The following is a 56842-nucleotide window of genomic DNA, read 5'->3' as shown; positions in this document are numbered from 1 at the left end:
GGGCTGACCGATCTCGAGTACGGGTGGGAACCCACCCCCGGGGCCTGGAACGTGCGAGTGCGAGGCACCGGCACCGCACCCGTCCAGGCGGGTTCCGGGGAGATGACCATCGACTTCGCCTATCCGCAGCCGGTACCTCCCCCGGTGACCACCATCGCCTGGCGGCTCGGCCACCTCATCGTGGGGGTCTTCGGCGCCCGGGTCGCGTCCCACTTCGGCGGACCACCGGTCGACTACGACTCCCACGCCTACGCCGCCACCGCAGACGAGGCACTTCGCCAGCTCGACGCGGCGTATGCCGCGTGGCTTGCGGGAGTTCATGGCTGGGTCGAGACGGACACGCTCCTGGAGCGGCTCGGTGCCGTCGAGGGCCCTTATGCCGAGCTCTCGCGCTTCGACCTCGTGCTGCACATCAACCGCGAGACCATCCACCACGGCGCCGAGGTCGCGCTGCTACGCGATCTGTGGGCGCACCGCACCGACTGAGCCCAACCCACCCCACTCCACCGCATCACCCGATCCCCTCGACCATCAGGAGCGTCACATGCCCGGCACCCCACCCCCCGTCGCCGACGAGCGCGAGGCGATCGCCGCCTTCCTGCGCCAGCAGCACGACGGGATCCGCAACGCCGCCTTCGGCCTCAGCGACGAGCAGGCGCACGCGACACCGTCCGCGAGCGCGATCAGCATCGCCGGGCTCGTCAAGCACACTGCCTACACCGAACGCGCCTGGATGTCGCGCGTCCACTCCGCACCGCACGAACCGCCTGGCGACAACCGTCCCGTCGAAGAGCGGGCCGCCGACTACGGACGCGACTGGGACGCCTCGCAGGACACCATCGTCGACCTCCTGGCGCTGCTCGACGAGGTGTCGGCCGCCACGGAGGCAGCGGCGCTCGACCCCGGGATCGACCTGTCTGCGCCGGTTCCGGTGCCGCGCGACGCGCCGTGGTTCCCCAAGGACGTCGAAGCGTGGTCGGTCCGCTGGGTGTTCATGCACCTCCTCGAGGAGCTGGCGCGGCACGCAGGTCACGCCGACATCGTCCGCGAGCACCTCGACGGAGCGACCATGTACGAGCTGCTCGCCGCCGCCGAGGGGTGGCCGGAGACGCCGTGGCTGAAGCCCTGGAAGCCGGCTGTGCAAGCGGCGGCTCCCGTTCGGTAGCCCGGCCACCCGGCATACCCTCGTGCCGTGAGCACCACCGACGTGACGGCCGACCCGTCGACGCCCGGTCCGGTCCCCGCGCCCGTGCCGCCCGAGCGGCGGGCGGGCCTGGGTCGCGAGGCGCTCGTGGTCCTCGGTCTGTCGCTCGGCGCGTCGGCCGTCTACGCCGTGCTGCGCATCATCGACCGGCTCACGGTCAACGTGCCGCTGGGCAACCAGTCGTCTTCGCTCAACAACTCAGTGACGCCCGACCGCCCGTGGCTGGACCTGGCCTACCAGCTCGCGAACATCGGGTTCGCGGTCATGCCCGTCCTGCTGGCGCTCTACCTGCTGCGTCGGGTGGAGCCGCCCTCTCTCGAGCGGCCGGCACGGTTCCTGGGTCTCGACCTGCGCCGGCCGGGTTTCGACATCGGTGGTGGCCTGGCGCTGGCAGCACTCATCGGGATCCCTGGGCTGGGGCTCTATCTCGCGGCCAAGGCGCTCGGCATCAACACCCAGGTGGCCGCGGCCAACCTCAGCGGCGCGTGGTGGACCGTGCCGATTCTGCTGCTGTCGGCGATGCAGAACGCGGTCCTCGAGGAGGTCGTCGTCGTCGGCTACCTGATGACCCGGCTGCGGCAGATGGACTGGCGCGTGCCGGTCGTCGTCGGCGCGTCGGCGTTGCTGCGCGGCTCGTACCACCTCTACCAGGGGTTCGGCGCCTTCGTCGGCAACGCCGTGATGGGAGTGGTCTTTGCGCTGGTCTACCTGCGGTGGCGCCGGGTCGGGCCGCTGGTGGTCGCGCACTTCACCCTCGACACGGTGGCGTTCATCGGCTACACGTTGCTCAAGGACCACCTGAGCTGGCTGCACTGATGAGCAGATGATGGGCGACCACTCGCATGTCCCGGAAGCGGGTCAACAGGACCACCGCAGCCGGCTGAGCCTCGTGCTCGCGATCACCAGCGTGGTCCTGGTCGCGGAGATCGGCGGCGCGGTGATCTCCGGCAGCCTCGCCCTGCTCGCCGACGCAGGCCACATGCTCACGGACGTGGCCGGGCTGAGCCTGGCCTGGGCCGCCGCGACGTTGGCCCGACGGCCCGCGACGCAGCAACGGACCTGGGGTTTCCGCCGGGCGGAGGTACTGGCGGCGGCCGCACAGGCCGCCGTCCTGCTGGCCGTCGGCGGTTTCGTGCTGGTCGAAGGGGTGCGCCGCCTGTTCGAGCCACCGGAGGTGTCGTCCGGGGTGATGGTCGTCTTCGGTCTCGTCGGGCTGCTGGGCAACGCCGCCTCGATGCTGGTCCTCGCCGGTGCCAGGTCGGCGAACCTCAACCTGCGAGCAGCCTTTCTCGAGGTCGCTAATGACGCGCTCGGGTCGATCGCCGTCCTGGTGGCAGCACTCGTCATCGCCCTGACCGGCTGGCTACGTGCCGACGCGCTGGCCTCGGTTCTCATCGGTGTCCTGATCCTGCCGAGGACGGTCAAGCTGCTGCGCGAGAGCATCGACGTGCTCCTGGAGTCCACGCCCAAGGACATCGACCTCGGCCAGGTGCGCTCGCGGATGCTCGCTGCGCCGCACGTCCACGAGGTTCACGACCTGCACGTCAGCCAGGTCGCGACCGGGCTGCCGGTGCTCACCGCTCATGTCGTCGTCGACGAGTCGTGCTTCCACGACGGCCACCTGCCGCGAATGCTCGACGACCTCCAAGGCCGCCTCGCCGACGACTTCTCGCTAGAGCACTCGACGATCCAGTTCGAGGCCGCCTCCCACGCCGACCACGAGCAGCCCGGGCACGCGTGACGACCACCCTGGCGCGACACACGGACGCTGGGACGCAGGACCCAACCCGGCTGCATACGATGCACCCCGTGGAAACCGAGGGGCAGCTGCGTCGTCGGCTGCTCGGGGGGCCCATCGACGTCACCCGCAGCCAGCGGCTGCTCGGCTGGCTCGGGCCCCTGGTCGCCATGGTCGTCGGCGGCGTCCTACGGTTCTGGAACCTCGGCGACCCTCATCAGCTGGTCTTCGACGAGACGTACTACGTCAAAGAGGGCTGGTCGATGATCCTGTTCGGGGTCGAGATGCGCAACGACCCGGTCCTGGACGCCGCCAAGCAGATCGACCAGAACTGGACCGCGGGCAACGTCCTTAAGGTCTACGACCCGACCACCGGCGACCTCGTGGTGCACCCTCCGGTCGGCAAGTGGCTCATCGGGTGGGGCGAGCAGCTGTTCGGGATCGACAACTCGTTCGGGTGGCGGTTCGCCCTTTGCGTCATGGGAACTCTGTCGATCTTCATGATCGGTCGCGCCGCCCGCCGGCTGTTCGGCTCGTCCCTGCTCGGCACGGTCGCCGCTATCCTGCTCGCCTTCGAGGGCCACCACTTCGTGCACTCCCGCACGGGTCTGCTCGACCTCATCCTGATGTTCTGGTCGTTCGCCGGTTTCTGCTTCCTGCTGATCGACCGCGACGCCTCCAGGGCTGTGCTTGCTCGCAAGGTCGCCGGCCTGACGACCGCGCAGCTGGTGGGCGCCTACGGCCGGCACGGGCCGAACCTCGGCTGGCGTCCGTGGCGGCTCGCAGCCGGGGTATGCCTCGGGCTGGCTTGCGGGACTAAGTGGTCGGGGGCCTACTTCCTCGTCGTCTTCGGCCTGCTGACCGTGCTCTGGGACCTCGGCGCCCGCCGGGCGGCGGGCGTACCGGCCTGGAAGACCGCCTGGCTGGTCAAGGACACGCCGCTGGCCTTCGTCTGGGTGGCGGTCACGTCGGTCGTCGTCTACTGCCTCAGCTGGTGGGGCTGGTTCGCGACGAGCATCGGCTACAACCGTCATTGGGCCGACACGAACCCGGCCGAGCCCGGGTTCGGCTGGGTCCCGGGCCCGGTGCGCTCCTGGTGGAACTACCACGCGCAGATCCTTCAGTTTCACGAGCACCTGACGTCGGACCACCCGTACAAGACGAACCCGTGGTCGTGGCTCATCCAGGGCCGTCCGACGTCCTTCTTCTACGAGGGACCCAAGAAGGGCGAACAGGGGTGCACGGTCGACCTCTGCTCCAAGGCGATCACCTCGATCGGCACGCCCACCATCTGGTGGGGCGCGACCCTCGCCGTTCTCGTCCTGCTGTTCATGTGGGCGCTGCGCCGCGATTGGCGCGCGGGCGCGATCCTGGCCGGGTTGATGGGCGGGTACGTGCCGTGGTTTGCCCTCGGCGAGCGGACGATCTACTCGTTCTACGCGGTCGCGTTCGTCCCCTACGTGGTGCTCGCGGTCGTCTACGTGCTGGGAATGGCCATCGGCGGTCCGTCGGCGAGACCGGTACGCCGGCGGTTGGGCCTCGGGCTCACGGGAGCCCTCTGCGTGTCGACGGTCGGGTTGTTCGCCTTCTTCTACCCGATCTACACGGCGCAAGTCGTGCCGTATGCGTTCTGGAGCGCCCACATGTGGTTCCCCAGCTGGATCTGAGGCTGGCTCAGATGCGCGCGTTGCGCAGCCGCAGGGCGTTGCCGATGACGCTGACCGAGGACAGCGACATGGCGGCGGCAGCGATGACGGGAGACAGCAGTATGCCGAAGAACGGGTAGAGAACGCCGGCAGCGATCGGGATGCCGACGACGTTGTAGACGAACGCGAACACGAGGTTCTGGCGGATATTGGACATGGTCCGCTGGGACAGCGAGCGGGCTCGCACTATTCCGCCCAGATCGGCGCCGAGCAGGGTGATCCCCGCGCTCTCCATGGCCACGTCGGTGCCTGAACCCATCGCGAGGCCTACGTCCGCGGCCGCGAGCGCCGGGGCGTCGTTCACACCGTCGCCGGCCATGGCGACCACGTGTCCCTGGTCGCGCAGCCGGGACACGACCTTGCTCTTGCCATCGGGCAGCACCCCGGCCTCGACCCGGTCGATGCCCAGACGCCTGGCGACGGCCTCGGCGGTGACCCGGTTGTCGCCCGTCACCATGACGATGTCGATACCCGCCCCGCGCAGGGCCGAGAGGGCTCGTGGCGTCGATGCCCGCACCGGGTCGGCGATGGCCAGCAGACCGGCGAGCTGTCCGTCGACTCCGACGAGGACCACGGTCGCACCGTCGCTGCGCAGCCGGTCGGCCTCGGCGGTCAGACTCGAGGCGTCCAGCTGCTGCTCTGAGAGCAGGTCCGCGCTCCCGAGGACGACCCGGCGACCCTCCACGGTTCCGAGGACCCCTCGACCCACGGGCGCGTCGAAGTCCACGACCTCGGGGACGGCGAGGCCGGCCTCGGCGGCGGCAGCAAGGACCGCGTGGGCGAGCGGATGCTCGGAGGCGCGTTCGACGCCGGAAGCGAGGCGCAGGACCTCGTGAGACGAGAACCCTTCTGCCGCAAGAGTCGTCGTCACCGACGGCCGGCCCTCAGTCAGTGTCCCCGTCTTGTCCACGACGAGCGTGTCGACCTTCTCGAGTCGCTCGAGCGCCTCGGCGTTCTTGACCAGGACGCCGAGCTCGGCCCCGCGCCCGACCCCCACCATGATCGACACTGGTGTGGCCAGGCCGAGGGCACAGGGACACGCGATGATGAGAACGGTCACGGCGGCGATGAGGGCATGGGCGAGGCGTGGGTCGGGACCCACGATCGCCCACACCACGAACGCCAGGACGGCGACGGCGACGACCGCCGGCACGAACACGGCGGCCACTCGGTCGGCCACGCGTTGGATCGGGGCTCGGGAGCGCTGCGCCTCGGCGACCATCGCCACGATGCGCGCCAACATGGTGTCGCGGCCGACGCCGTCGGCGCGCATCACCAGACTGCCGCTCTGGTTGATCGTCCCTCCGACGACGGTGTCACCGGGCCCTTTGGACACCGGCATCGACTCGCCGGTCACGAGCGACTCGTCGAGCGACGAGCGACCGTCCTCGACGGTGCCGTCGACGGGGACCCGTTCACCGGGACGGACCCGAAGCCGGTCGCCGACCTGAACGTCGGCGAGGTCGACCTCCTCGTCGGAGCCCGTGTCACCGGCGTCACGGATCCGGCGCGCGGTTTTCGGGGTGAGGTCGAGCAGCGCTCGGATGGCGCCCGAGGTCTCGTCTCGGGCGCGCAGCTCGAGGACCTGGCCGAGCAGTACGAGGACGGTGATGACCGCAGCCGCCTCGAAGTAGACGTCGACCGTGCCACCCATCCCGCGGAACGCATCGGGGAAGATCCCCGGCACCAGCGTGGCGACCACGCTATAGACGTAGGCGACCCCGGTGCCCATCGCGACGAGAGTGAACATGTTGAGGTTCCAGGTCCGGACCGAGGCCCACCCCCGCACGAAGAACGGCCAGCCCGCCCACAGCACCACCGGTGTCGTGAGCACGAGCTGGACCCACGTCGAGGCGGTCGGCGAGACGACGTCGGATACCTGGCCGAACAGGTGGGTGCCCATCTCCAGCAGGACCACGGGCAGGGCCAGGGCGAAGCCCACCCAGAACCGCCGTGTCATGTCGGTGAGCTCGGCGCTGGGGCCGTCGTCGGCCGTGACCTCGACAGGTTCGAGGGCCATCCCGCAGATCGGGCACGCCCCGGGTCCGCTCTGGCGGACCTGCGAGTGCATCGGACAGGTGTATGCCGCGTCAGTGCCGCGCACGAGGTCTGGCACCGTGGCTGCGGTGGGCTCCGGCGTGGCGTGGTGGTGGCTCATAGTCGAAGAATACCCCTAGGGGGTATGCCTGCGTCTATCGGCACGCGTTCGCCGTCAAGATCGCGTCAGGAGGAGCCTCAACCGGGCCGCATGGTGTTTCGCTGAGGGCATGGCCGACTTCCTGCTCCTGCGGAACCGCCCGTGGCTCCTGGTCGCGACTGCCCTCGTTCCACTCGGGGTCGCTGCCCTGCTCGCCCTGGTTCGCGACGACATCAGCACGGCGACCGCCGTGCTCGTCCTCGTGCTTGTCGTCGTGGCCGCGTCATCAACCGGTGACCGAGCGGCTGGCTTTCTCGCCGCGGTCTCGAGCGGCCTGTTCTTCGACTTCTTCCTGACCCAACCCTACGAGACCCTCGCGGTGACCGACCCCGCAAACGTGGAGACCTTGGTCCTGCTCGTGCTCGTCGGCATCGGCGTCACCGAGCTCGCCCTGTGGGGGCGGCATCAGCAGGCCGGGGCCAGTCGAAGCCTTGGCTACCTCGACGGCGTTCTCGGTGCGGCCGAGACCGTGGCATCTCGTGACCCGGACGCCGACGACATGGTGGCGCTGGTCGCGACCGAGCTACAGGCGCTGCTGCGCCTCGACCGATGCCGGTTTGCGCCCGTCGCACCCGATCTGCGCACCGTCGTCCAGCCTGACGGCACGGTCCGGCAAGGAAGTCGCGAGATCGAGGCGGGACGTCACGGGCTGCCGACGGACGAGGAGATCCTGCTCCCGGTGCGCAGTGGCGGCCGCGTCGTCGGAGCGTTCGTGCTGACCGCCGCGACGGCGGTCCGCCGACCCGGTCGCGAGCAGCTGCGGGTGGCCGTGCTGCTCGCTGACCAGGTCGGTTCGGTGGTCGCCCGAACGGGGACCTGACGGGTCCGGTCAGGCCGGCGCAGCGCTGTCGAGGTCCGGCAAAGCCTCCCGGTCGCGCGAAGCCGCGTGACCGCCGGACCCGGACTCCGGGCGACGGTGCGCCAGTCGGGTCCCCTCGATGTCCACGTGCGGGATCACCTTGTCGAGCCACGCCGGTAGCCACCAGGCCGCGTCGCCAATCACGTTCATCAGGGCGGGGATCAGGGTCATGCGCACCACGAAGGCGTCGAAGAACACGGCGATCGCGAGCGCGAAGCCCATTGACTGGATCAACGCGTTGGCCTGGAAGATGAAGGCCGCGAACACCGAGATCATGATGATGGCCGCGGCCGTGACGACCCGGGCACCGTGCCGGAAGCCGTCCACCACCGCGCCGCGGGCGTCTCGTCGGTGAACGTAGGACTCGCGCATTCGCGTCACGAGGAAGACCTGGTAGTCCATCGCCAGCCCGAACACGATCCCGATCAGCAGCACAGGCATGAAGCTGACCAGCGGCGCGGGTTCGACCAGTCCGAACAGGTGCTTCTGGAAGACCAGGACCGTGAGCCCGAGGGTGGCCAGCAGGGAGAGCAGGAAACCCAGCGTCGCCGTCAACGGCACGAGGAGCGAGCGGAACACGAGCACGAGCAGGACGAAGGCCAGCCCGATCACGACTGCCAGATAGGGCGGCAGCGCCTCGGACAGCCGCTGCGACACGTCGCTCTGGATCGCGGTCACCCCGGTCACGCCGAGGACCGTTCCGGTCTGCTCCTCGATAGAGCGCTGCCCGTCGCGCAACCCGTTGAGCAGGTCGAGGGTGGCCTGGTCATCCGGCCCGCTGCGCGGCGTGATGAGCACCTGCGCGCCGGTGCCTGCCTGGTTGGTCCCGATCACCTGGGCGTTCGCCACGTCGCCGCGGTTGGCTGCCCACTGCGTGACTGCTCCGTATGCCTGTCCGCGCCCCGCCGCGTCGGGGAGGGCGCGGGCGTCGACAACAAGGAGTAGTGGGCCACCGCGGCCTGCTCCGAACGCGGCCGTCTGCAGGTCCGCAGCGCGTCGCTGGGTAGTGCCGGAGGATGCTGTCGAGTCGCTGGGGAGGGCTAGGTGCAGGTCCTTTGCCGGGATGGCCAGAGCACCAAGGCCGAGCACCGCCAGCAGGACGACGACAATAGGAGCCCGCGCGACGAGCCGTGCCCAGCGCACGCCGTTGTTGGTGCGCGGGCGCGCCGCGAACCCGTGGTCCTGCGGCAGGTCGGCGCTGGTCGCGACCGAGCTCTCCGGCGGGGCTTCGTGCCGGCCGCGACTGCGGTCCCGGACCCGCCCGGCGAAGGCCTTGGACTTCAACATCCCGAGCAGCGCGGGAAGCAGGGTGAGCGCGATGAGGACCGCGGCGAAGACGGTGCCCGCAGCAGCCAGACCCATTGCGGTCAGGAACGGGATCCGGACGACGGCAAGGGCAGCCAGGGCGATGAGGACCGTCAGACCGGCGAAGACGACGGCGCTGCCCGCGGTGCCGACCGCACGGCCCATTGCCTCCTGCCGGTCGTCGGTCGAGTCCAGCTCGGTGCGGTAGCGGGACAGGATGAACAGCGCGTAGTCGATCCCCACCGCCAACCCCAGCATCACCGCAATGATCGGGGTGGTCGAGCCGATGTCGGTGAAGGCGGTCGCAGCGGTCACGCCGAGGAACCCGATCCCCACTCCGACGACGGCCGTGATCAACGGAAGACCGGCCGCCACGAGCGACCCGAAGGTGAGGATCAGCACGACCCCAGCGACGAGGAGCCCGAGCGCCTCGCTCTTGCCGTCGACCGCCACGGCGCCTTGCAGACCGCTGCCGGACGCCTCGACGACCAGGCCGGACGCCCGTCCGGAGTCCATAACCGCGGTGACCGCGTCCCGCGTCGATGCTTTGACGTCACCCGGCGACTTCGCATCGAACGTGAACGAGACCGTCCCGACCCGGCCGTCGGCACTCAGCGGGAGGAGTGCCTTGGCGTTCGACTCGGCGACCGCCTGGGGCTGACCGGCATGCACGGCACCTGCGACCGCCTTCTCGAACTGAGCCGCCGCGACCTGCACCGGGTTGCCGAGCCGGTCCGGCGAGACGATCTGCGGGACTTGCCTCAGTCTGACGAGCATCGTGTCGACGGCTGACGAGTATGCGGACTCGCTCAGCCGGCGTCCCTCGGGGGCGGCGATGACGAGGGTGCCGCTCGCTGCGTCCACCGAGGCTCCACCCCCCAGTCCCAGGTCGGTCTGCAGCGTCTGGGCCTGCTCCGAGGGAATGCCCGGGATGCTGAAGGCGTCGTTCATCGGCTTCGAGATGGCGACCGCGGTGATGCCGACCGCCACGAGGACGACGATCCAGACGGCCACGAAGGCCGGCCACCGGCGGTAGGCGGTGCGGCCGAGACGGTAGAGAAGAGTGGCCATGCGGGGGGCTCCTGGACGAAGGGGACGGAGTGCACGCCATCGTGCGGAGTTCCTATGGGTTTCAAGCGGGTTGGCGCAGGGTTTGAGAAGGGGGTGGGAGTGTCTCAGCCGACGAGAGAACGGGCGCCCTGCAGCGTGGCGGCAAAGGCGGTCGCCAGGTCGCCCTCCGAGCGACCGCTCACGAGCTCCTCGAGGGCGACCTCATACAGCGCGACGACGATGGCGACGGCGAGCCTGGGGCGCACGTCGCTCGCGGCATACCCCTCACGGCTCGAGATCTCCTGCCGGAACTGCGCGACGTATGCCTCGAAACGCTCCTGGTCGCGGCTGAGCAGCCGCGGGTTCTTGGTGAACACGTCGCGGCCGATGCGCATCTGGGCCGGTGTGGGGGCCACCGACCCGATGATCTCGGTGGCAAGGCCGGCCAGGTCGAGCAACAGGTGACCGGTCGGGCCGCCAGCCCGGAAGGTGGCGAGGCTCGTTTCCTCGACGACCGGCATCTCGCCCAGGACCGCCTCCTCCTTGCCGGAGAAGTAGTTGAACAGGGTCCGGCGCGACAGGCCCACCGCGTGCGCGAGCTGGTCCATCGTGAAACCGTCGAGCCCATGCGTCGCGGCCAGCGACTGGGCGGCGACCGTGATGGCGCGCGAGGTGGCCCGATGGCGGCGTCGGCGACCGTCGGCGGCACGGATCTCGGGAAGAGCAGGTATGCCCCGGCCGCCGTCGCGGACCCCGGATGCGGCCACCGTCCGAGCTGCACTTTCAGTCACAGAGTGCAGTTTGCATTATGGACAACCAGAGTGTAAATCGAAGTGTGACACCGCGACGGCTTGATATGACACCACAATGGTGTCACCATGGTGGTGTGGAACTCGGACCATACCTGATCGACCTTCAGCGCCAGCTGGTAGCAACTGCGGCCAACGGCACTGAGGACTCCCGTGCCGTCGCCGAACGGCTCGCTGCCGGACTGGATGCCGCGGCGCGTCTGGTGCTCCTCGACGCCCTGTCGGCTGCGGCCGGCGAGATCACCCGTGACCTCGCGCCTGGCTCGGTCGACATGCGACTGCGGGGTCGTGACATCGACTTCGTCGTCACTTCGCCCAACACCGAGCCGGATGCAGACGAGCGGACCGCTGGCACCGTCGACGTCGATGACGCGAGCACCTCGCGCACGACGCTCCGGCTGCCGGACGCCCTCAAAGCGCGGGTGGACGAGGCCGCAGCGGCCGACGGACTGTCGGTCAACACCTGGCTGGTCCGCGCAGTTGCGGCCGGCCTCCAACCCAAGCAACGCCGATCCGCACAGCGCACGCTGCGCACGGGCGACAGCTTCGCGGGCTGGGCCCGCTAACCCGCCCAGCCCACCACCTCCACCCACCACGCGCCAGCGCGAGGTCGGACAAACGCGCCTACGGAAGGAAAGGCATCAGCATGCCCACGTACACCACCCCCAACCCGGTCGACCTCGCGATCAACCTGCAGGTCGGCCGAATCGAGGTCGTCTCTGGCGAGCGCGCTGACACGGTTGTGACCGTGGTCCCCAGCAACCCGGCGAAGGCAGTCGACCGGCGAGGCGCGGACGAGACCAAGGTCGACTTCGACGGTCAGCGTGTCACCATCGTCGGCCCGCGGCCCCGCATCAGCTGGTTCGGTCCGACCGAGTCGGTGGACGTGAGGGTCGAGGTGCCGACGGGGTCGCGGTTGACCGTCGAGATCGCGGTCGGCGGCGTGCGCACCCTCGGACGCCTCGGCGCCACCCGCATCAAGGGTTCTCTCGGCGCCGTGGAGGTCGACACCACCGCGGACCTGTGGCTGCGCGCCGGGCATGGCAACGCGACCGTGGGCACCGCCGAGGGCGCCGTCGAGATCACAGCGGACCATGGCCAGATCCGCGTCGGCCGGGTCACTGGTGACGCGATCCTCAAGGCGTCGCACGGCACCATCGTGGTCGAGGAGTCCGGCGGTGACCTCGACGCGAAGCTCTCCTACGGCGACCTCGAGATCACGAGGGCGCTTGCCTCCGTTGTCGCGAAGACCGCCTACGGAAGCATCCAGCTACGAGAAGTCTCGAGCGGTTCAATCCAGGTCGAGAGTGGCTTCGGCGAGGTCACCATCGGGGTGCGGTCCGGCGTTCCCGCCTGGCTCGACCTGTCCTCGAAGGACGGGCAGGTCCGCAATGAGCTCGTCAGCGACCGCGGTCCCGAGGCGTCCGAACATGCCGTCGCTGTACGTGCGCGCACTCAGTACGGCGACATCGACATCCGACGCGCGCGATGAGCTCGATCGACCAACAGAGAGGCACTGATATGACCACCGCGGCGATCGACGTCCACGGGCTACGGAAGTCCTACGGCGAAAACCTCGTGCTCGACGACGTCGACCTCACCGTGAGCGCAGGCACCGTCCTCGCGCTGCTCGGCCCGAACGGCGCCGGGAAAACCACTACGGTGCACATCCTGTCCACGCTCGTGCGGCCGGACGCCGGCGTCGCGACGGTCGCCGGATGTGACGTCATGCACGACCCCGACGGCGTACGAGCCGCGATCGGACTCACCGGCCAGTTCTCCGCGGTCGACAGCCTGCTCACGGGCGAGGAAAACCTGTTGCTGATGGCCCGGCTGCGGCACCTCGGTGCGAAGCGCTCGAAGACGCGGGCGGCCGAGCTGCTCGAACAGTTCGACCTCGTCGAGGCCGCTCGCAAGCCGCTCGCCACCTATTCGGGCGGGATGCGCCGCCGCCTCGATCTCGCGATGACGCTCGTAGCGACACCGACGGTGATCTTCCTCGATGAGCCCACCACCGGCCTCGACCCCCGCAGCCGCCACACCATGTGGGACATCGTGCGCGGACTTGTCGCGGAGGGCACGACCGTCATGCTCACCACCCAGAACCTCGACGAGGCGGATGAGCTCGCGGACCAGATTGCGGTCCTCGATGATGGGCGCATCGTCGCCGACGGGACGCCCGACGAGCTCAAGCGCCTCGTACCGGGTGGGCACATCCGGCTCCGGTTCGCGGATGCCGCGGGGCTTGACGCCGCCTCGCACCTGCTCGCCAACTCCGCTCGCGACGACGCCGCGCTCGCACTGACCGTTCAGAGCGACGGAGGAGTCGGCGCGCTGCGCACCCTGCTCGACCGCCTTGACGCGGTCGGCCTCGAGGTCGACGACCTCAGTATCCACACCCCCGACCTCGACGACGTGTTCTTCGCCCTCACCGGCAAGAAGGACCAGTCCGGCCGGGTAGAAACGAAGGGAACCGCATCATGACCGCCATCCCCACCCAGCGCCCGGGCGCCACCGGCACCCGTTCCCAGTCTCATCTGGTCGCGGACTCCATCACGATGCTCCGACGCAACCTGCTGCACATCGTCCGCTACCCGGCCCTGTCGATCTTCGTCATCGGCGGCCCGGTGGTGATCCTGCTCCTGGTCGTGTTCGTCTTCGGCGGAACCCTCGGCGCCGGCCTGCCCGGCGCGAACCCCGGCGGTGGGCGGGAGGCGTACCTTGCCTACGTCGTGCCGGGCATCCTGCTGATCACCATCGCGGGCACTGCCGGCGGCACCGCAACGACGGTCGCGATGGACATGACCGAGGGCATCACCGCGCGGTTCCGCACGATGGCGATCTCGCGGGCCGCAGTGCTCGCCGGACACGTGCTCGGTAACACGATCCAGGCGGTCATCGCCGTCGCCCTGGTCCTCTGCGTCGGGCTGTTGATCGGGTTCCGCCCCACCGCGGGGCCCTTCGGGTGGTTCGCTGCTGTCGGCCTTGTCGTGCTCATCTCCTACGCGATCAGCTGGCTCGCGGTCGGCATGGGGATGCAGTCGAAGTCCGTCGAGACGGCGAGCAACCTGCCCCTCATCCTGACCCTCCTGCCGTTGCTCGGCAGCGGCTTCGTGCCGACGGCCTCGATGCCGTCAGGCCTGCAGTGGTTCGCGCAGTACCAGCCGTTCACCCCGTTCATCGAGACCATCCGCGGACTGCTGCTCGGCACCCCGCTCGGCTGGAACCCGGTGCTCGCGATCGGATGGTGTGTCCTGATCGCGACCGCCGGGTACGCCTGGTCGATGGCGATCTACGAACGCAGGTCGGTGCGCTGAGTGGACGTTGCACAGTCGTCGACGAGATTGCGCGAAGATTGACCTGATGCAACCTCTGGGACGATCCGCTCATGGATGTAGGCGCAGGGTTTGGCCTGGCCTCAGCTGTCCGCACGTGTCGACGTCGTGGTCGTCGACGTAGGCGATGACGGGGTAGCCGCCGGTGGGTGGGTGGTCGGCGAGGAAGAGCACGGGTTTGCCTGATGGGGGGATCTGCAGGGCGCCCCGCACCATACCTTCGCTGGGTAGTTCGTCGGTGCGGGCCCGCTCCAGCGGGGTGCCGTCCAGGCGCAGTCCGACGCGGTTACTGTCGCTCGAGACGATGTAGGCCTGGCCTACCAGCGTGGCCCAGGCCTGGTTGGTGAACCAGTCCCGACGCGGGCCGAGACTGACCCGGACGGTGACGCTGCCGCCTTCTGGATCGGCAACCGGCGCCACGTCGACGCCAGGTGGCGGGAGGTACGGGTCCCCGATGGGAAGCACGTCGCCGCTCCTCAGCGGTGTCGCTCCAAGCCCCGACAGGACGTCGGTGGAGCGGGACCCGAGCACGAGGTCTGTCATGAGCCCGCCGCGAACTGCCAGGTAGGTGCGCAGCCCCGAGACCGGCGTCCCAAGCTGCAGTTCATACCCGGCTGGTATGGAGGTAGGTGCGTTATGCACGAAGCCCCCCACACAGCGTGCCCCCGTGGTCGCCACGACGAGGTCCTGGTTGGCGCGCAGCCGTAAGCCGCCGAAGGTCACCTCCAGGGCGGCGGCGTTCTCGGGGTTGCCGACCAAACGGTTGGCCAGCTGGTAGGAGCTGCGGTCGCACGCTCCAGAGCGACCGATGCCGAGGGCGGCCTGGCCCGGGCGGCCGAGGTCTTGCACGGTGGTGAGTGCGCCGGTAGCCAACACGGTGACCGAGCCGTTCATCGTCGGTCCTCGGCGCTGAACTGGACTCGGGTCCCGGGACGGAGCAGCGCCGCGGGTTCGCGAGACGGGTCGAACATCGCCAGCTCGGTCCGGCCGATCAGCTGCCAGCCGCCGGGTGACTCGCGCGGGTAGACACCTGTGAAGCCGCCGCCCAGGCCGACGGACCCGGCGGGCACCTTCTTGCGTGGCGATGCCCTGCGGGGCACCTCCTCCTGCCAGGCCTCTGACGTCATGTACCCGAAGCCGGGGGCGAACCCGGTGAACGCCACGGTCCATACCTGGCTGGTGTGCCGGCGTACCAGCTCGTCGCTGTCGCAGCCGAGAAGCTGAGCAGCTTCTTCCAGGTCCTGCCCGTCGTAGGTGACGGGGATGTCGACACGCTCCCCACCTTCGAGCCCGCCATCGCGCGGCGTCGTGTGTCGGACGGCGTTCTCGACGGACGACAGGCTGGTGACCGCGGGGTCGATGACGACCAGCAGGGTGCTCGCTGCCGGCACGACGTCGAGGACCCCCTGGGGCAGGTTCTCGACGAGTGCGGCGTAGAGCCCGAGTACGTGGTCCAGGTCGTCCAGCTCGATGAGCAGAGCCGTGGTGCCGCTCGGGAGGACACGCATCAGGCGACGAAGGAGGCGACGGTGACTCCGGCCGCGGCCAGCGCTGCCTTGACCGATCGGGCGATCTCGACGGCACCGGCGGTGTCGCCGTGCACGCAGATCGACCCGGCCATGACGGTCAGCGACCCGCCCTCGACGTCGTTGATCGGTTCACCGGTCGCGATGGCGACACACCGCTGGGCGATCTCCTCGGCGTCCTCGAGCACCGCCCCGGGTAGCCGCCGTGAGACCAGCGTCCCCTTCGGTGTGTAGGCCCGGTCGGCGAATGCTTCGGGCACGGTGGACAGCCCGGCCTCTTTGGCTCGACGGAGCCAGGCCGAGCCGGGGAGGCCAAGAACGGGGAGGCTCGCGTCGTAGTCCAGGATCGCGGCAACGACGGCAGCGGCCTGTTCTTCGTGGTGGACGATCGCGTTGTAGAGGGCCCCGTGCGGTTTGACGTAGGCGACGCGCGAGCCGGCCACGGCGGCGAACGCCTGCAGCGCTCCGATCTGGTAGATGACGTCCTGGGTCAAGGCGTCGGGTTCGATGTCGATGAACCGTCTGCCGAAACCGGGCAGGTCGCGGTAGCCCACCTGCGCGCCGATGACCACCCCTCGTTCGGCCGCCTGGCCGCAGACCCGGCGCATGATCGAGGCGTCGCTGGCGTGGAAGCCGCAGGCGACGTTGGCGCTCGTGACGACGTCCAGCAGCGCGTCGTCCTCACCAAGAGTCCAGTGGCCGAATCCTTCTCCGAGGTCACTGTTCAGGTCGATGGTGATCATGAGAAGAGCTTCTGTATACCGGTCAGTGAGTCGAAACCGAGATAGACGGTCAATATCCAGGCAATGACACCGACGGAAAGCAGCCAGCGGGGGTACTGGTATCCGCCCAGGAGGTCACCCCGTCGGGCAGCGATCCAGAGCAGGATGCCCAGTCCGAACGGCAGGATCAGCCCGTTGAAGGCGCCGGCGAAGATCAGCAGCTTGACCGGCGTGGTCTGAGCCACCAGCAAGACCACCGTGGAGACGAGGATGAAGCCGCATACGACCCAACGCTCCCAACGGGTCACCCACGAGCCCAACACCTTCAGGAACGACGTGGAGGTATAGGAGGCGCCGATCACCGACGTCACTGCGGCGGACCACATGATCACCCCGAACAGGATCTCTCCGCCCCTGCCCAGCGCGTGCTGGAAGGCGGAGCCGGGAGGGTTGGCCGGGTCGAGCTTCGCACCGCCGGCCACCACACCCAGGACCGCCAGGAACAGCAGCACTCGCATCACGGCGGTGATCAGCACACCAGAGATCGAGCTGCGGGCAATCTGGCCCGCGAACTCCGCTCCTTTGATCCCGTTGTCCACCAGCCGGTGGGCTCCGGCATACACGATGTACCCCCCGACGGTGCCGCCGATCAGGGTGGTGATCACCAGGAAGCTGATGGTGTCCGGGGCAACCGTCTGCCGGAGGGCCTCGCCGACCGGCGGCTGAGTCTTTACTGCGACGAAGACGGTCAGGGCAATCATCACCACGCCGAGAATGACCACCACCCGGTCCATGGCTACTCCGGCGCGGCGGATCAGGAAGATAGCGATAGCAACACACGCAGAGATGGACGCGCCCACCCGCACGTCAAGCCCGAAGATGGCGTTCAGACCGAGCGAGGTCCCGGCAAGGTTGCCGATGTTGAACACCAACCCGCCCATCACGTCAAGCGCGGCCAGCACGTAGCCGGCGCCGGGGAGCACGCTGTTGGCCAGGTCCTGGGCCCGACGTCCCGCCACCCCGATGACGCGCCAGACGTTCAGCTGGATCGCGATGTCGAACAGGATCGACACCAGGATCGCGAACGCGAAGGCGGCACCGAGCTGCGCGGTGAACGTCGTGGTCTGGGTGATGAAGCCTGGCCCGATCGCCGAAGTCGCCATGAGGAACATGGCTCCGAGGAACTTCGAGCGGCCGCTCAGCTGGGCGTCGGGAGCGGCGCCCTCGGGGAGGGCAGCTCCCGCGGCCCCGCTCGCTGACCCTCCCGGCGGCCCCCCTGGTGCCGAGGGCTGCGGTTCGGCTGGGGTGGGGGTCATCTGGGCTCCAGGAGTCGTCGGGTGCACGACCAGGGTGGGGCAGGCCGCGCTGAGCTACCGGTCGCCGATCCTACAAATCGTTGAACAATCCGACAAGAGTTATGGTGAACGTCTTACGGGCTGATCAGGTCAGGAGACGATGATGGAGGCATGGTGACACGTGTGGGGGCAGCCGAATGTGCCGACGAGCGCCCAGCTTGGCTGGGCGCACTCGCCCAGGACATGCAACGGCTCGACCACCGCAGCACCGCAGAGCGGGTGGCCGGACTCTTACGCCGATCGATTACCGAGGGGGAAATGCCGCCGCGTACGCATTTGTCTGAAGAGCAGCTCATCGCGGTGTTCCAGGTGTCTCGTAACACCCTGCGGGAGGCCTTCCGCCTTCTGACCCATGAGGGCCTGCTGACCCGGTGGCTGCATCGGGGGGTCTACGTTCGTGAGCTCACCGAAGCGGACCTGGTGGACCTCTACCGGCTGCGCCGCATCATCGAGTGCTCCATCGTGCGCGATCTGGACGACCCGGGAGACGATCTGCTGCGTCCCCTGCTCGACGATGTCAAGGCGAGTCAGGAATCGATCGAACGCGGCGACTGGGTGTCGGTCGGGACCGCCAACATGAGCTTCCACGCCCACCTCGTGGCGCTGGCCGGCAGTCCCCGAACCAACGAGGTGATCGAGACCCTGTTGGCCCAGCTGCGCTTAGCCTTCCACACCGCCGCCAGTCCGCAGCGCCTCCACGAACCCTACGTTGCCCGCAACCGCGCACTGCTCGACCTGATCACCGAGGGTGAGTACGAACAAGCCGCCGGCCAGCTGGAGGTCTACCTGCAGGACTCCCGCGCCGAGTTGGTCAACGCCATCCGAGGGCAGCGGATCCACGCCAACGGCTCACCCGGAGCCGCGCAGATGAGGACGCTGCACTCTCGCTGATTCCCCGGCTGCCAACTCCTTGACCACCCGGGATAGAAGCAGGCGACCACCGCGCAAGGGCTGTCCTGAATTTATGGGCAATCATGAAGACTCGGTCTGCCGCACGGTGGACAACTCAGAAGGCCGGACCCATGTCCAGGAATCGGATTGTTGATCCGGGTGCACTGGCGTTGGCTGCTGCCATAGCGCAGCGCACCAGCCGGGTCAGTCCGGTACCCATCGAAGGGATCGCCATGACCGCTGCCACCGGCCACTTCACCCAGCCGCCCGCTCCATTCAGCACGCTTGAGGCTGCACAGTCGACCCCGGCCGAGGCGCGCCAGCGCTACCGGAGCGGGCTTACGGCTCCCACTACCGGGTGGGCCGCCGGCTTCACGCAGGCCAACCTGGTGATCCTGCCACAGGACTGGGCCTTCGACATGCTGTTGTTTGCTCAGCGCAACCCGCAGCCGGTACCGCTGCTGGACGTCACCGAACCCGGCGCTATCAGCACGGGGCTGGCCCCGAGCGCTGACCTACGCACCGATCTGCCCCGGTACCGGGTATGGCGCAACGGTCAGCTTGTCGACGAGCCCAAGAACGTGACGAGCTTGTGGCGGGACGATCTGGTGACCTTTCTGATCGGCTGCAGCTTTAGTTTCGAGACCGCGTTGCAGCAAGCCGGTGTCCGGGTTCGCAACATCGAGCAGGGCCGCAACGTCTCGATGTTCCGAACCAATGTCGCGTGCCGTCCGGCCGGGCGGCTGTCTGGACCGCTGGTGGTGTCGATGCGTCCAATCCCTGCTACGCAAGTCGTGACGGCGGTGCAAGTGACTGCACGGATGCCTCAGGTGCACGGCGCGCCGGTGCATGTAGGAGCCCCCCAGGGCCTGGGGATCACCAATCTGTTGGCCCCGGACTATGGCGACCCGGTGGACGCGGACGAGGACGACGTTCCAGTGTTTTGGGCCTGCGGTGTCACTCCGCAGGCCGCGTTGCTGGCATCCCGCCCACCATTCGCCATCACGCACGCCCCGGGATACATGTTCATCACTGATGTCCCGGACTCGGCGTATCGCGAGCCTTGAACTCTGGACCGTGTGAACCCAGGAAGGGCGAATGACAGTGACGAAACCCCGCCCCAACACAGGTGTTTGTGCTGGTGGGGCGGGGTTTTGTTGGGGTGGAGCTGCGGGGATTCGAACCCCGGACCTTCTCATTGCGAACGAGACGCGCTACCACCTGCGCCACAGCCCCTTGGTGCCATTAGTGCGACCGAAACCATAACATCCGCGACACCTCGCTGGTGCGCAACCAGTCCTGCCCCGAGACCGGGGCAGCGCATACGCTCGCCAGTATGCCGCCCTCCGACCACCCCACCCAGACCGCGTCGAGCGTGCCCCCGCTGATGCGGGCCGCCAGCGAATGGGCCTGGCGGCTGCTGGTCGTCGCTGCTGCGCTGATCGGGTTCCTGTTCCTCCTCGGCTTCCTCTCCGAGGTCGTCATCCCGCTTGTCGTCGGAGTCTTGCTCGCCGCGCTGCTCTCGTCAGTGCACCGTCGGCTGAGCAGGCACATGCCGAGAGGCGCGGCCGCCGGGCTGACCGTCGTGGGGACGTTGATCGTCATCGCCGCCCTACTCACCCTGGTGGGCTCACAGATCAGCGGCGGGTTCGGCCAGATGTCGGCTCAGGTGAGCGACGGAATCGTCCAGATCCGCGACTGGATCCGCACCACCTTCAACATCACGGACACCCAGTTCGACCAGTACACCGACGACATCAAGCGCTTCCTGTCGAACGCCAACCTCGGGTCGTCGTTGGCCAAGGCGGGCGTGACTGCTGGGCACTTCGTGGCCGGGACCTTCATCGCGCTGTTCTCGCTCTTCTTCTTCCTCTACGACGGGCCGCGCATCTGGGCCTGGGTGGTGCAGCTGTTTCCCCGGGCGGCGCGCGACCGGGTGGACTCCTCGGGAGTCGTCGCGTGGGGCCAGCTGAGCGCATATACGCGCGCAACGGTGTTGGTGGCCGCGGTCGACGCCGTCGGCATCACAGTCGGCGCCCTCGTGCTGCGGGTGCCGTTCGCGCTCGCCATCGGCGTGCTCGTCTTCCTCCTGTCGTTCATCCCCATCGTGGGCGCCCTGCTCAGTGGGGCGGTGGCGGTGCTCATCGCTCTCGTCGCCCACGGCCCGGTCACCGCACTGGTCATGCTTGCCGTCGTCATCGGCGTCCAGCAGCTGGAGTCACACGTCCTGCAGCCGTTCATCCTCGGCCGCTCCGTTCGGGTCCACCCGGTCGGGGTCATCCTCGCGATCGCGACTGGCGCGATCCTCGCGGGGATCGTCGGCACCCTGGTCGCCGTGCCGACCCTCGCGGTGGTCAAGGCGGTCGCCCAGCACCTGTTCGCCGGCACGGCCGAGCCTGCGGAGCCGCCCGACGCACCCGACGGGCCCGAGGTCATCCCGGGGACTCAGGACACCGAGGACACCGAGGACGCCTGGAGCTGAGCCTCAGCTGCTGCTGGCGACGTTGATCAGCCACTCGACGCCGAACTTGTCGGTCAGCGAGCCGTACTCGTCACCCCACATCTGCTTCTCCAGGGGCGTCGTGACCGTGGCGCCGTCGGAGAGCTTCTCCCAGTAGCCCTTGAGCGCCTCGGCCTCGTCCCCGCTCAGGCTGACGACGAAACCGCCTTGGGGCTTGCGCTCCATGAACGACGGGGTGTCGGCGCCCATCAGGGTGAACCCGGCGTCGGTCTCGAGCTGCGCGTGCATCACCAGGGCGCCGTCGGGGCCCTCGGTGCCGAACTCGCCGAAGGTGTTGCTCATCATCACGCCGCCGAAGACGGACTGGTAGAACGTCATCGCCTCGGCGGTGTTGGTGCCGAAGCTGAGATAGGGGCACAAAGTCTGGGACATGGGAGCTCCTTTGTCGCGATCCGATGGGTCACGACAGTAGACCGCCCGACACCGACAAACTCATCGCCGAGCGTCCAGTCGACGCTCAGATGGCGGTCAGCTCCCGCTGGCGCGACGCCGCCCGTGGGCAGCCACCATGAGCTCGATCTCGTCATCCTCGACCTCGATCGGGACGGGCCGCCCGGGGTCGGTGGCGGGCCGAGCCGGACGAGGGCCTGGAGCCGGATCCTTGAGCGTGTAGGTCGGGCGGGGCACCGGGATGGGCTGCCAGCCCCCCTCGACGGCAGCTTCGCCCACACCGTCTCCGGCGATGGTCGGCGGCTGTACCGTGCGGACCGGCTCCACGTCTAGCTTCTGCAGTCGAGCGGACACCCGGTCTGCGCTGCCAGCTCGTCCAGCGCTCTCAGCGCGTTCGCGCAGTCGGCGCTCCATTGCCTGCCGTTCGCGGCGCAGGGCCTGGTCCCGGCGCGCGGAGACGCGCAGCCAGACCATCGAGGCGGTCAGCGCGGCGAGGGCGATGCCCACGCTGAGCCACTTGAGAACGTGCAGAGCGGACAGGGCGAGGGTGACCGGAACGGCGACCAGAGCGACCAGGAAGAACACCCCACGCGTGCGGCGCAGGACGATGCTGGCGCGCGACGACTGCCACAGAGGGCCGCCCGCGCCGAAAGTGGGAGCGTGAGTTGAGGCGAGGGGTTCGGTATGCGCCCAGCGGGTCGCAGGATCGGTGGCGCGGGCTCGCAGCGGCGAGCTGACCGAGGCCCGCTTGACGACGACCTCCGGGCGGGTCGCCGTAGGGGAGCCGTGAGACAGCGACGGGTCGGGCCGGGACGTCGCGAGCTGCGACATGGGAAGAGGGCTGCGCCGCTCGAGGACCCGCATCGCTTCGCTGAACTTGTCGACCGAGCGAGCGGTCGCGAGGTGCTCCCGCCGGCGGACCCAGTGCTGGATCATGTAGGCGGCCCAGATTGCGACGATGACGAGGAAGATGAGGCTGCTGGGCTGCACGGATCCGACGGTATGCCGTGGGTCCCGTGAGGCCGCGGAGCCGGTTCGGTGTGTCGCTCATGTGACCTGTGGTGTTGGTGGGAAAGCCGACGAACGCCCGCCGCGAAGGGGCCACGGCGCTTGCCAGGCCGGGTGGGCTCAGGAGGGCGCGCGGGTCCTGGTCCAGCGTTCGATGACGCGCGGTCCACGGACCTCGTCGGCCGTCAGGGCAAAGGTGCGGTGGTCGCGCCAGGCGCCGTTGCTGTGCAGGTAACGCTGGCGCAGCCCTTCGTCCCGGAACCTCAGATGGTCGACGACCTTGAGCGAGGCTGCGTTCTCCGGGCGGATGTTGACCTCGACCCGATGCAGACCCGCCGTGCCGAACGCATACTCGCAAAGCATCGCCAGCGACCGCGTCGCGACGCCGAGGCCGGCATGCTGCTGCGACACCCAGTACCCCGCCGCCCCCGAGAGGAGCGAGCCGCGCACGATACCGAACAGGTGCATCTGACCGGCGAGCTCGCCTTGGACCTCGATGACGAACGGGAGGATCCGTCCCTCGCGGGCCTCGCGGTCGAGGCCACGGACGTACTGCCGATAAGTCACCCGTGGCCCGACCCCGTCGGGTGCAGTGGGCTCCCACTGGCCGACGTGCTCGACGTTCTCCCTGCGCACGCGGTCCCAGTCGCTGCGGTCGAAGGGCCGCAGCGGACGCAGCACGACGGCTGGTTCCCCTGCGTCCCGCGACGTAAGGGTGACCGGCCACTCGTAGTCGGAGCGCCCGATCACCGGTGGTCCCCGCCCTCCATCTGGTCCACCGCATGCGACACGACGTCGCGCAGCACGTCCAAGGCGTCCTTGACCCCGCCGCGCGAGCCGGGCAGGTTCACGACGAGGGTCCGGCCGGCGACCCCGGCGAGGCCTCGGGAGAGCATCGCCGTGGGCACCCCCTTGGCAACCCCGGCGTGACGGATGGCTTCGGCGATGCCGGGCACCTCACGGTCGAGATGACGCGCGGTCATCTCCGGTGTGGCGTCCGTCGGCGAGATGCCGGTGCCGCCCGTGGTGAGCACGACCTGGGGCCGCCGAACAAGCGCCTCCCCCAGCGCCTCGGAGACGGGTTCGCCGTCGGGCACGACAATAGCGTCGTCGACCTCGAAACCCCACTCGCGCAATGCTTCCACGATCAGCGGACCTGTCGTGTCCGCATACACGCCGCTGGCCGCGCGGGTGGAGGCGCAGATCACCACCGCACGCCGCACCGCGTCGGCGGGCGGGTTCATGTCTCGCTCCAGTCGCCCGACCGGCCGCCGGACTTGGCCGTGACACGCACATCGGTGATGCGGGCGTGCCGGTCGACGGCCTTGACCATGTCGACGAGCGCCAGCGCGCTGACGGCGACGGCGGTCAGCGCCTCCATCTCGATGCCGGTCCGGTCGGCCGTGCGTACGGTCGCGACGATGTCCACCCCGGCGTCGACCACGACGAGGTCCACGACCACCGCGTGAACCGCCACCGGATGGGCCAACGGGATCAGCTCGGGGGTCCGCTTGACCGCCTGGATCCCGGCGATCCGGGCCACGGCCAGCGCGTCCCCCTTGGGTACGTCTCCTGAACGCAGCGCTCGAACGACGTTCGCAGACAACAGCACTCGACCCGCAGCTGAGGCCTCGCGAACGGTGACCTCCTTGCCGCTGACGTCGACCATGTGCGCGGACCCGTCGGCGCGCACATGCGTCAGGTGCACCGGGTCGTTCACGGGGTCACCTTGCCGGGGCCGTCGTCGAGCAGCCACATCTCGAGGTCGTCACCGGCCTCGATCCGAGTGGTCTCGGCCGGCACGATGACGAGGCAGTTCGCCCGTGCGAGGTCCGCGACGAAGTGCGAGGCCTGACCCCAGACCGGGTCGGCGAGCCAGCCGCCCTCACCGCGGGTAGCCACGGCGCGGGCTACCTGTGTGCGTCCGGGTGGGGACGAGAGCGGTCCGAGCAGACGGGCCCGGTGCACCGGGCGAAACTCCGGTTCGAGTCCCATCATGCGGCGTAGCGCCGGCCGGACGAACACCTCGAAGGACACGTAGGACGACACGGGATTGCCGGGCAGCGCGAAGACGGGTATGCGTCGGGGCCCGACCCGTCCGAAACCCTGCGGTTTGCCCGGCTGCATGGCGACCTGCACGAAGTCGACACCGTGGTCACGCAGCGACTCCTTCACCACGTCGTAAGCGCCCATGCTCACCCCGCCGCTGGTGACGATCGCGTCGACCTCGTCGGCGAGCCTGGTGACGAGAGCGAGGACCGCGTCGCCGTCGTCGTCGATGCTGAGCCGGTGCGTCGGGTTCGCGCCGCACTCCCGGACCAGCGCTTCGAGCATGTGCGAGTTCGAGTCGTGGATCTGACCTGGTAGCAACGGTTGTCCGGCCGGTACGAGCTCGGCGCCTGTGGAGACGACGGCGACCCTGGGTCGAGGACGGACGAGTGCCTCGCCGTGGCCGGTCGCCGCCAGTAGCGCGATCCGTCGGGCGTCGACGACAGCACCGGAGGCAAGCACGACCTCGTGGGCTCGCACGTCCTGTCCGGCCGGTCGGACCGAGGTTCCTGACGGCACCCCCGCTCTGACCAGGACCTTCTCGGTCCCGCCGTCGGTGTCCTCGACCTTGACGATGGCGTCGGCCCCCGGCGGCATCATCGCGCCGGTCATGATCCGGATCGCCTCGCCCGCGCCCAGCTCGCGGGCCGCAACACCCCCCGCCGCGACCTCGTCGACGACGGGCAGGGTCACCCAGGTGCTCTCGTTTGAGTCGGTCGCGGCGAGCACGTCAGCCGCGCGCACGGCATACCCGTCCATCGCTGAGTTGTCGAACGGAGGGAGGTCGACGTGCGAGCTGACGTCCTCACAGAGGACGAGGCCGAGGCAGTCGACAAGCGGCAGCCGCACCGGGTCGCCCGGCGAGACGGCCTCCAGGACGGCAGCCCGATGCTCCTCGAAGCTGCGCACGTCAGACGCGTTCCCGTGCGTCACCGATGAGCGCGCCGTCCGCGACCCGTCCGCCGTTGCTGGCGTCGACGATGACGTCGCCCGTGCAGACCACGTCGGCGCCGAACGTCACGTCGCCACGGACCCGCAGCGAGCTGGCCTCACGCATCGACGGGACACCGACCGGGAACCGCTTCTCGAAATCGGGAACCAGCTTGTAAAAGACCCCGTCGAGGTCGACGAGCGGCTCCGGGTGGTCGATGACAGAGACCACGTGCGAGTCCTCGTCGAGGTCGAAGATGTCCGACCTGACGAGCAGCAGCTCGTTCGTCGTCTTGACGGGACGGAACCGGTCACGCAGCACGTGCAGGGCGCGGGCGCCTTCGATCCGCTCGATCGCGGCACCCATCGCTGTCTCGATCTGGATCACTGCTGTAGAGGACGGGTCCGCCGGGTCGACCGTCTTGCGGTTGACGATGACCGGCAGTCCGATGCTCCCCTCGCCTCGCGCCTGAGCCTGGTCGAGCAGCCCCTGGACGGCGTGCAGGTCGACCCACAGGTTGTTGGCGTGGAACGTCGTGTGCCGGGTGTTGTCCTGGAAGAACTCGTCCTCGCCCTCGGCGACCATGGCGCTGTCCCGCAGCACCAGGCGCCCGTCGCTCTTGCGCACGGCGAGATGGCCGCCCTTGCGGTCGTTGACGGTGCGGTCGCAGACCTCGGCGAGGTAGGGCACGTCGTGCTCGGTCAGCCAGGCGGCGATACGCGGGTCGCATGTCGCACCCAGGTTGTCGGCGTTCGAGAGGAACACGTAGCGAAATCCCTTGTCGAGCAACGTTTCCAGCAGGCCCGAGCTCGCCAGGGCAGGGTAGACGTCGCCGTGTCCGGGTGGGCACCACTCGAGCTCCGGGTCCTTCGACCAGTCCACTGGCGAGAGGTCGTCGCTGCGCAGCTTCGGCTCCGCACTCTGCAGGAAGTCGAGCGGCAGCCCGTCCACCGGGAGGTCGGAATAACGCCCGAGGATCGCCAGGGACTCGTCGCGCGTGCGGAACGAGTTCATCAGCAGCAACGGCAGGTCGACCCCGTGACGACGGCGCAGGGCGAGCGTCTGCCGGGCGATGATGTCGAGGAAGGTCAGCCCCTCCTTGACGACCAGGGCCGTCTTGGGGCCGCTGATCCCCATCGAGGTCCCCAGGCCTCCGTTGAGCTTGACGGTCGCCACGCGACGTAGCGCGTTCGCCATCGCCTCCGGCGCCGGGGCGTATGCCTCGATCGACGGCACGTCGGTGAGCGGGTCGATGCTCGCCTCGGGGATCGTTCCCCCGGCCCCGGTCGCGAGAATCTGCTGCAGGGACCGGTAGTGGTCCTCGAACGCCGCGATCGACCGCCCGTGCTCGCCGTGGTCGTGCATCCGCCTCGTCGCCTCGGCCAGACCCTCAGCACTCATGCTGCCACCCTACGATGACGGACGTGGACGACGGCGCGGCGAGCACCGGGAGCGACGGGGGCACGGTGAACGCGGCGAAGTCGGCCCTACGCCGCCGGGTTCTGGCTGCCCGACGAGCGCGGGCGAAGCGTGGGGACGCGGCGGTCCGTCAGCGCGACGCAGCCGCCTTGACCTCTGCTGTGCTGGCGCTGCTTGCCGACCAGGCGGGCGGCCAGCCGTGCCGGGTCGCGGCATACCGGTCGATGGCGAGCGAGCCGCCGACCGAGCGGCTGGTCGAGGCCCTGTTGGCCGCAGGCCACGAGGTGGTCTTCCCCGTCACCCTGCCGGACCTCGACCTGGACTGGACGCTTGCGCACCGGGCGGCGGGCGTGGTCGCCGGACTGGACGTCGAGACCCTCGGCGTGGACGCGATCTCGGGGGCGGCACTCGTGGTGACCCCGGGGTTCGCGGTCGACCGGCTCGGCCACCGGTTGGGCCGCGGCGGCGGGTCCTACGACCGGGCGCTGGTCCGTCGAAGCTCCTCGGCGCTCGTGGTCACCCTGCTCTACGACGAGGAGCTGCTCGGCGCCGACGAGCGGGTGCCGATGGAAGGGCACGACGTGCTGGTCGATGCGGTCGTCACCCCCGGGCTGGGAACGGTCCGCGTCGGAGATGACCACGTCGTCGACGCCCCGGCCGAGGTTGCCGCGAACGAGCTCAGGGACGTCCAGCCGGAGCAAGGGTGAGCACGTCCACCTGCGCGGCCTCGACGGCGGCGCGGCTGAACGGCCAGGAGTAGGTCCGCCCTTCGGCCCAGGCGTCGAGCTGGTCGACATAGTGCGCCGAGTACGGGTGTCCGCTGGTTCCGGTGAGGGTCACCCAGGTCGACCTGTCGAGGTCGGACAGGTCGACGACCATCCGCATCGACGGCGCCTGGCTCACGTCGAAGGTGCCCGTCGACGCGTCCCAGCCGTTGGCGTTCACGATCGACGGCCCCCCTGGCAGGCCGACCGGGCCGCGGTTGAAGATCATCCGCACGACCGCCGGGACGTTGTCCCCGCCGAGGACCTGGTTCTTCAGGGTCAGGGTGTGCAGGTCCCCCCAGTTCCAGGTGACGGGGTCCTTGCCAAGGTGCTTGGCCAGGTCGAGCCGCGCCTGGACCAAGGCCTTGCGCAGGATCTCGTCGCGCGTCTCGACCACCCCGGGTGTGCGCTTGTCGTCCCACCACGCGTTCGTCGGGTCCTTCAGCAGGACGAGCATCGCCGCCATGTAACGGGCACCGCCGCTGGCTCGTAGGTCCGCGGGCAGCTCGTCGTTGAACGTGTACTCCACGACGCGCGCCCAGACCGCGTTGAAGTAGGCCGCGCGAACCGACGACTTGCCCTTGTCAGCCGGCTGCGTGAAGTCCCAGTCGCCGAGCAGCTGCGAGGCCTGCTGGGTGAACTCGTCCCCCGAGAGGTCGACTGCGAGCAGGCTCTGGACGAGGGTGGGGGCGAAGCCGTTGTAGGTGTCGAGCTGGATCTGGCTCATCTTCGCGGGCGAGATCTTCGGCGTCGCTGTGATGAGCTGTTCGATCCGGGAGCTGCGCCACCCGTAGTCCCAGTCGGTGGTGAGGAACGGCACGTCCGGACCGGTCGCGGCGGTCACCTCGTTGTTGGCTGTCACGATGTAGCCCTGTGGCGGGTCGTAGGTCCACGGCAGCTGGGCGAACGGGACGAAGCCCTTCCAGTCGTACTGGCTGTCCCAACCGGGAGCCGGCCAGTAGCCGGGCGGCGTGTTGGGCACCGAGGTCGATCGAACCGGGATCATTCCCGGCGCCTGGTAGCCGATGTGTCCAGCCGTGTCGGCGTAGACGAGGTTCTGGGCGGGGACGGCGAACTTCGAGGCGGCGGTGCGGAACTGGGAGAAGTTCTTCGCCGTGTTCAGCTCGAAGATCGCGTCGGCGGTGGTGCTCGGGGTCAACCCCGTCCAGGCGAGCGAGACGGCGTAGGTGTCCTGTTGGGGGACCAACCTGACCAGCGCGTTGCGCCCGACCATGCCGATCGACTCCACGACGTCAGACATGATCGGTCCGTGCACGGTGGTTCGCACCTGGAGCCGGACGTCGTTGCCGCCCGCGACCTTGATCGTCTCGGTATGCGTCTGGAGCGGCACCTGCTGCCCGTCGCGCAGGTAGGTGGAGTCGGAGACCTTCTCGAGGTAGAAGTCCGAGACGTCGGGTCCGAGGTTGGTGAACCCCCACGCGATGTCGGTGTTGTGGCCGATGACGACACCGGGGAGCCCAGCAAAGGTGAAGCCCGAGACGTTGAACGGACACGACGAGCTGACCGTGCGGCAGTGCAGCCCTGTCTGGTACCAGATCCCGGGGATGGAGGTGCCGAGGTGGGGGTCGTTGGCCAGCAACGGTTTTCCGGTCGTGGTGCGTGACCCGGCGACGACCCAGGAGTTCGAGCCGATGCCGTCGCCGCGGCCCAGCACGGCGGGGACCTGGTCGAGCGCGGACTTGAGCCCGGCATACAGGCTGGCGGTGGACACGCCGGACACGGCTGGTGGGTTGGCGGTTGGCACCGTCGACGCAGGCGGAGTCATCATCGTGGTCGGCGAGTTCGTGAGAGCGGGAGGGACCGCAGAGGCCGCCGGCAACGCCCCCGGCGACCACTCGTTGGGCGCCAGGATCGGCGGGTGCCCGGCGACGGAGTAGTCGGGGAACAGCACGGCGAGCCGGTCGGCCGACAAGGTCGTGCCGAGCCGGGCACGGGTCAGCTCGTCGTCGTAGTTGCTGCGTAGGTCCCAGGCCATTGCCTTGAGCCAGGCCAGGGAGTCGACCGCCGACCAGCGCTCGACCGTGTAGCCGGGCGCCTGCTGGGCGAGGACCGCATACTCGAGGCCCATGGCGCTCGGGCTGCTCGCCCGGGAGATGTAGTCGTTGACGCCGTCGGCGTATGCGTCGAGGTACTGCCGCGTCGACGGCGACAGCATCGGCAGCTCCTGCTCGGCGACCGAGCGCCACCCCATCGTGCGGACCACCTTGTCGGTCTCCAGGCCGCCGGACCCGACCATCTCGGAGAGGCGCCCGGCTGTCACGTGCCGGCGGAAGTCCATCTCGAAGAACCGGTCCTGCGCGGCAACGAAACCCTGGGCGCGGAACAGGTCGTCACTGGTGTCGGCATAGATCTGAGGTATGCCTTGGGCGTCCCGGACGACCTCGACGTTGGCACCGAACCCGTTCAGCTGGATCTGGCCGTTCGTCTGAGGCCAGGACTGGCGCACGACTCCGGTGAGGACGATGGCGACCGCGACCACCAGAAAGGCCACCAGGATGAGCAGACCGAGGCCGACCCGCCCCGCCACTTTCGCCTTCGTCACCCTGCGAGACTAGGTCACCCCGGGTCCACCGCCCGGGACCGACCGGCGGGACGGCATGGACGGAGGGTCGGGGTGATGCCTACGCTTCCCGGAGTCCTCACCCAGTTCACCCTCGACGACCTGACCGCTTCACTGCTCATCGGGTCCCTGGTTCTGCTCGTCTCGGTGACGGCCGTACGCCTCTCCGTCCGGTCCGGCCTGCCCTCGCTGTTGCTGTTCCTCGGGATCGGTCTGCTGCTCGGCGAGGCCGGTCTGGGGATCACGTTCGACAACGCCTCGCTGACGCAGGTCCTCGGCTACTCCGCCCTCGTCCTCATCCTCGCCGAGGGCGGGCTCGGGACGAGCTGGGGCACCATCCGCCACTCGGTCGCGCCAGCCGCCGTGCTGTCCACGCTGGGTGTCGTCGTGTCCGTCGCCGCCGTGGCCGTGGCGGCCGACCTCGTTCTCGACATCCCGTGGACCGTCGCGCTCCTCGTCGGCGCCATCCTCAGCTCCACCGACGCTGCAGCGGTGTTCTCGGTGCTGCGCACGGTGCCGCTCCCTAGGCGGCTGGCCGGGATCCTCGAGGCGGAGTCGGGGTTCAACGACGCGCCGGTCGTCATCCTCGTCGTGGCTCTGGCCGGGTCCTCCGTGGCGGGCGGGGAGACCCATCCCTGGTGGTACCTCACCCTCGAGGCAGCGGCCGAGCTCGTCGGTGGCGCGCTGGTCGGGCTTGCGCTCGGCTGGCTGGGTGGCTGGACCCTGCGACGGGTGGCCGGCACCTCGTCGGCGCTGTTCTCCATCGGGGTCGTCGCCCTCGTCGTGCTGGCGTACGCCGTGGCAGCCAGCATCCATACGTCGGGGTTCATCGCGGCTTATCTGTCGGCGCTGGTGCTCGGCAACATGGGGCTGCCACACCGGGCGGCCGTGCATGGCTTCTCCTCGGCGCTCGGCTCGATCGCCCAGATCGGCCTGTTCGTGCTGCTCGGCCTGTTGGCGTCACCCAAGGATCTTCCCGGGCAGGTCGTTCCCGCGCTCGTCATCGGGTTCGTCCTGCTGCTCGTGGCCCGACCTCTGTCGGTTGTCGCGTCGCTGGCGCCGTTCCGGTTCCAGTGGCGCGACCAGGCGTTTTTGTCGTGGGCGGGACTACGCGGTGCCGTGCCAGTCGTCCTCGCGACCATCCCTGTGACGCTGGGCACCGCCGGCGCGGAGCGGATCTTCGACGTGGTGTTCGTCCTCGTCGTCATCTTCACCCTGATCCAGGCGCCGACCCTTCCGTGGGTGGCGCGGCGGCTCAGCCTGGTCGAGTCGGTCCAGCAGGTGGAGCTCGCCGTGGAGACCACGCCGCTGGAGGCCATGGGCGCCGACGTGATCCAGGTGACGATCGGCGACGACTCGAAGCTGCACGGCGTCGAGATCTTCGAGCTGCGCCTGCCGCCGGGGGCCAACGTCACGCTGGTGGTCCGGGACGGCAAGGGTGCCGTGCCCCAGGGGCGCACCGTGCTGCGGCACGGCGACCAGCTGCTCGTCGTCACAACGGCGGACGTACGGCAACGGGCGGAAGAGCGAATCCGGGCCGTGGACCGCGACGGCCGACTCGCGGGATGGGCCTGAACTGTTGGAAGTGGTGCCATTTACACTTGACCAGCGCAGTGATCCATTCGCGACCCATTCGCCGACCCATTCGCCGACCCATTCGCCCTAGAGCGGGCCGGCGCACCACCCATGCTCACGACCCAAGGAGAACCCGTGCCGACGTACGCGTACGCCTGCACCGAGTGCGGCCACGCCTTCGACGTGGCGCAGAAGTTCACGGACGATGCGCTCACCTCCTGCCCCGAGTGCCGCGGGCGGCTGCGCAAGGTCTACGGCTCGATCGGGGTCTCGTTCAAGGGGTCGGGCTTCTACCGCAACGACTCCCGGGCTTCCACCTCTGATGGCAACGGTTCAGACTCGAAGGCTTCCGAATCCAAGGGTTCCGACTCGCAGGGCTCCGAATCCAAGGGTTCCGACTCGAAGGGCTCCGACTCCAAGGGCTCCGACTCGAAGGGCTCCGACTCGAAGGGCTCCGAATCCAAAGGTTCCGGTACGAAGGGGTCCGGTACGAAGGGGTCCGGCACTGCGGCGTCGACCCCGTCGACGTCCGGCTCCTCGGCGTCGTCGGCCTCCACCGCGTCGTAGTCCACACCCCCCGACCGCCTCGTCCCACGATCCACAGGCGGCTGGCGAGGCATACCGGTGCACGGACGGCGCGCATAGTGTCGGCGCCATGACCACCTCCCCCACCACCGTCACCGAGTCGGGTCCGCGCGCCGAGATCGGTGTCATCGGCGGATCCGGCTTCTACGAGTTCCTGCAGGACGCGACCCGGGTGCAGGTGACGACGCCGTTCGGGGACCCGAGCGACGACGTCGTCATCGGTGACCTCGACGGGCGCAGCGTGGCGTTCATCGCCCGGCACGGACAGGGTCACCGGTTCCCGCCCCACCTGGTGCCCTACCGCGCGAACCTCTGGGCACTGCGTTCGGTCGGTGTCCGCCAGGTGCTCGCCCCCTGCGCGGTCGGTTCGCTGAGGCGCGAGCTGGGGCCAGGCGCCGTCGTCGTCCCGGACCAGGTGGTGGACCGCACCTGGGGCCGGGCTCACTCGGTCTACGACGCCCTCGGCCCGGTCGTCCACGTGGGTTTCGCCGACCCTTACTGCCCCCGTGGCCGCGAGGCAGCGCTGGGTGCGGCTCGATCGACAGGGGTCGACGCGCACGGCTCCGGCACGCTGGTAGTCATCAACGGGCCTCGCTTCTCCACCCGCGCGGAGAGCATCTGGCACCAGGAGGCGGGATGGAGCGTCGTCGGCATGACCGGTATGCCGGAGGCCTCCCTCGCGCGTGAGCTCGCGATGTGCTTCACCACCATCGCGCTCGTGACCGACCACGACGCAGGGGTCGAGGGTGAGACGGGAGTGAGTCACGAGGAGGTGCTGCAGGTCTTCGCCCAGAACATCGAACGACTCAAGGGCGTGCTGGTCGACGCGATTGCCGCCCTCCCGGCCGCCGAGTCCGACGACGAGGCCACCTGCGCATGCCGGCGCAGCCTGGACGGGCTGACGTTGCCCCTCGTGCTACCCACCTGACGCGGTGCGCTCCCTGCTCCCGCGACGCGGCCCGCGGGCACCGGTCTCCCGACACCGGCTCTGGCGCCGCGCCCTGCTGATGCGCCTGGTCAGCGCGACGCTGGCCGGGCTCGCTGTCTGGTTCGTGGTCGCGCCACTCCTCCCACGGTCCGCCGAGGTGGGGGTCGAGATCGTGGTCACCACTCGCGACCTGCCCATCGGTGCCACCCTGGCACCGGGTGACGTGACGGTCGAGCTGCGGCCGCCTGGTCACGTACCCACCGGTGCCGTCCACCGTTCCTCGGACGCCGTCGGCCACGTGACGTCCGGTCCCGTCCTCGGCGGTGAGCTCCTCACGACCGCACGGTTCCGCGGCCCCGCCCAGCTGGGCGCCCTACCCGCGGGACTCCTGGCCGTCAGCGTGCCCGTCGTCGATACCGGACTGATGCGCGACCTCCGGCCTTCCGACGTGGTGACCCTGTTCGCCCCGGGTTCCGGAGAGACGGTGGCGGAGCTGGCCACGGTGCTGTCTGTCACCGGGGACGGCACCGGCACGGACGGGACGGACGGTGCTGGACTACTCGGCGGCTCGAGCACTAACGCGCCACGTCTTGTCGTCGCGCTCAGCGCGCAAGAGGCACGGTCGGTCGCTATCGCGCTGGGAGCCGCGGGGGCAGGAGCCGGGACGACGTCGGGCTTTGTCCTCGGCCTGCGGCCCTGAACCGAGGGAGGCAGCAGTTGCGCACCTGACGGACCATTGGGTGAACCTAGCGGATCGGTTCGCTAGCCTCGACTCACCAGGCACCGGCCAGCTGGCACCTCGACCCGACAAAGGACAGCAATGCTTAAAGGCTTCAAGGACTTCATCATGAGGGGCAACGTGATCGACCTCGCGGTCGCCGTTGTCATCGGCGCAGCCTTCACCGGCATCATCAATGCGATCGTAGAGAACATCATCTCTCCACTGATCGCGGCGATCGCCGGCTCACCCAATATCAGCGGAGTCGGCCACTTCACGATCAACAACGCCGAGTTCTCGATCGGCGCCGTCCTCCAGGCAATCCTCGACTTCGTCCTGATTGCCGCGGCCGTCTACTTTGTCATCATCGTCCCGATGAACCGTCTCCTGGCGATGCGCAAGCAGGGTGAGGAAGAAGCACCCGAGTCACCGAGCGAGGAGGTCTTGCTGTTGACCCAGATCCGCGACCTGCTGGGCGGTGCGGACACCACTGTCGTCGGCCCTCCCGGAGACGGCGCACCGGTAGCCCCGCAGAGGCCTCGCGCCTGAGCCGGTGTTCGACCACCTCGGAATCCAGGCCGCCGACGTAGACGCGGCGGTGGCCTTCTACCTCGACGTGTTCGCGCCGCTGGGCTTCGTCGAGGCCCAGCGCCACCCGGTCGGCGAGTCCTCGGTCGTCGGCATCGCCGACGCCGGAGGGTTCCCGGCGTTCTGGGTTGGGCCGAGCAACGGGCCGGAGACGCGAGAGATCCACGTCGCGTTCACGGCTCCCGACCGAGCGGCCGTCGACGCCGTCCACCAGGCGGCGCTCGACCGGGGCGTCGAGGTGCTGCACGCTCCGAGGATCTTCCCGGAGTACCACCCGGGCTACTACGCCGTGTTCCTGCGCGATCTGGACGGCCACAACGTCGAGGCCGTGCACCATACCTTCGCGTCCCGGCGTCCTGATCGGCGCTCCCGAGACTGACCGCAGAGGCCGGTGGCGTCGGGGCCCGGCCAGCCGCCAGCTACTCCCAGTGGGGCGGCCGCTGGTCGTTAAGCCAGCGTTCGTGAGCGTTTTCGTCGACGCGTTCGCCCCACCCGGAGTCGGTATCGTCCGAGGTCTGCGCCACCGGTTCGGCTGATCCGGGCCGTATGACACGCCGCGACGTGGTCGTGGGCCGTTCGTCGATGTCACTCTCCACACCCCCGGCAGGCGTACCGGCCGTTGTGCTCTCGTCAGGCAGACCGGCTGCTGCTGGACTACCCAGGGTTCTCGTGGCCGCGACCACGCGGGCTACCTCCCGTGCAGGGTCGCGGTAGAGGTCGGTGCTCCAGACCCGCACGTGACGCCATCCCCGGCGCCGTAGCTCCTGCGCCCACAGCCGGTCGCGCTCGCGCGTCCCCAGCCCCGCGGCATACCCGGGCCGGTCGCCTTCGACGGCAACCAGCCAACGACACTCGTCGTGGGGGTCGGCGACGGCGAGGTCGATCGTGCGGGGGCCGATCCCGAGGCCCTCGGCGACCACCAGTCCTTCGCGGCGCAACCGGTCGGCCAGGTCGGCCAGCAACGGGTCGCCAGAGGAAAGCTCATTGTCGCCCGTCTCTGCGCCGGCAGCGCCCTCGTCGTCCCTGGCGGCAAACCGCAGAGCCTCTCGAAGCACGGTGGCAGCATCACTCAGTCGCTCCGGATCAAGGTCGTCGGCAGTGAAGGACGAGACCACGGTCACGTGGGCGCGAGCAGCAGCCAGAGCGGCAGTCAGACTGGCGCGCGCACCGGCTGTCGACAGCTCCGGGAACCGGTAGAGAACCCGACCGTGTCGGGTCCGTCCGTAGCCCACGGACAGGATGACCCGGTCCCGCGAGCGCCCGGCGAGGTCAGCCATCGCGATGACGAGCACCGGTTCGGGACGGGCGGGGTCGAGGAAACCCCGCAGGTCCTCGTCCCCATGCTCACGCTGGGTTCGCAGTGCGACTGCGAGGCGCTCGGCGTGGCGTCGAGTGACCGTGACCACCGCGAGCGTCTGCTCCGGATGGGCACGCGCGTGATCGAGCACGAGGGCGACGACTCGTTCCACCTCGGCATCCGTCGAGTCGATCGTCGTGTCCTCACCGGGCTCGAGGTCTGCTCGCCCGTCGACGGTGTCGAGGGTGACCGGCGACGCCGGGTCCGGCGACGGCACACCGATGAGGGCACCGATGAGGGCACCGACGAGGGCTCCGGCCGGCGCGGCACGGTTCGTCAGAGCGAGCAGTCGCTCGTCAGCGAGCCCATGCGCCCAGGTCAGCCGGCGGACGGGCAACACCGAGGAGGCGTCCGCGAGGAACGACGACGCAGGCAAAGGGGTTGTCGCCGCCTCGTCGGACCAGGTCACCGGCCCGGTGGCGAAGCTGGTGGGCCCGGCGCCCTCGGGGTCCCCGACGACAACGACCTGACGTCCGCGAGACAGGGCGCTCACCACCATGGCTGTCGACACCCGGTCGGCTCCCAGGACCACCACGACGTCGAAGCGCTCACCCGGCGGCAGCACCTCCGCGACGACGAGTGGGCTCATCGCCCAGCACGGCGCACAGGCGACCAGCAGCTCACCGGCCGAGTCCACGATCGAGCGGACCTGTGCCGGACGGTCCCGTCGGGAGGCCTCAGCACGGACCAGAGCGGCCTGGGCACGGTGCGCATCCAGAGCCTCTCCGCGCCATGACCCGACCTCCTGCCTCACCCGGAATGCGTTGGCGCGCAGATGCTCTCGGTCAGCTCGCACGAAGTCAGCCAGGCTGCGACGCAGCCCCGCACCGTCGTGTTGTCCGTAGCGGGGGTCGGAGTCGGCCACCTGCCGCTCGATCGAGACCCACCAGATGTGCTCCAGCTCCGGGCCCACCTCGTCGGCATCCACGCCACGCGCCGCGAAGTCGTCCAGAACCTCACCCATGCCTGCGGCCCGCAGCTCGTCGAGGACGGGGACTACCTGGGGGAGGACGGCCAACCGCTCGGGCCGGTCGGCCAGCGATCGGAGTCGCGCTCGAAGCTCTCGCACCGGTATGCCGTGCAGGTCACCTCCTGCGGCCGTCGGGGCGAGGCGCTCGCCGAGCCAGGTCAGATCGGCGTCGAGTGCGTCGTAGGTCGACTGGGCCTCGTCGAGCTGGGGTGAGATCTCAGGTCGCCCACCTGCGCCGACGAGGTCGTGCCACGCCTTGCGTTGGCCCCGGGCACGCAGCAGCTCCGCGTGCAGATCTTCGGGGGGTCGACCCGGACGGAGCAGCCTGGCCGCCAACCGGCGGACGCGGATCCGGTTGGCCGCCCCGAGGTCGCTGGGGTGGTTCTTGCGGTACTCCCGCGACCCGGTCGCGGCGACGTGCTCGTCGAGCGGCACGTCGAAGATCTCCGGCCGGAACACCTCGAGGGTGTCGCGGACGCCAGTCATCGTGGCCAAGGTGGAGTCCCAGCCGGAGACCGTCGTGGCCGGCGGGAGCGACGACTCGCTCAGGATCCGGTCCAGGGTCTCCGCGGCCGCGTCGAACCCACCACTCCCCAGTCGGCTGACGATCTCGCCGGCGCGTTCGGCCTCTGCTTCGGTGCCGATCCGCGCGCCGTACCAGGGGTCGCCACCCTCGGTGTCGGACCACGCCCCTACGGCGACCGCGTCGCTCAGCTGGGACGAGAGCTGGTCAAGCCGCTCTCGCGACAGTCGTTCGAGTGCGGCCCCGCGGATGCGGACGCGCGAGGAGGGTGCGGGCGACCTCGAGCCCAGCACGGTGATCGCGCTCTGCGCCTCGTGGACGGTGACCCCCCACGGCGGGCGGGTCCGGTGCAACGCCTCCAGCCGGTCGCGCAGGACGTCACGGTGCCTCCGCAGGCGCACCGTGACCGGGCCGCTCGCGTCGACCCCCCGGCCCTTTTGCTCATCGCGGTCGTGGTCGCTGTTGTCGTCGTCACCGTCGTCACCGGCGTCACCATCGTGATCGTCGTGATCGTCGTGATCGCCGTGCTCAGCCTCGATGTCGCCAGGCTCGAGCAGGCCGGCCAACCGCTCGGCCGTCCCACGGTGGTCGAACGACATGTCGTCGAGGCCGAGCACCAGCCCACCGAGACCCACGGACGACAACGCACGCTGCACCGCTTCGATCTCGCTCCGCTCCTGGGCCACCAGCAGGACGGACCTGCGGCTGCCGGCGCATGTCGCGACGATGTTGGCAACGGTCTGGCTGGCGCCGGTGCCGGGTGGCGCTTCGACGACCAGGTCGCGTCTGCGCAGGACGAGGTCCAGCGCCTCGCTCTGCGCCGCGTCTGAGTCGAGGACCATCCGCTCCGAACCGGGGTCGGGGTCGGGGTCGACATCACCTCGCACCTGCGCGCTGTCTGGCTCGATGTCCGACCCGCGGTCCAGCCCTCTGTCCGACTCCACCGCGCGTTCGGCGAGCGCCGCGACCACCTCGTGGCTGCCGAGTCGCTCCTCTTGCCCGGCCAGGTCGGAGACCATGTGCAGCTTGGAGTAGGGGAACGTGCTCACGACCAGGCGCGGTGTCACGGTGAACCCCGGCACCGCCGCGCAGAGCCGGGCCAGCGCCGCATATACGGGGTATGGGTCGAAACCATTGGTGAGCAAGGCCATTTCGGCGAGAGCTCGCGCCTCGAGGTCGATCCCGTGGGCAGCCCGGAGATATTCTTCGAGCACGGGGTTGAGCTCCACCTCGACGCCGAGGTCGACGTCGAAGTCGCTGCTTGCCGCATCGGTCGGCCGCAGGTGACAGGACCTCAGCAGCACCGGCGCCTGCGGAACGAGGCCCGCCCCCCGGTGGTCCCAGGTCGCCATCCCGACGGCGAGGAACCCGACGGAGAGACCCCGCAGGGCCGACACCTCCAGCGAGCGGTCGCGGATCTCGGTGGCCCGCCGGCGGGCGTCCGCGAAGGCTGCGCGCTCGCGCACGAGGTCGGACAGGCGTACCGGCCGTCCGGCGAGAACCATCGAGACTCCGCTCGGGTGCGCGGTGGTCAGGTCGAGCGAGCCGGTGCGCTGGTCGGCATACCAGAGCAGCGTGTTGGGTCCGCCCACCGATGACAGCTCGCGCCGCCAGGTCGCGACGGCCGAGAGGACCGCCTCCACACGTCCGGTGGGCTGCGGGGTCTCGCTCTCGAAGGGGGCGGGGCTCACCCTGGCAGGCTAACCAACCCGGGTATGAGTCTCAGGCCTGACGGTCCGGGAGCGCGAGCCGGAAGACCTTCCCCCACGTCGAGCCCACCTGCTTCCACAGGGGCCCCGTCGTGTAGGGCAGGCCATAGCGCTGGCAGATCTCACGGACCTGGACAGCGACCTCGGCGTACCGGTTCGACGGCAGGTCGGGGAACAGGTGGTGCTCGATCTGATGCGAGAGGTTGCCGGTCATCAGGTGCATGGCCTTGCTGCCCGAGATGTTGGCCGAGCCCATCATCTGGCGCACGTACCAGTCGCCGCGGGTCTCACCCTCGATCATCTCCTCGGTGAACGTGTCCGTCCCGTCCGGAAAATGACCGCAGAAGATGACGGCGTGCGCCCACACGTTGCGAATCGCGTTGGCGGTCAACGTGCCGAGCAGCGCGGGGACGAACGAGCCCGTCAGCGCCGCCACGGCCGGGGTTGCCACGTAGTCCTTCGCGAACTGCGTCACGACCTTGCGACCCATGGCCTTGAGGTCACGGCGCAGGTCGGTCTTGCTCTTCTTGCCTTCGAGCACGTCCTGCAGCTCGAGGTCGTAAACCGCGATGCCCCACTCGAAGACGGGCGCGAGCATCGCGTTGTAGAGCGGGTTCCCGAGGTTCCAGGGCTGCCATTCCTGCTTGGGGTCCATCCGCAGGATGTTGTAACCCACGTCGCGGTCCTTGCCGATGACGTTGGTCCACGTGTGGTGCAGGTCGTTGTGGGTGTGCTGCCACGAGGCGGCCGGTGTGACGAAGTCCCACTCCCACGTCGTCGAGTGGATGTCGGGGTCACGCATCCAGTCCCACTGACCGTGCAGGACGTTGTGGCCGATCTCCATGTTCTCCAGGATCTTGGCGACGGACAGCATGGCGACTCCGGCCACCCACGCCGGTGGCAGCGAGGCGAAGACGAGGCACGCGCGGCCACCGAGCTCGAGGCTGCGCTGGGCGCGGATGACGCGGCGGATGTATGCGGCGTCGCTGGCTCCGCGGTCGGCGATGATGGCGTCGCGGATCGCGTCCAGCTCGCGGCCGAGCTGGGCCACGTCGGCATCGGTGAGATGCGCAGCTGCCGGAGGCCGTTGGGCGGGGTGACCCACCTCGGCGAGGATCGGTCGACGGCGTGGGGCCTGCTTCTCGGTCGTCCTCGTGCTGGGCCTGCTGGTGGGAGTGGGGGCGAGCTTGGCGAGTGGCATGGTCATGGTGGTCCTCAGATCTCGAGGTGGACAGGTCCCGCCGCAGCGGAGACGCAGGTCTGGATGAGCTGGCCTTCGTCCCCGTGGACCTCGCCGGTGCGCAGGTCGCGGACCTGTCCGGCGAGCAACGGGGTGACGCAGCTATGGCAGATACCCATGCGGCAACCGCTGGGCATGATGACTCCGGCTTCCTCGCCGGCTTCGAGCAGCGAGGTCGAACCGTCGACCTCGATCTCCTTGTCGGAGGTCTCGAACGTCACGAGGCCTCCCTCGCCGCCGGCGCCCTCGAGCAGGACGGGGGCGAAGCGTTCGACGACCAGCTGGCCGGGCACCTGTTGGTCCCGCCACAGGTCGGTGGCCGCGTCGAGCATGGCGGCCGGACCGCAGACGTAGGCCGCCCGGCCGCGCCAGTCGGGGACGGTCGCCTCGAGGTCGGCGGTCGAGGTGAGGTCGAGCCGGCCCCGTTCGCTGGTGACCCAGTGGACGACCGTGAGACCCGGGTGCTCGGCGGAGAGTGCGCTGAGCTCCTCGCGGAACAGGGCGTCCTCGAGCGAGCGGGACGAGTGGACGAGCACGAGGTCGGCGTCGCTGCGGCGGCGGACGAGGGTACGGACCATCGACATCACGGGGGTGAGCCCGCTGCCGGCGGTCAGCATCAGAAGCGGCCGAGGATGCTCGGGGAGCACGAAGTCGCCCTGCGGCGGCGCGAGGAACAGGACGTCGCCGACCCGAGTGTGTCGCACGAGCGCTTCGGAGACGGCGCCGTTCGCGGTCACGGTGATTGCGGGGTCCTCCCCGCCTGCAGTGGTCAGCGAGTAGGAGCGCCACTGTCGCACCCCGTCGATCTCGACGCCGATCCGCGCATACTGACCGGCCTCGTGGGCCCGCCAGCCGCGGCCAGGACGGAAGTGGATGGTCGCAGAGTCCGGAGTCTCCGGAACGACGGCCGTCACGACTCCGCGCAGCTGCCGCGACGAGCTGAGCGGGTTGACCAGCGAGAGGAAGTCCTCCGGTGCCAGGGGCGTGGTGAAGACCGACGCCACCCGGCTCAACGGACTGATCCTGCTCATACTCCAGTTTCGCAGCCGATGGGTCCTTCGGGCTGCTGGTGGGACATACGATGTCGACCAGAAAACTATCTCGGTACGACAGGAAAAGAGGCTAGCTCTTGGCTGGCACCGCGTCAGATCCGCCTTGGGTGGCGGTCCCCGCACAGATCAGCGACGTGCTCCGCCCCCATCTGTCCGAGCTGGTGAAGGAGGTCATCGACGCAGTCGCCGTCGCGGTCCCAGCCTATGCGCGGCCCTTGGAGGGTCGGTTCGGGGAGGGCGTCCGGCAAGGGGTCGAGGTCGCCCTCGGCCGGTTCCTCGAGCTGCCCGGGACCACCTCGCCGGCGCTCTCGCCCGAGAGCCGACGCGTGTATGCGGCGCTCGGCCGCGGTGAGGTCAGGCAGGGTCGCACCTTGCAGGGTCTGCTGGCCGCCTACCGGGCGGGTGCGCGGGTCACGCTGAGACGGATGTCCGAAGGCGCGATCCAGTCGGGGATGGACACCGAGTCGATCGTCGCCCTCGGCGAGTCGGTGCTGGCATACATCGAGGAGCTCTCGGCAGCGAGCGCGGACGGTTTCGCGTTCGAACAGTCCGAGCGTGCCGGCGAGATGGACCGGCGACGCGCCGAGCTCGTCGAGCTACTCCTGCACGGGCAGGCGGACGAGGCGGCCGTCCAAGGCGCTGCCGCGGCCGCGGGCTGGGTCCTGCCGGCCCGGCTCGTCGCGGTCACGATGCCCCTGGAGGAAGCGTCGGGGGTCCGGTTCCGGCTCGGGTCGCGGGCTCTGACGATCGCGCGGCCGACCGATGCGGTCGCCCTGGTCGCTGCGCCCAGGTCCGCGCGGCAACGGGCAGACCTCGCCAGGTCGCTGCGTGGGCGCGGTGCGTTCGTCGGGCCGGCGCGCGACTGGCTCCGGCTGCCGGAGTCGTTGCGGCTGGCCACCTTGGCGGCAACCGCACTCGGGGGGTCCACGTCGGAGGGCGAGCCGTTCTGGGTCGACGAGCACCTCGCCGAGCTCATCCTGGGCGCCGAGTCGCTGGCTCTGCACGACCTTGCCGAGACCCGGCTGGCTCCCCTGGCCGCGCTGCGTCCCGGCGCCAGGGAGAAGCTGACGGCGACCCTGTTGTCCTGGTTGCGACATTGGGGCCAGCGGGGACTGGTCGCGCAGGAGCTCAACATCCATCCGCAGACGGTCGGGTATCGGCTCAACCAGCTGCGAGAGCTGTTCGGTGGGACCTTGGACGACCCTCAGGCCCGGTTCGAGCTGGAGCTGGTGCTTCGCGCCGGCCACGGCTGAGGGCCGGGATACCCGACCGTACTTCGACCACGGCCGGCTTGCCCCCGCGAGACCGAGTCGCTGCCCCGAACTGCGGCGGAGACGATGTCAGGGTCGCTCGGGTGGGTGGATGACGACGCAGCAGCGACCCTCGTGCGGAGTCAGCTCGGCGCGTTCGGTGGGCTCTCCCACGCCTTCGAGCAGGCCGTCGATGAGGTCGAGGTTGAGGTTGCATACCAGGTCGGTATGGGTCTGGGAGAGCTGGTGGAAGGGGCAGTTGCGTAGCTCGATGTCGCCGTCAGGAGTGTGGGCCGGTTCGTAGCCGAGCTCGTGGAGAGCAGTGTCTAGGTCTGCTCCGGCGGCGGCACGGCCGGTTTCGCGCGCGTGGCGGGTTGCGGCAGCACGCACCGCTCCCGTCTGGTCCGCCTCGACTGCCTCAGCAAGCAGGTCGGCCATTAGCAGATAGCTGCGGGCCGGCAACGTGACCGCCAGCTCCCGGCTCGCGCGGGAGTAGTGCTTAGCCGGACGTCCGGCTCCTGGACCGCCCCGGCGCCCCGGCGGTCGCGCGTACCCGGCCTCGATCAGTCCGGCGTCTGTCAGCTTGTCCAGGTGGTAGGCGGCAAGGGTGCGCGTGATGTGCGTTGCCTCGGCGGCATCCTCTCGCGTGACGGGGGCCTGCCGCGCGGCGACGTAGTCGTAAAGCCGACGTCGCACGGGGTCCACGAGGTTGCTCAGCTGGGGCAGGGCAGCCAGGCCGTCCTGACGTGTCCTTTTCACAACCGAAATCTATCACTAACTGGTGTTGACAAACTGATGACGGGGCGAGACTCTATCAAACACATACATTATCTATAGAGAGGATCGATGATGACCGCCACCCGTACCGATCTCGCGAACAAGGGACTGTCTGCGGTGCTCCATCGTGCCCGCACAGAGCCGGCCTACGCCGCGTTCGTACTACTGCACATCGGCTATGTCGTGCTGCCCCTGTGGATGGGGATCGACAAGTTCACCAAGGTGCTGAACACCGACTGGCCGGGCTACCTGGCCCCGTGGACGGTGAGTCTGCTGCCGTTCTCGGCACAGACCGCGATGTACCTCGTGGGAGCGGTGGAGATCGTGGCCGGGGTCCTGGTCGCACTCAAACCCCGTTACGCGGCCTACGTCGTGGCGGCCTGGTTGGCCGGCATCATCGTCAACCTGCTGACCTACTCGGGCTTCTACGACGTCGCCCTGCGCGACTTCGGGTTGCTCATCGGCGCGCTGGCACTGGCCCTGCTCGCCTCGACCTACGACCGACCCTGGACCCGGGCGGCCGGTGGGACACCGAACCAGGACGGAGCGGTCCGGTGACGCAGCCCGATGCCGCGTTCGTTCTCAACAGCAACCGGAGAAGCTCACTAACGACCGGAGAAGATGATGGCTGACTCGAGGATCGTGATCGTCGGCGGCGGACTCGGCGGCGCCAAGACCGCCCAGGGGCTGCGCGACGGCGGCTGCACCGGTTCGCTCGCGCTAGTCGGTGCCGAGGACCACCTGCCCTATGAGCGGCCACCGTTGTCCAAGGACTACCTGGCCGGCACGGCCAACCGTGAGTCGCTGGATGTCCATAACCGGCAGTGGTACGCCGACCACGAGGTCGCGCTGCGTCTGGGCGTGCGCGCCACCCAGCTCGACCGCGATGCGCACGAGGTCGTGATGGGCGATGGCACCCGGCTCGGCTACGACCAGCTGGTCCTCGCGACCGGGTCGAGAGCACGGCACATCCACATCCCAGGTTGCGACGCCAGCAACGTCCTCTACCTGCGCGACGTGGACGACAGCGACGCCCTCGGCGAGGCCCTAGGCCAGGCTCGGCGCGTCGTGACCATTGGTGCCGGGTGGATCGGTCTGGAGGTCGCGGCGACCGCACGCCAGCACGGGGTGGAGGTCGATATGGTCGAGGCCGCCCAGCTGCCCCTGCTTCGGGTGTTGGGCGCCGAGCTCGCGCAGATATTCGCCGACCTGCACCGAGAGCACGGGGTGGTCTTCCACCTCGAGGCGAGCGTGGCCGAGATCGACGTCGTTGGCGGGCGAGCGACCGGCGTCACCCTCGGTGACGGCACCCGGCTACCCGCGGACCTGGTGGTTGTCGGGGTCGGTGCGCAGCCGAACGTCGAGCTCGCACGCGACGCCGGTTTGGAGGTCGACAACGGGGTCCTCGTCGACGAGTACCTGCGTACCAGCGACCCGGACATCTACGCGGTGGGAGACATTGCGGCCCAGGCGCACCCGACTCTCGGTCGGCTGCGGGTGGAGCACTGGGCGAACGCCCTGAACCAGCCCGCCTCCGTGGCCGCCACCATCACCGGCATACCGACTCCCTATGACAAGCAGCCGTTCTTCTACACCGACCAGTACGACCTCGGCATGGAGTACCGCGGCTACGTGCCTCCCGGTGTCGAAGCGACCGTCGTCATCCGCGGCGAGCGGGACACCCGGGAGCTGCTCGCGTTCTGGCTGTCCCCGGCGGACCAGGTCCTGGCCGCAATGAACGTAAACACCTGGGATGCGGAAGACCAGATCACCGCCCTGCTCGGCGCCGGCGCGGTGGACCCGCGGCGGCTGGCCGACCCCGGCATCCCGCTCGATCAAGCGCTGAGGTAAACCGCCGAGCCGGGCGCGCAGCACGCGTCGCTCGGTCCAAACCCCGAAGAACGTTCGGTGGGCATGTTGCCCGCTGCCGACAAGGAGACCCCAATGAATCCCACACAGCACCTTTACCAAGCCGGGCAGAGCCTGTGGTTGGACTCGATCAACCGCACGATGCTTCGCGACGGCACCCTCAGCGGCTACATCGACCACCTCGCGCTGACCGGGCTCACGTCCAACCCCACCATCCTTGGTCGGGCCATGGCAGCCGGCACCGACTACGACGAGTCGTTGCGGGCTCACCTGGCAGGGGGAACACGCGAACCCGAGGAGCTGGTCTACTCCGTGGCGTTGGACGACATCACCGCGGCGGCGGACCTGTTCCGTCCCGTGTGGGATCGCACAGTTGGCGTCGATGGGTACGTCTCGATCGAGGTACCCCCGGGCCTGGCCTACGACACCGACCGCAGCATCGAGGTCGCCCGCCGGCTGCACCAGCAAGCGGGTAGGCCGAACGTGCTGGTGAAGATCCCGGGCACGCCATCGGGCCTGGTGGCGATGGAGCACCTGGTGGCCGAGGGCATCGGGATCAACGTGACCCTGTTGTTCTCCGCCGAGCACTACCAGCGGACCGCCGAGGCCTATATCCGAGCGTTGGAACGACGGGCGTGTGACGGTCTCTCGCTCGACGTGCCCTGCGTCGCATCGGTTTTCGTCAGCCGCTGGGACCAGGCCGTCGACCGTCTGCTACCCCAGGATCTGCACGGGCGCCTCGGGCTGGCCGTCGCTCAGAACGTCTACGCCTCGTACCGCAGCCTGCTCGCCGAGCAGCGCTGGACCACGCTTGCCGCGGCGGGCGCCCGACCACAACGGGTGCTCTGGGCCTCGACCTCGACCAAAGACCCGAAACTTCCCGACACCTACTATGTGGACGAGCTCGCAGCTCCCGACACCATCAACACCATGCCGGAGCAGACGCTGCTCGCCTACGCCGACCACGGTGGTCCGGTGCGGCTGATGAAACCCGACGACGCGACTGCCGAACGCTGTATGGCGACAGTCACCTCCCACGGCATCGACATCGATGCGCTCGGACAGGCCCTACAACGCCGCGGGGCCCGCGCTTTCGAAGCCGACTGGGCGACGTTGCTGGCGGCCATCTCGGTCAAGATCAACTCTCTGGCCCGCGGTCATCTGGACCCCGTCGGCTCAGCGGTCTCCGGCGGCAGGTCGAGCAACGTCCGCTGACCGGCCGGTAGCCAACTCGTCGGCCACGCAGCCGGTCGTCCCGGCTGCCTGTCGTGCCCGCACGTCCAAAGCGGCGATCGGTGGGGCTGTCGGGCTGTCGGGTGACTGCCGCGCCCAGGTGCGTCGAACTGCCCTTCTGCTGACCTCGCCCGTCTCTGCCGCTGGTGACCTGAGCGGGATTCTGGTGACGGTCGTGCTGCTGACACAATGTGCGGGCGTCGGCAGTTCGAATCTGCCGGGGCACCTAACAAAACCGCAGGTCAGCCGCCTGACCGAAGTGCGCGACATCGCCGGTAGATGCAGCCAGCGCCGCGTTGTGGCGCGTTTGTGGCACAAGGTCCTCCATCGCGAGGGCCACAACGTCGAGGTCGCCGTCGAAAGACCCGAACAGACATCGAGCGTCATGGCCGCCGGCGCTACCCGAGCATCCGCTGAACGACCTTCAAGTTCGCGCCGGATCGCACAGCCAGCCAGGCCGCCGTTTGCCTCAGATCGTGCGGCTTAAGACCTGCAATGTCAGCCGGCGCACAGGCCGGGCGAACACACGCTGACGCCAGTTGTTCAGGCGCAGCACCTGTCCGTTCGACGATGTGAACGGCGCTGCATCACCAGGTCGGCCGGCGCCGCGGGACAGCAACGCAGGCAAGAGAGGGAGGAACCGTAACCTCGCGAGTGCGATGCGACTTCGGGGTCGCCGACGAGGGGGTCGGGTTCTGAGCCAAGAGACGGGACATACCCCCTTGGATCTGAGCCTGATGCGCCATGACCCTGGCCGAGAAGTCCGTCCTGCGAAGAGGACCAGCCCCGCACGTGTACCTGTCGATGGCGACGACACGCGGCTGGGTGGCCGGTCGCGGTGTAGGACCGCATCGTGTTGCCTTCTCGGTGAATGAAACGGCCTGCAGCACAAAGCCACGTCTATCTCCTGGACGACGCGCATCGCATTCAGCCTGTCCTGTATCTGCAGGATCACTCGGGATCTCGACAACGAGTGGTCAGGGCACAGGACTGGACGAAGGGGTACGTGCCTCTAGTGGTCCCGAAAACCGGATGTCGATGGTGTCCATCGGGCGTGTAGGGCCCGTGACGCGGGGCCAGGTCTCATTGTCCGAGGATGCGCCGACAAACTCGACGAAAGCCGGGTCCGAGGAGACGATCCGCTCCATCTCCTCGCCCCTGTCGCGCGTCAGGAGCTCCTGCGGGATCGTGATGAGCTCGCCTGCGCAGGTTTCGATAGACCCTGACGGACTCGCGCGTGGAAAGCGGCCACGCAGAGCGTGAAGGGTCGCCTCTTTCCAGCTCTCGTGCGCGGACGGCTCCTGCCCGTCCAGGAGCGTGATAGCCGTTTGCCGCAACGGGTGGCCGGGGTCGCCGAACACCGTGTGGGCGGCATCGCCTCTGCGGATCGGTCGAACGCGATCAAACAGGTCTGTGGGCACGTCGTCCACGGAGGTGCTGGGCATGATGTTCACCCTTCACGAGGCACACGATGATCCGAGTGCTGACGATGTGACGCGCACGAGGCACGCCGGCCCGCGACGACCATCGGACCGCGACGACGGTTCCGCGGACGTACCCGCAACGAAGGACCTCGGCGTAGTCCGGGCTTCCCTCGGTGGAGATCTGAGCCATACCCACGTAGTCGAACACCTGTTCGGTTTGGCCCGGGGCATGACGGACGTGCCGCGGCGATCGGCGCGACGGCCTCGTTCCTTGACCACCGAACAGCTGGGCAGGGAGAACACCGTGTTGGCCGCCCAGCCCGCGCGGGTTAAGGCCTGGGTCCTCTGGGAAGCAGGGGTCGAGGAGCTGGTGCTATGCGCCGGTCATCGTTGAGCGGGCTGAGCTCGACGCTGCCGAACGTGTCTCTTGCACGATCGACCTGGCCGCCGCGATGCTCCTTGCGAGTTCGATGGGTGAGCTGCCTACGTGAGCAAGGACTTTGGTCACCCTCTGCTCGAACTGCCTTGGCGCAGAATCGAGTTGGCCAGCCGAGGCGATGGCGCCCTTCTCGTTGACCAACCACACCTGCTCGTGGCCGTGTAGCGCGTGGGCGCACAGAAGGAAGGAGCGACTCAGGCAGAGTGCTACGTATGCCGTGTCGTTGCGGCTCACCCCCTTGTCTGCGATGTCGACGAGAAAGTCTGCCTCCCAGAGGTTCTCGACCAGTGCGCGGGCGAGCGGTGCGGGGTAGCGGATCATGCTGCGTAGCGCTCCCAGCTCGCCCGACGGGTCGTCGAGGACGATACCGTGGGCCAGCTCACCCACATACGCGAAGTCGGGGACACCCAAGGGGTGCCCGGCCTGGGTGTTCCAGGTGTACACGCCGCGCTGCGCACGCACCCACGCGTCACGCACGCGGTCGAGATCGCGGTAGATCCAGTCGACGTGGACCCCGTCGATCGTCAACCAGCCCCCACCGTCGACCCAGGGTCCCCACTCCCCCTGCCGGGTGACCCGGGCGTCCGGACCAGCGAGCTCTTTGGCGAGGTCGCTCAGGGCGCCGGTGTCCACGTCACCCCGGTAGTAGAGGCCGAGATCGACGTCGGAGTCGGGGGTATGCGTCCCGCGTGCTCGACTACCCCCGAGGACAGTCCCCACGACTCCCGGGACTCCGGCGAGGCCGGCGGTGATGCGGCCGAGGTCCAGCTGCGGCGGAAGGGCGTTGTGCAGCGCGGTCGGGTGGTGGGAGTTCGTCGTTTCGTCCCAGCTCATCCCGACCTCCTTTTCACCTGCTGGGCGCTTTTTACTGCCACTGAGGAGGCTAGCCGACGTGACTGGAGTGGCTGATGGGATTGAGGTGGTTCACGGAGGCAAGGGCGAGTGATGTTGCGTGCCAACAATATCGGCGTTTGGAAAGAGTTGACGAGCACCCGGGGTGGGAGTAGTATCGAACATCAGTTCGATTCGGTTGGGCAAGGATGTGCGGGGTGACGATCGAGACGGCGACCCACGCGGACGCGCTCGCGACAGCCATGGCCGAGCGAACGCGAGACAGCTATCTCCCTGGCGATGTCGCCAACGCTCTGACGCTGTTGGCGGTGCCAGGATCGGTCCTTGGCCGCGGCCCTGATGCCGATCCGGACGACGCTGGGGTGGAGGAGGGACACGGCCCGGTGCGGTTTCGGGTGGTCTCGCGTGAGATGACGGATGCGCGGTGGGCTCACCGGGAGGCGTCGATGGTGGACCGCCCCACCGACGAGCTCGCGACGGTGTGTATCGCCGAGGAGGTCGCGGTGATCGAGGCCGCGGAGCGCGTGAAGGCGTGGGCGGACTTCCAGACGTTGGCCGCGCTGCGGCGGCTGCGCGATCTGGTGGGGCACGAGTGTTGGGAGATCCAGGCGCGGCTCGGCTATGCCGACAAGGCAGTCCTGTCGCCGGAGCAGCGGCTGGTCGAGGCCAACAGCGCCACGGTCGACGAGGTCGCCCTTGCCACGGGCCTGTCCGAGGGTGACGTCCACCGGCGTCTGAGATTGGCTATGGACGAGGACGCGCGTGGTGAGCTGGTGCTGTCGGCGTTGGCGGTGGGGCGGGTGAGCCTGGACCGGTCTTCGCGGATCGTCGAGGCGACCGCGGGGTTGGACCCGGAGACCGCGAACGCCATCGCGGCACGCCTGCTCGCCCCGATTCCCGACGGGAGTGTCCGGTCCCACCGCTCGTTCCTGCGTGAGTTGGGGCGACAGGTGACCCTGCATCGTGTGGACCCGGTGCAGGCGCGGGCCGACGCACTGTCGCGGCGGACGGCATACGGGCGTCTCGACGACGACTGCAGCGCCACCTTGACCATCACCGGGGAGGGCGGCCGCGTCGTTGCGGCGCTGGATCGGGTGGAGATGATCAGCCGGCAGCTGCGGGCCCAAGGCGACCCGCGCACGCTGGAGAACCTCCGTTCGGACGTCGCACTCGACCTGATCCTCACCGGGTGGGGCGACCGTGACACCGGGGCCGACACCGCCAGGGACGCGGTGGGGCTCAAGGGCGTCGTGCCAGCGGCCCGCGTCAACCTGGTGATGTCCCTGTCGACGATGCTCGGTCTCGACGACGCGCCAGCGGAGATCCCCGGTTGGGGTTTCGTCTCCGCGGCCTACGCCCGCCAGATCGCGGTCTCGCAGGGTTCCGTATGGCGCCGCCTGGTCACCGACCCGGTCACCGGCGCCGCCCTCGACCTGTCGACCCAGCGGTACCGCCCCACCGCCGCGATGGCCGATCTGGTCGCCGCGATCGACGGGATGTGCCGTGCACCGGGATGCACCGTCAGCCCGGCCTGGTCCGACCTCGACCACGAGACACCCTGGCCGCTCGGCAGGACGTCGGTCGACAACCTCAGCGTCAAACACCGGCGGCATCACAACCACAAGACTCGGCGCACTTGGCGCAGCACGGCCGACTCCGAAGGCACCATCACCTGGACCACCTTGAGCGGCCGGACCTACCTCACCCGACGACGCGACTACCAAGAACCCCTCAGCCGACCCGCCACAGCCGACGAGATCGCCACCGCCCAACAGTTCGAACCACCACCCTTCTGAGCGGACGGCTGTTGGTGGTCGTGATCTCGTGTCCTGACGGGATTTCTGGTGACGGTCGAGCTGCTGACACAATGTGCGGGCGCCGCGCCCAGTCGTGCTTATCGGACGCCAATTCTCACCGGACGCGCCCGCCCTCGTAGCTCAGGGGATAGAGCACCGCTCTCCTAAAGCGGGTGTCGGCAGTTCGAATCTGCCCGGGGGCACCACACGTTTACGCAGGTCAGAGCCCATTTTGGCTCCCCGCACCGGTCCTCTGGTCCGACTCGCTGGCGCCTTGGGTGCCCGCTGGGTGCCCGAGTGCCCGGTTTACCCTCTCGAGGGCAGCCCGGTCGGCGTCTGTGCCCATCAGGTGCCCGTACGTGTCCAGCGTCAGCTTCGCCGTCGAATGACCCAGCCACGACGACACCGTCTTGATGTCGACACCGGCCGCGATCCATAGACTCGCCGCGGTATGCCTGAGGTCGTGGGGACGCCGACCCAGGCCGGTCGACGACCAATGCACCGACCGGCGCCAGTTCTGCGCATGCAGGTAACCGCCCTTCGGCGCGGGGAACAGTAGGTCATCAGGTGCGCGACCAACCGACCACTCCGCCACTATCGGCCGGACCCGGTCGGACAGCGGAACCACCCGTGATCGACCACTCTTAGTCGTCGCACGCTCGATCACCGCACCAGTTCGACCCGACTGCGGCACCGACCGCTTTACCACCAGGCCGGGATAGGGCACCGCATCCACGTCCCGGACCCGTAGACCGCGCAACTCCCCCATCCGGACCCCGGTCAACGCCAGTACCAGAGTGATTTCGGCATACCGACCCGCGCACTCCCGCTGCGTCTCGACGACGCGCAGCAGCAGCTCGAGCGGGAACGGGTCGACCTCGACCACCTTCCCCGTCCGTGAATCCCGGCGAGGCAACGGCACGTCCTCAGCCGGCGACAGCCGCAGCCGACGCGTCCGCACCGCGAACCGGAACAGCCCCCGCAACGTCGTCCGCACTCGAGCCGCCGTCCGCACCGACCTTGACACCGCGAGATCCGTCAAGAACCGCTCGACCTGGACCGGGGACACCGACGAGATGGGCAACCGTCCGAACGCCAGGACGATGTGCACCCGCAGGGCGCTCTCATCCGACTCCCACGACCTCACCCTGCCGTGCGTCTCGATATTCGTCCGCCAACGCCCCGACCGTTATCCGGCCAGCCGCGGGAGCGACGAACTCCCCCGAAATCAACAGCCGCTTCTGCTCGGCCTCCCAAAGCTGGGCATCGCCGGTTCCCGCAGCGGATGTGCAGTAGCCCGAGCGCCTCCCCCGTCGTCAAGTACGTCGAGAGGACCTCCCCGGTGGCCTTGTCGACCGTGGTGCTCGACCCCCGAAGCCGGATCGGGTGGGCGCAGTGTCCGACCCGGGCGGCGGTCCAGGCCCGAGACAGCAACCGGGCGATCACCTCGGCCTCGGTACGTGTCGACAGGGGTCGGTAGGTCCAGCCCGGCATCCTCCCCGAACCCCGCGAACGCCTGCCGGGGTAGGGAGGGCGCTGGACTCGGCCGACCGGTCCTGGGTCAGCCCTCGCCGCCGAGAGCGACGGACAGGGACGGCACCGGTTCGTTTGGGGCGGCACCTTCGATGATGCGTAGGTGAACCGGCCGGGCAGCTGTCGCGGCAGGCGCCGTCGTGCCGATGTCGAGGTGTTACACAGGGCGTAGCGGTTGACGAGGGCGGCGATGACGTCCTCGGTGACGTGGGTGAACCGGACCCGGACGGGTTCGGGGCTGCCGTCGAGGACAACGTAACCGACTCCGGGGAGGGACTCGCGGATCTGGTCGCAGCGGGCTCCGCGGGCGCGGGCTCCTCGGCCGAGGACCATGTCGACCTCGTCTGCGGACACAGGCGGAGGGCGATGCGGGTGGGAACAGGTCCCGCCGGGCGATCACGTCCTTCCCTGGGTCCTGCACCGCCCCGACCACCAGCACCCCGACCGCGCGGCCCTGAGACAGCAGTAGGGACGGGGCGGCGGTGATCCGCTGCTTCGCCTCCCGGTCAGTGACGTACGCAGTCAATGAGGCAATCTCGTCGACCACCATCACGATCAACGGCTCGCCCACCGTCGGGGCGTGAAGCCTTGTCTTGCCGCGGAGGGCGGCTTGCCGGCGGCGCACTACGGGCTCTTCACAATGCAGGGTGTAGGCGGGGTGGGCGCGTCGGTGCGCGACCGCGTGGACACCGACAGCCACACCGGCTGAACAACAACCTCACGTGGAGAGCCCGGTGCGGTGAGAATCGCACGCCGGGTTCGGCGGGCGGTCCGGGGAAACGGAGCGGCAGTAATGCCGCCACCGCGCCCCGGGCCGACCCAACTGGCGGCACACTCGCCCTGCCGACAAAGGGCGACAAGTACGTGACCGTGATCATCGACCTCACCCCAATCCGTAGCAAGACCGGGCCGGCCCGGTTGTTGAACATGCTCGAACGCCGCTCAAAGCAGGCGTTCAAGGCGTGGCTCGCAGGGCTGGGCGCGACGGGGTGGAGGTGGTCGCGATGGACGGGTTCACCGGGTTCAAGACCGCCACCACTGAGGAGCTGCCCGGCAGCTGTCAACACGGTTGCGGTGATGGATCCGTTCCACGTCGTGCGGCTGGCCGGTGACGCGTTGGACCAGTGCCGACGCCGGGTCCAGCAGGACACCCGTGGACACCGCGGCCATACCGGCGACCCGCTGTATGCGGCCCGGCCGACCCTGCACACCGGCGCTGGCCTGCTCACCGACAAGCAGCACCAACATCTCGAGGCCCTGTTCGGGGTTGAGGAGCACGTCGAGGTGGAGGCAAATGGGGGATCTACCAGGCGATGATCACCGCCTACCGCGAACCCGACCGACCCCCGAGGCCGGGAGCTGGTGAGCACGCTGATCGACTCGGTCAGCAGAAGTCCGGGCGGTCGATAGCGCCTCCATGACCGACGGCTTACCCGCGCTCCTCGCTGCACTCGGCGAGCGGTCGTACGCGATCGTCAGCAACAACTCCACCGACTCAGTCGAGAAATTCGCGGCGCTGCACCTTGGCGGGCGGCCACCCGCCGTCATCTTCGGCAAACCTGCACTAAGGCCAGACTTGATGAAGCCGAGTCCCTACCTGCTCAACGCCGTCCTCGAAAAGCTGGACCGACTCCCCGACGAGGCCGTGTTCGTCGGTGACGCGGTCAGCGACACCAGGCCGGGAACGCCGCCAACGTAGCGACCATCGGCTACGCCAACAAGCCAGGCAAAGCCGAGGCCCAATCCGACGCCGGTGCCGGAGCCGTCATCACCTCCCTCACCGACCTCATTCCCTGACGCGGTGGGCGTGTCTGGAACGTGTGATCGTCAGCCGATCTGCAAGGAATCTCGGCCACCTGTCGCGCATACCTAAACACGACCGATCCGCGGCATGAGCGAGTGTTCTCGAGTACGTGTTGCGCTCCAACATCACCTTTCAATCCTCCCGCCCCAAAGGGATATCCGCCCGTCACGACCCCCCACGCTTACCCACCAATCGGATCTAGGCTCATTCACGGCAGGTGATAAACTTGGAGGTTCTTACCGATGTTCGCGGTGAACAAATAGCCATCGGCGAATACGGTCTGTGCGAAAGTATTGCCTCCGGTGTTGAGGGTCCGGATGATCTGTCCTGTTTTGGCGTCGACCAGGTACACAGCGTTCGGTGTTGCGGTGAAATCGTACGTGCCGACGGCGACCATCCCTGCACCGTTCACGGTGGGGCTGGAAAGAACAGAGTTGGGAAGGCCCGTCTCCCAGAGAAACGCGCCTGTGAGCGGGTCAATGCGGCGAACTGATCCCCGGTAGGCGACACCGTTAATCGTTGTCGGGTCGCCGACCATGTAGAGATAGGTGCCGTCGTATGCTGCGGCTGCCGAACATTGAGCTGGACTCGCCGATGAGGATTTCGCGCCGATCCGCACCTTCCAGGCCAAACTCATGGTGGCGCGGTCTAGAGCGTAGTACATGCCGTTCTTGCTACACGCCCCGACAAACTGGCCGAAAATGGTGGGCGATCCTCCGAAGTCTCCGTCCCCCCCGAGCTCAGCGTCGGGGACTGTGTAGGAACCGAGCTTGGTCAACGTGGCACCGTCCAACTTCACAATCGAGACAGAGTCGTAGCGGTTCAACGTGTTTTTCGGTTGAGTACCGGTGCTCGCGTATACGCTGCCGTCGCTGTCAACGGCGACGCTGGTCCAGACGCCGCCACCCAGCAAACCCGCGGGGACGGTGTAGAAGCGGGCGAACTCGGCGCCAGAGGATTGGTCGTACCCGACCACGGCGCCGCGGGTGAGGGGCTTGTCGCAGTGGGAGGCGCTACCGACATAGATCCTCCCGTTGGCCACTGTCGGTGACGACCATTGGAAATAGTCGCTGACCGTAGACGACGGGAGGTCGACCACCGACCGCCACTTCACGGTTAGGTTTGCGGCGTCGAGCGCGTAAAGATATCCGTCAGGAGCAGCGATATAGACGGTGTCCGCTCCGGTCGAAGGGTCAGCTGCAACTGTCGCAGTGGCGATGAAGCCGCGGGCAAGGCAGGTCAGCTTAGGCCGGTACCCGATGAATACCTTGTTGAGCACCGCGCCAGTCGCGAGGTCCAACCGGTAAAAGTAGCCGTTGTTCGAGCCTAAATACACCGCACCGTCTGCGACGGTCGGGCTCGAAAAGAGAGAGGGCCCCGGTTGCCCGGTCATCGTCGCCGCGTCCCCGCGCCAATGCCACTTCTGGGCCAACTGCCCCACATTCGAAGGAGTTACTGTCGTATCATTCGGATTGTAGGAAGTATGCGTGCTACCACTCAGGTAGCCGGTCCAGTCCTGCAACCCCACTGCATTCGCCGGGACGACCGTCGACAGGCAAAGAGTGCCCATAATCATGAACCAGATAACGGCGAGCCCTGGTTTCTTGCGATACGCCGTTGCTGAAACTTTGCGCATATCCACCCATTTCTATCGTTTGTGACTAGGGTTTTTGTTCTTGTTGAGTCAAAAGCCCAGTCCGGGTCGTAGGGACGCGGGATGAGTCGCAGATCCGTTGATGCGCGGTAGCCCCAGGATGTCCTGGGCAGTGCCGACGAGGGTGTAGAGGCTCTGGTCTGAGGCGTCGGTGGCGCCAGGCGGGATGAACGCCGACATCACGACCGTGGGGATGTCGCAGGAGGGGGTGCAGGGTGTACGTCGTCGGGTGCGAACAGTCCTCCCGGGCCCTACTTGGGCCCTCTCCCTCGTCCCAGGTGAGCACTATCAGGGTGTTCCCGTTCAGGTAGTTCGGCGAGGAGAGCAGTGGCGGCAGGAAGGTGCTGAGCCAGGTGTCTCCTGCGGTGATCCGGGTCGCCTCGGTGCCCGGACAGCCGCTCTGGTAGTGCATGTTGTGGCACTGGTTTGGCGTGACCCAGGACAAGGCGGGCAGACTGGCGGGGTCGAACTGGGTAAGCGGCACGTCGTTGCTGGAGCAGTAGTTGACTGGAGTGCGCAGGTCGGTGTACCAGAAGGCCGGGTTGTGACCCTTCTGGTAGGTCACCTGCGAGCCCCCGCAGTTACTCGCCATGGACTCCTCGTAGG

The 56842-nt window shown here is 68.7% G+C and carries 52 protein-coding genes, 2 tRNA genes and 1 pseudogene (1 of these 55 cut by a window edge); 29 read left to right on the top strand and 26 right to left on the bottom strand.

The annotated features are described in order from the left end of the window. The 5 genes in view from ABI385_RS02340 to ABI385_RS02320 are tightly spaced (at most 59 nt apart) and all read left to right on the top strand, a layout consistent with a single transcriptional unit that may run on beyond the window. On the top strand, positions 1–486 hold the 3' portion of the coding sequence (locus ABI385_RS02340) for a DinB family protein (RefSeq protein WP_348102119.1). 96 nt of this gene lie to the left of the window's left edge; 486 of the gene's 582 nt are visible here — the last part of the coding sequence; its start codon lies beyond the left edge, outside the window; the stop codon is at positions 484–486. 58 nt (positions 487–544) lie between these two features. After that, entirely contained in the window at positions 545–1165 is a 621-nt protein-coding gene (locus ABI385_RS02335; protein WP_348102118.1) for a DinB family protein, read from the top strand. 27 nt (positions 1166–1192) lie between these two features. Next, on the top strand, positions 1193–2020 hold the full coding sequence (locus ABI385_RS02330; protein WP_407068212.1) for a CPBP family intramembrane glutamic endopeptidase: 828 nt from the start codon (positions 1193–1195) through the stop codon (positions 2018–2020). 10 nt (positions 2021–2030) lie between these two features. Next, the gene (locus ABI385_RS02325) at positions 2031–2945 is read left to right on the top strand and encodes a cation diffusion facilitator family transporter (protein WP_348102117.1); all 915 of its coding nucleotides are present in this window, start codon (positions 2031–2033) and stop codon (positions 2943–2945) included. A 59-nt stretch (positions 2946–3004) separates the two neighbouring features. Continuing rightward, the gene (locus tag ABI385_RS02320) at positions 3005–4609 is read left to right on the top strand and encodes a phospholipid carrier-dependent glycosyltransferase (protein ID WP_348102134.1); all 1605 of its coding nucleotides are present in this window, start codon (positions 3005–3007) and stop codon (positions 4607–4609) included. 7 nt (positions 4610–4616) lie between these two features. On the opposite strand, the gene ABI385_RS02315 is transcribed toward ABI385_RS02320, so the two are convergent. Next, on the bottom strand, positions 4617–6806 hold the full coding sequence (locus ABI385_RS02315) for a copper-translocating P-type ATPase (RefSeq protein ID WP_348102116.1): 2190 nt from the start codon (positions 6804–6806) through the stop codon (positions 4617–4619). 109 nt (positions 6807–6915) lie between these two features. On the opposite strand from ABI385_RS02315, the gene ABI385_RS02310 reads away from it, so the two are divergent. After that, on the top strand, positions 6916–7665 hold the full coding sequence (locus tag ABI385_RS02310) for a DUF4118 domain-containing protein (protein ID WP_348102115.1): 750 nt from the start codon (positions 6916–6918) through the stop codon (positions 7663–7665). A gap of 9 nt (positions 7666–7674) precedes the next feature. On the opposite strand, the gene ABI385_RS02305 is transcribed toward ABI385_RS02310, so the two are convergent. Next, the gene (locus tag ABI385_RS02305; protein WP_348102114.1) at positions 7675–10080 is read right to left on the bottom strand and encodes an MMPL family transporter; all 2406 of its coding nucleotides are present in this window, start codon (positions 10078–10080) and stop codon (positions 7675–7677) included. A gap of 104 nt (positions 10081–10184) precedes the next feature. Next, entirely contained in the window at positions 10185–10850 is a 666-nt protein-coding gene (locus ABI385_RS02300) for a TetR/AcrR family transcriptional regulator (protein ID WP_348102113.1), read from the bottom strand. Between the two features lie 95 nt (positions 10851–10945). On the opposite strand from ABI385_RS02300, the gene ABI385_RS02295 reads away from it, so the two are divergent. The 4 genes from ABI385_RS02295 to ABI385_RS02280 all read left to right on the top strand — a co-directional run bounded on the left by ABI385_RS02295 (position 10946) and on the right by ABI385_RS02280 (position 14185). Further along, positions 10946–11434: a toxin-antitoxin system HicB family antitoxin gene (locus ABI385_RS02295; RefSeq protein ID WP_348102112.1), complete on the top strand. Its 489-nt coding sequence runs from the start codon at positions 10946–10948 to the stop codon at positions 11432–11434. Between the two features lie 80 nt (positions 11435–11514). Next, positions 11515–12360, top strand: a complete 846-nt coding sequence (locus ABI385_RS02290) for a DUF4097 family beta strand repeat-containing protein (RefSeq protein ID WP_348102111.1) — start codon at positions 11515–11517, stop codon at positions 12358–12360. A 29-nt stretch (positions 12361–12389) separates the two neighbouring features. Further along, the gene (locus ABI385_RS02285; RefSeq protein ID WP_348102110.1) at positions 12390–13352 is read left to right on the top strand and encodes an ATP-binding cassette domain-containing protein; all 963 of its coding nucleotides are present in this window, start codon (positions 12390–12392) and stop codon (positions 13350–13352) included. After that, on the top strand, positions 13349–14185 hold the full coding sequence (locus ABI385_RS02280) for an ABC transporter permease (RefSeq protein ID WP_348102109.1): 837 nt from the start codon (positions 13349–13351) through the stop codon (positions 14183–14185). Before ABI385_RS02285 ends, ABI385_RS02280 begins: the two co-directional genes overlap by 4 nt. A 69-nt stretch (positions 14186–14254) precedes the next feature. On the opposite strand, the gene ABI385_RS02275 is transcribed toward ABI385_RS02280, so the two are convergent. Genes ABI385_RS02275 through ABI385_RS02260 form a run of 4 tightly spaced genes read right to left on the bottom strand, consistent with a single transcriptional unit; the run spans position 14255 to position 17767 of the window. Further along, complete coding sequence (locus tag ABI385_RS02275) at positions 14255–15097, bottom strand: biotin-dependent carboxyltransferase family protein (protein WP_348102108.1); 843 nt, start codon at positions 15095–15097, stop codon at positions 14255–14257. Further along, positions 15094–15711, bottom strand: a complete 618-nt coding sequence (locus tag ABI385_RS02270) for an allophanate hydrolase subunit 1 (RefSeq protein WP_348102107.1) — start codon at positions 15709–15711, stop codon at positions 15094–15096. The genes ABI385_RS02275 and ABI385_RS02270 overlap by 4 nt, the downstream gene beginning before the upstream one ends. Beyond that, positions 15711–16472, bottom strand: a complete 762-nt coding sequence (locus tag ABI385_RS02265) for a 5-oxoprolinase subunit PxpA (protein WP_348102106.1) — start codon at positions 16470–16472, stop codon at positions 15711–15713. Before ABI385_RS02265 ends, ABI385_RS02270 begins: the two co-directional genes overlap by 1 nt. Beyond that, the gene (locus tag ABI385_RS02260) at positions 16469–17767 is read right to left on the bottom strand and encodes an NRAMP family divalent metal transporter (protein ID WP_348102105.1); all 1299 of its coding nucleotides are present in this window, start codon (positions 17765–17767) and stop codon (positions 16469–16471) included. The genes ABI385_RS02265 and ABI385_RS02260 overlap by 4 nt, the downstream gene beginning before the upstream one ends. A gap of 150 nt (positions 17768–17917) precedes the next feature. On the opposite strand from ABI385_RS02260, the gene ABI385_RS02255 reads away from it, so the two are divergent. Together ABI385_RS02255 and ABI385_RS02250 are read left to right on the top strand one after the other, a co-directional pair. Next, a complete protein-coding gene (locus ABI385_RS02255) occupies positions 17918–18697 on the top strand; it encodes a GntR family transcriptional regulator (protein ID WP_348102104.1) in 780 nt (259 codons plus the stop codon). Between the two features lie 233 nt (positions 18698–18930). Further along, entirely contained in the window at positions 18931–19764 is an 834-nt protein-coding gene (locus ABI385_RS02250; protein ID WP_348102103.1) for a putative hydro-lyase, read from the top strand. A gap of 96 nt (positions 19765–19860) precedes the next feature. On the opposite strand, the gene ABI385_RS02245 is transcribed toward ABI385_RS02250, so the two are convergent. Next, a tRNA-Ala gene (locus ABI385_RS02245) sits at positions 19861–19933 on the bottom strand. A gap of 100 nt (positions 19934–20033) precedes the next feature. Here ABI385_RS02245 and ABI385_RS02240 point away from each other — a divergent pair. Beyond that, complete coding sequence (locus ABI385_RS02240) at positions 20034–21179, top strand: AI-2E family transporter (protein WP_348102102.1); 1146 nt, start codon at positions 20034–20036, stop codon at positions 21177–21179. A gap of 3 nt (positions 21180–21182) precedes the next feature. On the opposite strand, the gene ABI385_RS02235 is transcribed toward ABI385_RS02240, so the two are convergent. The 7 genes from ABI385_RS02235 to ABI385_RS02205 all read right to left on the bottom strand — a co-directional run bounded on the left by ABI385_RS02235 (position 21183) and on the right by ABI385_RS02205 (position 26997). Further along, positions 21183–21590, bottom strand: coding sequence for a VOC family protein (locus ABI385_RS02235; RefSeq protein WP_348102101.1), 408 nt, complete (start codon positions 21588–21590; stop codon positions 21183–21185). A 96-nt stretch (positions 21591–21686) separates the two neighbouring features. After that, positions 21687–22598: a hypothetical protein gene (locus ABI385_RS02230; protein ID WP_348102100.1), complete on the bottom strand. Its 912-nt coding sequence runs from the start codon at positions 22596–22598 to the stop codon at positions 21687–21689. A gap of 138 nt (positions 22599–22736) precedes the next feature. Further along, positions 22737–23366 carry a GNAT family protein gene (locus tag ABI385_RS02225; protein ID WP_348102099.1) on the bottom strand — a complete coding sequence of 210 codons (630 nt, stop codon included), beginning with the start codon at positions 23364–23366 and terminating at the stop codon, positions 22737–22739. Next, positions 23363–23860: a MogA/MoaB family molybdenum cofactor biosynthesis protein gene (locus tag ABI385_RS02220; RefSeq protein ID WP_348102098.1), complete on the bottom strand. Its 498-nt coding sequence runs from the start codon at positions 23858–23860 to the stop codon at positions 23363–23365. Before ABI385_RS02220 ends, ABI385_RS02225 begins: the two co-directional genes overlap by 4 nt. Further along, positions 23857–24285 carry a cyclic pyranopterin monophosphate synthase MoaC gene (gene moaC, locus ABI385_RS02215; protein ID WP_407068214.1) on the bottom strand — a complete coding sequence of 143 codons (429 nt, stop codon included), beginning with the start codon at positions 24283–24285 and terminating at the stop codon, positions 23857–23859. The genes ABI385_RS02220 and moaC overlap by 4 nt, the downstream gene beginning before the upstream one ends. A 47-nt stretch (positions 24286–24332) precedes the next feature. Beyond that, entirely contained in the window at positions 24333–25574 is a 1242-nt protein-coding gene (glp, locus tag ABI385_RS02210) for a gephyrin-like molybdotransferase Glp (protein ID WP_348102096.1), read from the bottom strand. Between the two features lies 1 nt (position 25575). Beyond that, positions 25576–26997 carry a UTP--glucose-1-phosphate uridylyltransferase gene (locus tag ABI385_RS02205; RefSeq protein WP_348102095.1) on the bottom strand — a complete coding sequence of 474 codons (1422 nt, stop codon included), beginning with the start codon at positions 26995–26997 and terminating at the stop codon, positions 25576–25578. 23 nt (positions 26998–27020) lie between these two features. Between ABI385_RS02205 and ABI385_RS02200 the strand changes: the two genes are divergently transcribed. Next, positions 27021–27722 carry a 5-formyltetrahydrofolate cyclo-ligase gene (locus ABI385_RS02200; RefSeq protein WP_348102094.1) on the top strand — a complete coding sequence of 234 codons (702 nt, stop codon included), beginning with the start codon at positions 27021–27023 and terminating at the stop codon, positions 27720–27722. Here ABI385_RS02200 and ABI385_RS02195 read toward each other — a convergent pair. Then, complete coding sequence (locus tag ABI385_RS02195) at positions 27694–30342, bottom strand: penicillin acylase family protein (RefSeq protein WP_348102093.1); 2649 nt, start codon at positions 30340–30342, stop codon at positions 27694–27696. The genes ABI385_RS02200 and ABI385_RS02195 overlap by 29 nt on opposite strands. A 75-nt stretch (positions 30343–30417) precedes the next feature. Here ABI385_RS02195 and ABI385_RS02190 point away from each other — a divergent pair, with 75 nt between their 5' ends. From ABI385_RS02190 to ABI385_RS02165, 6 genes are all read left to right on the top strand, one after another. After that, positions 30418–31935 (top strand): potassium/proton antiporter, encoded by a 1518-nt coding sequence (locus tag ABI385_RS02190; RefSeq protein ID WP_348102092.1) that lies wholly within the window; start codon positions 30418–30420, stop codon positions 31933–31935. Positions 31936–32070: 135 nt separating this feature from the next. Then, positions 32071–32502, top strand: coding sequence for an FmdB family zinc ribbon protein (locus ABI385_RS02185; protein ID WP_348102091.1), 432 nt, complete (start codon positions 32071–32073; stop codon positions 32500–32502). An 88-nt stretch (positions 32503–32590) separates the two neighbouring features. Continuing rightward, on the top strand, positions 32591–33448 hold the full coding sequence (locus ABI385_RS02180) for an S-methyl-5'-thioadenosine phosphorylase (protein WP_348102090.1): 858 nt from the start codon (positions 32591–32593) through the stop codon (positions 33446–33448). A 4-nt stretch (positions 33449–33452) separates the two neighbouring features. Next, positions 33453–34148: an SAF domain-containing protein gene (locus ABI385_RS02175; protein WP_348102089.1), complete on the top strand. Its 696-nt coding sequence runs from the start codon at positions 33453–33455 to the stop codon at positions 34146–34148. Between the two features lie 120 nt (positions 34149–34268). Next, the gene (gene mscL / locus ABI385_RS02170) at positions 34269–34715 is read left to right on the top strand and encodes a large conductance mechanosensitive channel protein MscL (RefSeq protein ID WP_348102088.1); all 447 of its coding nucleotides are present in this window, start codon (positions 34269–34271) and stop codon (positions 34713–34715) included. 4 nt (positions 34716–34719) lie between these two features. Next, a complete protein-coding gene (locus ABI385_RS02165) occupies positions 34720–35133 on the top strand; it encodes a VOC family protein (protein ID WP_348102087.1) in 414 nt (137 codons plus the stop codon). Positions 35134–35173: 40 nt separating this feature from the next. Here ABI385_RS02165 and ABI385_RS02160 read toward each other — a convergent pair whose 3' ends face one another. The 3 genes from ABI385_RS02160 to ABI385_RS02150 are packed head-to-tail and all read right to left on the bottom strand — an operon-like array spanning position 35174 to position 41584. Then, positions 35174–39295: a DNA helicase gene (locus ABI385_RS02160; protein ID WP_348102086.1), complete on the bottom strand. Its 4122-nt coding sequence runs from the start codon at positions 39293–39295 to the stop codon at positions 35174–35176. 31 nt (positions 39296–39326) lie between these two features. Further along, positions 39327–40520 carry an acyl-CoA desaturase gene (locus ABI385_RS02155; RefSeq protein WP_348102085.1) on the bottom strand — a complete coding sequence of 398 codons (1194 nt, stop codon included), beginning with the start codon at positions 40518–40520 and terminating at the stop codon, positions 39327–39329. Between the two features lie 8 nt (positions 40521–40528). Next, positions 40529–41584 carry a ferredoxin reductase gene (locus ABI385_RS02150; RefSeq protein WP_348102084.1) on the bottom strand — a complete coding sequence of 352 codons (1056 nt, stop codon included), beginning with the start codon at positions 41582–41584 and terminating at the stop codon, positions 40529–40531. A 128-nt stretch (positions 41585–41712) separates the two neighbouring features. Between ABI385_RS02150 and ABI385_RS02145 the strand changes: the two genes are divergently transcribed. Continuing rightward, positions 41713–42858: a helix-turn-helix domain-containing protein gene (locus ABI385_RS02145; RefSeq protein WP_348102083.1), complete on the top strand. Its 1146-nt coding sequence runs from the start codon at positions 41713–41715 to the stop codon at positions 42856–42858. Positions 42859–42945: 87 nt separating this feature from the next. Here the strand turns inward: ABI385_RS02145 and ABI385_RS02140 are convergent, their stop codons facing one another. Continuing rightward, positions 42946–43614, bottom strand: a complete 669-nt coding sequence (locus ABI385_RS02140) for a helix-turn-helix domain-containing protein (protein WP_348102082.1) — start codon at positions 43612–43614, stop codon at positions 42946–42948. Between the two features lie 90 nt (positions 43615–43704). Between ABI385_RS02140 and ABI385_RS02135 the strand changes: the two genes are divergently transcribed. The 3 genes from ABI385_RS02135 (at position 43705) to tal (ending at position 46716) form a co-directional block, all read left to right on the top strand. Further along, on the top strand, positions 43705–44190 hold the full coding sequence (locus ABI385_RS02135; protein ID WP_348102081.1) for a hypothetical protein: 486 nt from the start codon (positions 43705–43707) through the stop codon (positions 44188–44190). A gap of 66 nt (positions 44191–44256) precedes the next feature. Further along, positions 44257–45483 (top strand): FAD-dependent oxidoreductase, encoded by a 1227-nt coding sequence (locus ABI385_RS02130; RefSeq protein WP_348102080.1) that lies wholly within the window; start codon positions 44257–44259, stop codon positions 45481–45483. A gap of 93 nt (positions 45484–45576) precedes the next feature. After that, complete coding sequence (gene tal, locus ABI385_RS02125; RefSeq protein ID WP_348102079.1) at positions 45577–46716, top strand: transaldolase; 1140 nt, start codon at positions 45577–45579, stop codon at positions 46714–46716. Between the two features lie 995 nt (positions 46717–47711). Here tal and ABI385_RS02120 read toward each other — a convergent pair. Together ABI385_RS02120 and ABI385_RS02115 are read right to left on the bottom strand one after the other, a co-directional pair. After that, on the bottom strand, positions 47712–48179 hold the full coding sequence (locus ABI385_RS02120; protein ID WP_348102078.1) for a hypothetical protein: 468 nt from the start codon (positions 48177–48179) through the stop codon (positions 47712–47714). Positions 48180–48531: 352 nt separating this feature from the next. Then, entirely contained in the window at positions 48532–49431 is a 900-nt protein-coding gene (locus tag ABI385_RS02115; RefSeq protein ID WP_348102077.1) for a nucleotidyltransferase domain-containing protein, read from the bottom strand. Between the two features lie 215 nt (positions 49432–49646). Between ABI385_RS02115 and ABI385_RS02110 the strand changes: the two genes are divergently transcribed. Together ABI385_RS02110 and ABI385_RS02105 are read left to right on the top strand one after the other, a co-directional pair. Further along, on the top strand, positions 49647–51245 hold the full coding sequence (locus tag ABI385_RS02110; RefSeq protein ID WP_348102076.1) for an HNH endonuclease signature motif containing protein: 1599 nt from the start codon (positions 49647–49649) through the stop codon (positions 51243–51245). Positions 51246–51375: 130 nt separating this feature from the next. Continuing rightward, positions 51376–51451: transfer RNA gene (locus ABI385_RS02105), tRNA-Arg, on the top strand. 14 nt (positions 51452–51465) lie between these two features. On the opposite strand, the gene ABI385_RS02100 is transcribed toward ABI385_RS02105, so the two are convergent. Together ABI385_RS02100 and ABI385_RS18420 are read right to left on the bottom strand one after the other, a co-directional pair. Then, complete coding sequence (locus ABI385_RS02100) at positions 51466–52392, bottom strand: site-specific integrase (RefSeq protein ID WP_348102075.1); 927 nt, start codon at positions 52390–52392, stop codon at positions 51466–51468. Further along, the gene (locus ABI385_RS18420; protein WP_407068213.1) at positions 52389–52739 is read right to left on the bottom strand and encodes a replication initiator; all 351 of its coding nucleotides are present in this window, start codon (positions 52737–52739) and stop codon (positions 52389–52391) included. Before ABI385_RS18420 ends, ABI385_RS02100 begins: the two co-directional genes overlap by 4 nt. 619 nt (positions 52740–53358) lie before the next feature. Here ABI385_RS18420 and ABI385_RS02095 point away from each other — a divergent pair. The 3 genes and pseudogenes from ABI385_RS02095 (at position 53359) to ABI385_RS02085 (ending at position 54477) form a co-directional block, all read left to right on the top strand. Then, a complete protein-coding gene (locus ABI385_RS02095; protein ID WP_348102074.1) occupies positions 53359–53487 on the top strand; it encodes a hypothetical protein in 129 nt (42 codons plus the stop codon). Between the two features lie 140 nt (positions 53488–53627). Continuing rightward, positions 53628–54167: pseudogene (locus tag ABI385_RS02090) on the top strand (transposase); the annotation flags it as partial. Positions 54168–54195: 28 nt separating this feature from the next. Further along, on the top strand, positions 54196–54477 hold the full coding sequence (locus tag ABI385_RS02085; protein ID WP_348102073.1) for an HAD family hydrolase: 282 nt from the start codon (positions 54196–54198) through the stop codon (positions 54475–54477). Positions 54478–54790: 313 nt separating this feature from the next. On the opposite strand, the gene ABI385_RS02080 is transcribed toward ABI385_RS02085, so the two are convergent. Both ABI385_RS02080 and ABI385_RS02075 read right to left on the bottom strand, forming a co-directional pair. Next, positions 54791–56218, bottom strand: coding sequence for a PQQ-binding-like beta-propeller repeat protein (locus ABI385_RS02080; RefSeq protein WP_348102133.1), 1428 nt, complete (start codon positions 56216–56218; stop codon positions 54791–54793). Positions 56219–56243: 25 nt separating this feature from the next. After that, positions 56244–56842 (bottom strand): alkaline phosphatase family protein (locus ABI385_RS02075; protein WP_348102072.1); only part of this gene is annotated, 599 nt, incomplete at its 5' end.

Origin of the sequence: Lapillicoccus sp., from assembly GCF_039935575.1 — a bacterium.
Lineage (GTDB): Bacteria > Actinomycetota > Actinomycetes > Actinomycetales > Dermatophilaceae > Lapillicoccus.
The sequence above is the reverse complement of the archived record's forward strand: the minus strand, read 5'-3'. Positions and strand labels throughout refer to the sequence as shown.

Coding starts and splice junctions, on each gene's coding strand:
- ABI385_RS02335 (WP_348102118.1), top strand. CDS start 545: ATGCCCGGCACCCCACCCCCCGTCGCCGACGAGCGCGAGGCGATCGCC.
- ABI385_RS02325 (WP_348102117.1), top strand. CDS start 2,031: ATGGGCGACCACTCGCATGTCCCGGAAGCGGGTCAACAGGACCACCGC.
- ABI385_RS02320 (WP_348102134.1), top strand. CDS start 3,005: ATGCACCCCGTGGAAACCGAGGGGCAGCTGCGTCGTCGGCTGCTCGGG.
- ABI385_RS02315 (WP_348102116.1), bottom strand. CDS start 6,806: ATGAGCCACCACCACGCCACGCCGGAGCCCACCGCAGCCACGGTGCCA.
- ABI385_RS02310 (WP_348102115.1), top strand. CDS start 6,916: ATGGCCGACTTCCTGCTCCTGCGGAACCGCCCGTGGCTCCTGGTCGCG.
- ABI385_RS02305 (WP_348102114.1), bottom strand. CDS start 10,080: ATGGCCACTCTTCTCTACCGTCTCGGCCGCACCGCCTACCGCCGGTGG.
- ABI385_RS02290 (WP_348102111.1), top strand. CDS start 11,515: ATGCCCACGTACACCACCCCCAACCCGGTCGACCTCGCGATCAACCTG.
- ABI385_RS02285 (WP_348102110.1), top strand. CDS start 12,390: ATGACCACCGCGGCGATCGACGTCCACGGGCTACGGAAGTCCTACGGC.
- ABI385_RS02280 (WP_348102109.1), top strand. CDS start 13,349: ATGACCGCCATCCCCACCCAGCGCCCGGGCGCCACCGGCACCCGTTCC.
- ABI385_RS02275 (WP_348102108.1), bottom strand. CDS start 15,097: ATGAACGGCTCGGTCACCGTGTTGGCTACCGGCGCACTCACCACCGTG.
- ABI385_RS02270 (WP_348102107.1), bottom strand. CDS start 15,711: ATGCGTGTCCTCCCGAGCGGCACCACGGCTCTGCTCATCGAGCTGGAC.
- ABI385_RS02265 (WP_348102106.1), bottom strand. CDS start 16,472: ATGATCACCATCGACCTGAACAGTGACCTCGGAGAAGGATTCGGCCAC.
- ABI385_RS02260 (WP_348102105.1), bottom strand. CDS start 17,767: ATGACCCCCACCCCAGCCGAACCGCAGCCCTCGGCACCAGGGGGGCCG.
- ABI385_RS02255 (WP_348102104.1), top strand. CDS start 17,918: ATGGTGACACGTGTGGGGGCAGCCGAATGTGCCGACGAGCGCCCAGCT.
- ABI385_RS02250 (WP_348102103.1), top strand. CDS start 18,931: ATGACCGCTGCCACCGGCCACTTCACCCAGCCGCCCGCTCCATTCAGC.
- ABI385_RS02240 (WP_348102102.1), top strand. CDS start 20,034: ATGCCGCCCTCCGACCACCCCACCCAGACCGCGTCGAGCGTGCCCCCG.
- ABI385_RS02235 (WP_348102101.1), bottom strand. CDS start 21,590: ATGTCCCAGACTTTGTGCCCCTATCTCAGCTTCGGCACCAACACCGCC.
- ABI385_RS02220 (WP_348102098.1), bottom strand. CDS start 23,860: ATGAACCCGCCCGCCGACGCGGTGCGGCGTGCGGTGGTGATCTGCGCC.
- moaC (WP_407068214.1), bottom strand. CDS start 24,285: ATGGTCGACGTCAGCGGCAAGGAGGTCACCGTTCGCGAGGCCTCAGCT.
- ABI385_RS02205 (WP_348102095.1), bottom strand. CDS start 26,997: ATGAGTGCTGAGGGTCTGGCCGAGGCGACGAGGCGGATGCACGACCAC.
- ABI385_RS02190 (WP_348102092.1), top strand. CDS start 30,418: ATGCCTACGCTTCCCGGAGTCCTCACCCAGTTCACCCTCGACGACCTG.
- ABI385_RS02180 (WP_348102090.1), top strand. CDS start 32,591: ATGACCACCTCCCCCACCACCGTCACCGAGTCGGGTCCGCGCGCCGAG.
- mscL (WP_348102088.1), top strand. CDS start 34,269: ATGCTTAAAGGCTTCAAGGACTTCATCATGAGGGGCAACGTGATCGAC.
- ABI385_RS02155 (WP_348102085.1), bottom strand. CDS start 40,520: ATGACCATGCCACTCGCCAAGCTCGCCCCCACTCCCACCAGCAGGCCC.
- ABI385_RS02150 (WP_348102084.1), bottom strand. CDS start 41,584: ATGAGCAGGATCAGTCCGTTGAGCCGGGTGGCGTCGGTCTTCACCACG.
- ABI385_RS02135 (WP_348102081.1), top strand. CDS start 43,705: ATGACCGCCACCCGTACCGATCTCGCGAACAAGGGACTGTCTGCGGTG.
- ABI385_RS02130 (WP_348102080.1), top strand. CDS start 44,257: ATGGCTGACTCGAGGATCGTGATCGTCGGCGGCGGACTCGGCGGCGCC.
- tal (WP_348102079.1), top strand. CDS start 45,577: ATGAATCCCACACAGCACCTTTACCAAGCCGGGCAGAGCCTGTGGTTG.
- ABI385_RS02120 (WP_348102078.1), bottom strand. CDS start 48,179: ATGCCCAGCACCTCCGTGGACGACGTGCCCACAGACCTGTTTGATCGC.
- ABI385_RS02115 (WP_348102077.1), bottom strand. CDS start 49,431: ATGAGCTGGGACGAAACGACGAACTCCCACCACCCGACCGCGCTGCAC.
- ABI385_RS18420 (WP_407068213.1), bottom strand. CDS start 52,739: ATGCCGGGCTGGACCTACCGACCCCTGTCGACACGTACCGAGGCCGAG.
- ABI385_RS02085 (WP_348102073.1), top strand. CDS start 54,196: ATGACCGACGGCTTACCCGCGCTCCTCGCTGCACTCGGCGAGCGGTCG.
- ABI385_RS02080 (WP_348102133.1), bottom strand. CDS start 56,218: ATGCGCAAAGTTTCAGCAACGGCGTATCGCAAGAAACCAGGGCTCGCC.